We start from the raw sequence: 57,671 nt of genomic DNA on the forward strand, positions 1-57,671 counted from the left end.
GGGGGGGAATTTACTCGATCTTGACTGGTATATAGAAACCACTTCGAAAGAAATGCCTTTAAATATGCCTAAAGCATTACGTCGTTTCGATAGTGGTCGCGAGTTTTATATGGTGGCAAGTCGCTCCGACAATTTTAAGGCAAATTATTTTCAACCAGAAAAAAGCACATGGCTTGATATTGTGAAAGCCTCCAGTGCGATCCCCGCGTTTTATCGCAATGGTGTTTTATTTCAAGATGTTGTTTACCATGATGGCGGTATTAGTGATGCGATCCCGGTAAAAGAGGCTTATCGTCGTGGTTGTCGTACAATTGTCGTTATACGAACCGTACCGTCTGAATATCAATATACCACCGAGTGGGTGGATAAAATGGGAAAATGGTTTGAGAATGGCCGTTTTCAACGCTTTCTCAATATGGCTCAAGTCCATATTGAAACTTATACTGACACACTAAGATTTATCCAATCTCCACCTGAAGATGCCGTTATCATTGAAATATATCCACCAACAACACTACAATCTAGTGCATTAGGAAGCCGTTTAAGTGCATTAAATCATGATTATCATGTTGGTAGACGCTGTGGGCGCTATTTTCTAGCCACTATTGGTCAACACTTCTCTAAGAAAAAATTTCAGCAACACGATAAAAAAATATTTAGCCTATTTGAAAATGAAGCAAAAGCAGATAAAGCGGAAGATGCCGAAATCATTCAAAAAGGAACTCGGAGTGTGCACCCTGAAGTAAGGAGTGTTCAAGAATGAGTCGATTTATTGATACGCATTGTCATTTTGATTTTCCCGTCTTTTATCACGACCTTGAGAATAGCCTTGCTTTAGCACAACAGGCTCAGGTAAAAAAAATTATTATTCCTGCGGTTGCTCAGTGGAATTGGGACGCGGTAACGGAATTGTCTCGTTATAACAATGCACTATATTGTGCACTAGGTTTGCATCCTTTATATATTGAAGCGCATACAGAGCAGCACTTGATTGAACTTAAAACACGCCTAAAAACGACGCCACGTTGTGTTGCAATGGGGGAGATGGGTTTGGATAACTATATGACAAATCCACATCCGGAAAAACAGCAACAATTTTTAATAGCACAACTTAAATTGGCGATAGAATTTGATCTGCCTGTGATCCTTCATTCACGTAAAACTCATGATAACCTAAGTGCTATTTTGCGCCGTTATTCAGTTCCTCGTAAAGGTGTGATCCATGGGTTTTCCGGCAGTCTACAACAAGCAGAACGTTTTGTTCAACAAGGCTATTTTATTGGGGTAGGGGGCACTATCACTTATCCACGCGCACAAAAAACACGTCGTGCAATTGCCTCTCTACCCTTAGAGCGCTTGTTATTAGAAACGGATGCGCCTGATATGCCTGTAAGTGGTTTTCAAGGCGAGCCTAACCGCCCTGAACGAATTCTCGCTGTTTTTTCTTCTCTTTGTGAATTGCGTCAAGAGTCAGCCGAGGTTATTGCAAACCAACTTTACCTGAATAGTCTACAATTATTTCAGTTAACAGATGATGCCTAGTTTTAAGAAAATTAGTAATTATTCTGCCATTCGTATTACCGTTTTTTATTAAACTGCTAACCACTTTTCCAAATAAACTTTATCCATTAAGTGCGTTTTTTGCTTTTTAGTGTGATTTAGATCTCATTTGTGACTTTTATGTTACTTTTTTAAGATGCTAAATGTGATGGATATAGAGGGTTCTTTTCTGGGACTAGGTATAATTATCTGGCAAAAAAAGAGTCAATAAACTTAGTAATAAGCTTATTGATAATCCATTAAATTTTTATATGAACAGGGATCCTTCAATGCACCTCATTATGAGCTTGGTCGGAATGGCCACATTGATATTGATAGCCATTCTTTTCTCCAGCAACCGACGAGCAATTAGATTACGCACGGTCGGTGGCGCATTCCTTATTCAAATTGGTTTAGGCGCATTTGTACTTTATTCAGAAAGTGGCCGTAAAGTGTTATTGGCTATTTCTGATGCCGTTAAAAATGTCATCGATTATGGTGAAAACGGCATGAGCTTCCTTTTTGCTGGCTTAGTTTCCGACAAAATGTTTGAGCTATTTGGCAGCGGTGGCTTTGTTTTTGCTTTGCGTGTTTTACCTGTTATTGTGTTCTTCTCTTCATTGATAGCAGTACTTTATTACTTAGGTATCATGCAATTTGTCATCAAGATTTTAGGTGGCGGATTACAAAAAGTATTAGGCACTTCTCGTACTGAATCAATGTCTGCAACAGCCAATATCTTCGTTGGACAAACAGAAGCACCACTGGTGGTTCGCCCCTATATTGCTAGAATGACAACCTCAGAACTTTTTGCGGTGATGTGTGGTGGATTAGCATCAGTGGCAGGTTCGGTACTGGCAGGTTATGCAAGTATGGGTGTGCCATTGGAGTATTTGATCACCGCTTCATTTATGGCGGCACCAGGTGGTTTACTCTTCGCAAAACTCTTGGTTCCTGAAACAGAAACACCTGATGATCAAAAAGATGCTTTTGATAACTTAAGTGATGAAGAAAAACCCGCTAATATTATTGATGCTGCGGCATCAGGGGCTTCTTCAGGATTACAACTTGCGTTAAACGTAGGTGCAATGCTACTCGCTTTTGTCGCATTAATTGCCTTAATTAATGGTATTCTTGGCGGAATTGGTGGCTGGTTCGGTTATGAAGACTTCTCGCTAGAATTAATCTTAGGCTGGGTATTTGCACCAATCGCCTTCTTAATTGGTGTGCCTTGGAGTGAGGCAACCATTGCTGGCTCTTTTATTGGTCAAAAACTGGTGATCAACGAATTCTATGCTTACTCGGAGTTTAGTAAATATCTGCAAGATGAATCACAATTAGCAGCAGCGGGCTTAATGGCCTTGTCTGAACAAACAAAAGTGATTATCTCTTTTGCGCTGTGTGGATTTGCTAACCTTTCCTCTGTTGCGGTATTACTGGGTGGTTTAGGGGGAATGGCACCAAACCGTCGTAAAGATGTCGCACGCTTAGGTATGAAAGCCGTTTTGGCGGGTACACTCTCTAACTTAATGAGTGCAACCATCGCCGGCTTCTTTTTTGCATTAACCGCAATGGCTGTGGTTGCTGCTTAAATAAGAAAGTATTTACAGAGCAGATAGGTAATTGCTTATCTGCTCTTTTTGTTTGTTTTCTGTTGTAATGTTAACTACCTTTATATATATGTGAGTTACTTCGCAACTTGTAGAGAAGTTAGCCAATTAATGAGTCATTTCATTAAAAGTAAAAGTTTTTACGTTATAAAGACGACTTACTGACTTTATTCGAGTAACATTAAACCAGAAAATAAAATTTTTGTGATTCTAATCACAATTTAATGTCTTTAGTTGCAAGTTTCATTTTATTATTGTGACAGAAAGCACATCTAATTGTTCTCTAGCGTGTTCAAATAAGATGTGCTGAAACTTCATGGAATGGCGAAAGCTCAATGACGGGTCGCCGAAGTGAGCATAGCGCGGTGAGAGGGAGCTCAGCTGTCGTTGTAGCACTTGTTACAACCACATCTTCAAGGAACCAAGTCCGCTCGCCAACAAAATTAATCGCTAACCTTAAAGCGTATGCCCATAGAGGGCTTGAGAAACATCGTTGGAGAGTTTTATGACAGATTTAACCGCTGCAGCGCGCCTTGCGCTGTCTTTGATGGATTTAACCACCTTAAATGATGACGACACTGATGAAAAAGTGACAAAACTATGTCATCAGGCGAAAAGCCCAGAAGGTAATACAGCCGCAATCTGTATCTACCCACGCTTTATTCCACTGGCTCGTAAAGTATTACGTGAACAGGGAACACCAGAAATTCGTATTGCAACCGTAACTAACTTCCCTCATGGTAATGATGATTTAGATATCGCATTAGCTGAAACTAATGCAGCATTAGCTTATGGTGCTGATGAGGTTGATGTTGTTTTCCCTTACCGCGCATTAATGGCAGGTAATGAACAGATCGGTTTTGATATCGTTAAAGCATGTAAAGACGCTTGCGCTAAAGCGGGTGCTTTACTGAAAGTTATTATTGAAACGGGTGAGTTGAAAGATGTTGCGCTCATTCGTAAAGCATCTGAAATCTCAATTAAAGCAGGTGCTGATTTTATCAAAACATCCACAGGTAAAGTGCCTGTTAATGCAACACTGGAAAGCGCTGAATTAATGCTTCAAGTGATCCATGATATGGGTGTTGGCAAAGAAGTTGGTTTTAAACCAGCGGGTGGGGTACGTACAGCTGAAGAAGCTGCGCAATACCTTGCATTAGCAAACCGTATTATGGGTGATAACTGGGTTGATGCTCGCCACTTCCGTTTTGGTGCATCAAGTCTGTTAGGTAATTTATTAGCCACACTCGGTCATGGCGAACAAAAATCGTCTAGTGGTTATTAATTCATTTATGAAGTATGCCTACCCTACAATGGGTGGGCGTTATCAATGCTATAATACCAGGAGGTTGCAGTGTTTCTTGCCCAAGAAATTATTCGTAAAAAGCGTGATGGTCATCCTTTAACTGAAGAAGAGATCCGTTTTTTCATTAATGGCGTCAGAGATAATACTGTTTCTGAAGGTCAAATTGCAGCACTTGCAATGACAATTTATTTTCATGATATGACCATGCCTGAACGTGTGGCTTTGACATTAGCCATGCGTGATTCCGGTACTGTACTAAACTGGAAGAGTCTAAACTTAAATGGTCCTATTGTTGATAAACACTCAACAGGCGGTGTTGGCGATGTTACATCACTGATGTTAGGGCCAATGGTCGCTGCTTGTGGTGGTTATGTTCCGATGATTTCTGGTCGTGGATTAGGTCATACTGGTGGAACTCTTGATAAGCTTGAGGCTATTCCCGGCTTTGATATTTTCCCTGATGATGAAAAATTCCGCGATATTATTCGTCATGTTGGTGTAGCAATTATTGGGCAAACCAATTCATTAGCACCTGCTGATAAACGCTTTTACGCTACACGTGATATTACTGCTACCGTTGATTCAATTCCGCTTATCACTGCATCTATTTTAGGTAAAAAATTAGCTGAAGGTTTGGATGCATTAGTGATGGACGTTAAAGTTGGCTCAGGTGCCTTTATGCCAACATATCAGAAATCGGAAGAGCTAGCAGAATCAATTGTACAAGTAGCAAATGGCGCCGGATGCCAAACTACAGCACTACTGACTGATATGAATGAAGTATTAGCCTCAAGTGCAGGTAATGCAGTAGAAGTCCGTGAAGCAGTACAATTCTTAACGGGTGAATACCGTAATCCACGCTTATTTGAAGTTACGATGGCATTGTGTGTAGAAATGTTAGTGTCAGGTCGTTTAGCTGACTCACGTCAACAAGCTCGCCAAAAACTGCAAGATGTGCTGGATAACGGTAAAGCAGCGGAAGTCTTTGCTCGTATGGTTGCTGCCCAAAATGGTCCTACAGATTTTGTTGAAAACTACAATAAATACCTGCCAACGGCGGTATTAAGTAAGCCTGTATTTGCTGAGAAAGCCGGTTTTGTCACAGAAATGGATACCCGTGCTTTAGGTATGTCAGTTGTGACTTTAGGCGGTGGTCGCCGTAAAGCAACTGATGCTATTGATTACAGTGTTGGATTAAGTGAAATCGCGGCACTAGGAACAGAAATCAATACAGATACACCACTCGCGATGATCCATGCCAATAGTGAAAAATCATGGCAAGAAGCTGCGGCAGAAGTCCGTAAAGCGATGGTAATTGGTGAGACAAAACGTGAAACGTCACCAATGGTGTATCGCCAAGTCAGCGAATAAGAACTCAATGATGATTTATAAGTGACATATCCGTGGTCTACGGAAAATGACACAGGAGAGAGAATTATGAAACGTGTACATATCATGGTATTAGATTCCTTTGGTATCGGTGCTGCTGGTGATGCGGAGAAATTCGGTGACCAAGGCGCAGACACTTTAGGACATATCGCACAAGCATTTGCAGAAGGTAAAGCGGATAAAGATGGTCGTAAAGGTCCTCTTCACCTACCTAATCTTTGCCGTTTAGGTTTAGGTAAAGCGGCTGAAGAATCAACAGGTAAATTCCCTGTTGGTTTAGACAAAGATGCGGAAATTATTGGTGCTTATGGCTACGCGAGTGAGATCTCTTCTGGTAAAGATACACCGTCAGGCCACTGGGAAATCGCGGGTGTCCCTGTATTATTTGATTGGGGATACTTTAAAGATTTGAAAAACTCTTTCCCTCAAGAGTTGCTAGACAACATTGTTAAACGTGCCAATTTGCCGGGTTATTTAGGTAACTGTCACGCTTCTGGTACGGTTATTCTGGATGAACTGGGTGAAGAGCATATGAAAACTGGGAAACCTATTTTCTATACTTCTGCTGACTCCGTTTTCCAAATTGCTTGTCATGAAGAGACCTTCGGTTTAGATAAATTATATGAGCTATGTGAAATTGCTCGTGATGAACTAAACAAAGGTGATTACAATATCGGTCGTGTCATTGCTCGTCCATTTATTGGCGACAAACCAGGCAATTTCTCACGTACAGGTAATCGTCATGATTTAGCTGTTGAGCCACCAGCACCAACTATGTTGAAAAAACTGGTTGATGAAAAACAAGGCCACGTTGTCTCTATCGGTAAAATTGCTGATATCTATGCAAATGTAGGTATTACTAAGAAAGTGAAAGCAACAGGTATTGATGCTCTGTTCGATGCAACGATTGAAGAGATGAAATTAGCGGGTGATAACACTATCGTTTTCACTAACTTTGTTGATTTCGACTCATCTTATGGTCATCGTCGTGATGTTGTCGGTTATGGTGAAGCACTCGAATTATTCGACCGTCGCTTACCTGAGCTGATGGAATTAGTGAAAGAAGATGATATTTTGATCCTAACCGCAGACCATGGTTGTGACCCAACTTGGCAAGGTTCAGATCATACCCGTGAACACATTCCGGTTCTGGTTTATGGGCCAAAAGTTAAACCAGGTTCATTAGGTCACCGTGAAACTTTTGCTGATATCGGACAAACTGTTGTGAAATACTTCGGTTTATCACCAGTAGAATACGGTAAAGCAATGTTTTAATTTTACTTCGGTAGGCATAGCAATATGTCTACCGAATTATATTTGAATAGTGAAAGATCAATATTAAAAGGAAGAATTATGGCTACCCCTCATATTAACGCAGAAATGGGCGATTTTGCTGATGTCGTTTTAATGCCGGGCGACCCGCTTCGTGCTAAATACATTGCTGAAACTTTTTTACAAGACGTACGTCAAGTAAATAATGTTCGTGGCATGTTAGGTTTTACTGGTACGTATAAAGGCCGTAAAATTTCTGTAATGGGCCACGGTATGGGTATTCCTTCCTGCTCAATTTATGCTAAAGAGCTAATTACTGATTTTGGTGTAAAAGTGATTATTCGCGTGGGTTCATGTGGTGCGGTATTACCAGATGTTGAATTACGTGATGTTGTGATCGGTATGGGAGCATGTACAGATTCTAAAGTTAACCGCTTACGCTTTAAAGACCAAGATTTTGCGGCTATTGCTGATTTTGAATTAGTACAAAATGCTGTATCTGCTGCGAAAGCAAAAGATATTAAAGTTCGTGTGGGTAATATTTTCTCAGCGGATCTTTTCTACTCGCCTGATCCAGAAATGTTTGATGTGATGGAAAAATACGGCATCTTAGGTGTTGAAATGGAAGCAGCAGGTATTTATGGTGTAGCTGCGGAATATGGTGCACGTGCCCTGACAATTTGTACTGTTTCTGATCACATTAAGAAAGGTACACAAACAACCTCAGAAGAGCGCCAAACTACCTTTAATGAAATGATTGAAATTGCATTAGAATCTGTTCTGTTATTAGAAGACTAATTGATACATTTCGTTGCTTAAATTGAATTGAAACCCAATGTTGCATTGGGTTTTTTTATGTCTATTTTTCTTTTTATTTATTTGATTTTTAACTTTATTTAATATAATTAGGATTTTTACTAAGTATATTTATATAGAAAATAATCGGTGATTAACTTCACATCATTGAAACTGTTTTTACATGAGTGGTTAGCATTTTTGTAACATAAAGTGCAAATATAATAACGACTACAAGGATCCTCATGTGCTAACGATTATCGGATTACTCATTATTATTTCTATTGTGACATTACTAATGATGGGGAAAACAAGCCCAATTATTGCAATGTCGGTCATACCATTAATTGGTGCGCTTGTCGCAGGTTATTCATTTACTGAAATATCTACTTTTTTTGAATTAGGTATTAAAAAGGTGAGTAGTGTCGCAACGATGTTTTTATTCGCGATACTTTTTTTTAGCATAATGAAAGATCTGCATATTTTTAATCCTCTGATCCGAATGATGATCAGTATCACCCGTGGCAATGTCATTATAGTGTGTATTGTCACAGCGTTAGTCGCGGCTGTTGTACATTTAGATGGTTCGGGTGCGGCGACATTCTTAATTATTATTCCTGCTTTTTTACCGCTATATCGCCGTTTAGGTATGAGCCCTTATCTTATGTTGCTAATTATGTGCACCAGTATGGGGGTGATGAATATGGTACCTTGGGGAGGGCCTTTAGGTAGAGCCTCGGCTGTAACCGGTATTTCGGCTGCGGAATTGTGGCAAAAGATCATCCCAGTACAGATAATTGGTATTTTTGGCTCGATGCTCTTTGCCGCGGTTATGGGAGTGCGAGAAACCAAACGTATTGCTAAAGCAAAACTAAAAGGGACTACGCCTTATGAGCAAGATTCTTTATTAAGACAATTTGATGAAGATCAGCCAGAAACAGGAACAGAAAAACCACAAAAATTTTTGATCAACCTTCTGTTAATTATCGGCTCAATCACGTGTTTAGCCTTAGGATTATTTTCGGCGCCTTATATTTTTATGGTTGCATTATCAGCCGCCCTAGTGATCAACTATCCTAAGCCGAAAGATCAAATAGCGATAATTAATCATCATGCTCCTCAAGCACTCTCTATGGTAGCAATTATTTTAGCGGCAGGTGCTTTTTTAGGCATCATGTCTAATGGGAAAATGCTGGAAGCTATTGCTCTCGATTTAGCAGCAGTATTACCTTCTCATTGGGTTGATAATTTGCATATTGTTGTGGGTATATTAGGCGTTCCCATGGATATCTTTACCAGCACTGATGCTTATTATTTTGCGCTATTGCCTATTGTGCAGGAGGTCACTGCTAGTGGTGGTGTCCATGTTGCTGATGTTGTGTATGCTATGGCCATAGGTAATAATGCCGGAACCTTTGTAAGTCCATTCTCACCAGCCGCTTGGCTTGCTATGGGGCTTGCAGGCACTGATATGGGTAAACATTTACGTTACTCATTTGGTTGGATTTGGCTATTTAGCTTCTTTACCCTAGGTGTTGGCACATTATTGGGACTATTTTAATTTTTGTACATTAAGGTCGAATTCTAATTAATAAAGCGGGAAGAAATACTGTTCCCGCTTTATGTATTAATCCCCATCTCAATTTGATTTTCCTACTCAATTTTCTATTAGCTATTTCAGCTGTTTCATCACTATTATCAGTTTATTAGTAAAGTTCGTTATCATCGCTTAGCAATACTATTTGCCCTAACAGTTTAATATATTAAGTTTTTAACTTATGCTAATTTTTTAATTATTTTTAGTATAAATAACTAATGTTATTGACTTGATTGTTTTTATTAAGCCGCTTTAGCATCATTAACTATTATTTTAATATTTAATGTCACGTAAAAGTTAAGTAAAAAATAAATTATCTATTAATAAAGCATAATGTAGTTTTTTGTTCTTATTTTGAGTATTGTAGTTACATTAAATGCAATTTTAATTGCATTAATTTCATTAAAAATAGATTAATTAATTTAATTAAATATCTATTCTAATAATTTCAATAAGTTATTTGGTTTTAATATTTTTTCATTATATATCAAATTATTACAGTTAATTTCGGCGATAATGCTAATAGTGAGACTATTTTTATTGTGATGTCAGTCACATAAAAGCAAGGTTAGGAGTGCGATGACTGTCAATATAGCTTGCCATTTATCCCTATCTTATTGATATGTTTTAAATAAAATAAATTATTAGTTAACTATTTAAATAACAACTGTTATATATAGATCACTAACTATTTTAATAAGAAAATGTATAGTATTGCTATTCAGTTTATTTAAGCTATTGTCGGTTTTTATTTGGAGAATATAGTGAAAAGTCAAGATTTGTTGGGTTTATCTTCTGCTAACATTCTAAATGCTGAATTTGAGAAGAAGTACCGTGATGTTATTGCTCACTTTTTCAGCCGTGATCCGCAGTATTGGCCGATATTTCAGGATAAAACCATTCAGTCTATTACACAGTTTAGAAAGACCATGACGAATGATAAGGATCAATTACAGTGTTATGAGAATGGACAGGTGTTATTTGACCGTTTAATGGCTGATGGGCAGATCCAGCAACATATTAATTACCCAGAGAATGATCCTAACGAGTTACTCATGTTAGTGTCGACGTTATGCAAAAACTGGGAAAATCCATTAGCGGTTGAAAATGTCATTGCGATGCCAAGCGATCCGGGTGTTTATGGCTCAATATTAGGATTAATGGGCAATCCTAATATGGTTTATTGTGAATACTCAGGTGTTGCTGACGTTTTAGAAAAAGTCACCATTAAAAAAGTAGCTAAATTAGTAGGGTACGATCCCGAAGTCGCCTCTGGGGTTTTCACCCAAGGTGGCACCATGTGTAACTTATATGGTTATCTATTTGGTTTACGTAAATCAATGCCTAATTCTAAACATTTAGGCATGGCAGCCGATCAGGATTATCGTATTATTAACTCTCAAGGGGGCCATTATTCTAATATGACCAACTTGGCGCTATTAGGGGTTGATGTTAATAACAAGACTATCCGCATTAAGGTGTCCGAAGATAATACGATTAATTTGGAACACTTAGAGCGTGAATTAAGAGCTTGTTTTACTGTTAAGTGTAAAGTACCAACTATTATGCTGACGACAGGGACGACGGACACCTTTGGTGTTGATGATGTTAAAGGCGTTTGCGAATTAAGAGATCGTCTGTGTGAAGAATTTGAAATCGCGGTTAAACCACATATTCACGTCGATGCAGCAGTAGGTTGGCCAATTATTTTCTTCTTAGATTATGATTTTAATAGCAACCCTCTGGCTATCAACGATATTACTTTAGAAGGTTTACGCCAAAATGTGGCGAAATTTAAACATCTAAAATATGCTGATTCAATTACTATCGATTTCCATAAGTGGGGATATGTACCTTATACCTCAAGTTTAGTGTTAGTGAAAAATGGCAATGACTTTGTTGCCCTTGAAAATGATCCGGAAAACTTCACTTACTTTGAACATGAATTAGAAGGTCAAACCCATTTACAATCAACTATTGAATGTACACGTAGTGGGGTTGGTATTTTTGGTGCTTATTCTGCAATGCATTATATGGGGATTGAAGGCTATCAAACCATCATTGCCCATTGTCTACAAAACGCGAACTATATGCGCCATCAATTACTTGCTATGGGGAATGCCAAAGTCATAGTGCCTCAAAACCAAGGCCCAAGTGTTGGGTTTAAATTATATGATCCAAACTTAGTCTCTGATCCTAATGTTGCCTTTGATCTAGAATCAACCTGTGCGACAGATAAAGAAGCCTATGACTTTATGGTTCATAATGCACAATGGCATAGAAAATTATTCTTACAACGGGGTAAAAAGGGATTATTTACCAACTGGGTTGATTCTATTGCTTGCTCTAAGTATGCAAAAAATAATCGCTATGTTTATATTCCGGGAGAAAAAGCTGTCTTTATGAACCCGAATACGGAACGTTCCCATATTGATAATTTCTTAAAGATAATTACTGAAATGAGCCATAGTTTAAGTGCTAAGAAAGTCAGCAAAATTTAACTCGTGAGTTGATTGAATAAAATAAACTGTACCTTGATTGAGTAAGCTTACATAAGGTACAGTTTTTTGTATAAGAAGTGTGCTCATTATCTGAGTTGGCTATCTTTACTACCACGGCGATTATAGCCACTAAAGGTATTATATTTTTTATCTATCGCCTCTTGGCAGTTAATACAATAGCGAACCCCTCGAATCGCTTTTTGCCGAGCTAATGGAATTGCTTCACCACACTCATCACAAAACTCAGCACTTTCTCCCTGAGTCATTTGGTTACGCGCTCTTGCAATGGCATCATCAATAGTGGCATCAATTTGTTCTTGAACAGCACTATCATTTGCCCATCCACTTGCCATCATATTCTCCTATTAATACAGTGAATATAGGAATTAATATTGGGATGCTGTCGAAAAAAAACAACAGCTAGGAGCACTATTTTTTAATAGATAATGATGGTTAGGTGCATTAAAAAGAAAAATAGCCACGTTCCATGTGGCTAAAATAATTGGCTATACTGTTTTTCTTGTTATTGGCCTCTTCAGGTTGCCTCTCTCATAAGCTATTTGATAACAGACAATTAAGTTAAAGCTGTTGTAACTTGTTTTACCGGAACTAGATGACAACAGTCACTTTCACCGGTTTTTTCAAAGGTCGATAAACGGGTGATTAAGAGTGAATGAATATCTGTTAATAATCCCTCTGTTTGCAGTTTTTGCATGATGTTTTCATCACCATCATTATTATTTTGACGTTGATAAGTGACAGGCGTTACACCACGTAATACAGTCAACTGACCCGCAAGTGCGGGGTTATCTGTTAATGCATAGATATTGTTATTTGGCATAAAGCGCGATAGAAGCGTGGCTGATTGACCATTGTCAGTTAAAGCAGCAACGCTCAGATGTTTATCATTATGAAAAGCTGCTGTGGTCGCCGCTAAAGCAATCCAACGGCCTGTTTGTGAATAGTAAGAAGGGGATTGCCATGGGTTTTCGGCATTGGCGGCAAAAGAGCGCTCTGCACCTTCTGCAACACGAGCCATTGCACGAACGGCTTCTTCAGGATATTTACCTGCAGCTGTTTCTGCAGAAAGCATCACCGCATCTGTGCCATCACCTACTGCATTAGCGATATCCATCACCTCCGCACGGGTAGGCATTGGATTTTCAATCATGGACTCCATCATTTGGGTGGCTGTAATAACCGGGCAGCCTAGAGCACGGCAACGAGCAATTAACTGTTTTTGTGCACCAGGAAGACAGGCATCGCCAATTTCAACCGCCAAGTCCCCTCGCGCTACCATAATGACATCCGATGCTTTAATAATGTCATCCATATTGGCTTGACATGAAACGACTTCTGCACGCTCTACTTTGGCAACAATTTTTGCCTGACTGCCAGCAGCAACAATTAAACGACGGGCATATTCAATATCAGCACCGTTACGAGGGAAAGAAACGGCTATATAATCTGCTTGAATAGCGGCTGCTGTGTGTATGTCTTGCTTATCTTTGTCCGTTAAGGCTGGTGCGGATAAACCGCCGCCGAGTAAATTAATTCCCTTACGGTTAGATAATTTTCCACCGACAGTGACCACTGTCTCAATATTATTATTATTTACTGCATGGACTTTTAATTGGATATTACCGTCGTCAAGTAACAGAATATTCCCTGGTGTGACTTCTTGTACAAGTTGTGGGTAATCTAACCCCGCTTGTTGTTCATCGCCTTGTGTGCTGTCTAAATCTGCATTGAGGATAAAACTATCCCCTTGTGTTAATTGAATAGCATTATTTTTAAAACTCGCTATACGGATCTTAGGGCCTTGCAGATCAGCTAAAATGCCGATAAATACACGATGTTTTTTTGCGACCTGACGGATAGTTGCGGCTGTGGACTGATGCTGTTCGCGAGTACCATGTGAAAAATTTAAACGAAATACATTAGCGCCAGCTAAAATCAGTTTTTCAATCATCTGTTCTGAGCAACTAGCAGGGCCAAGAGTCGCAACAATTTTTGTCTTACGCATAGTGACATTCTCTTTTTTAAAGAGGGATACTGAAAAGTATCCCTTGATAACAACTTAATTTATTAATCCATGGTGACTTTTTTCGCATTCCAGACCAGCGTAGCTAAGATCATGGACACGATGGCAGAACCAATCCAGAAATACTGTACCGTTGTGAAATCATAGTGAGTGACATCACCGACTTGCGTGACTTTGATCAGCGAGGCAGAAACAAGCTCTTGAGCAGATGCGGCAATATAAGCAAAAAGTCCGATAAAGCCTTTTACTGCACCTACTGCGTTTTTTGGCATCAGGTCGCAAGCCGTTAAGCCCGCCAAGAACACCACCAGTCCGCCCATAGCAAAACCAATCATACTTAATGCAATGGCATCCATAACACGGCTTTGTGGTCCCCAGAACATGAGGGCGAAACCGGCAATATTGGCGATACCATAAATAAGTGTTGGGATATGACGATTGGCATTAAATAGTTTGTCAGAGGCCATACCGGCTAAGATGGCGCCAAAGAAGCCGGCAATAGGGTAAGTTGACATAGCAAAGCCAGCATCAATCAGTGAATAGCCTTTTGAGCCTTGTAGATAAAGCACCGCCCATGAACTGATTGCGTAGCGTGAAATATACATGGCAGCGCAAGCTGCAGCGATGATCCATACGGTAGGTTGTTTTAGGACAAATAATTGAGCACGGCGAGTTTCTTTTGGATCACTTGATTTAACGGCTTCTGACTCTTCACCATATGCACTGGCAGGATCAGGTAGACCATAAGTACGAGGACGATCTTTTAAGATCATCAGTAAGATGATACCTGCTGCAATACCCGCGATACCTGCACCGATAAAACCGGCACGCCAGCCAAAGAAACTCACTATGGTCGCAGTTAATATCCAAGTGATTGCTTCACCGATATTACGTGAGCCACCCCAGATAGAATAGACTGTACCGCGCTGTTTCGGAGAAAACCATTGGAAAATAGACACACAAGAAGGGGCAGATCCTACCGATTGGAACCAACCATTAATTCCCCACAATAAAATGAAGAATAGGCTCGCAGTCGACATTCCCATAAAGATACAAACAAAAGAGGACGCAATCAGCGAGATGGACATAAAGCGGCCAATATTGGCATAATCCGACAAGAAGCCATTGGAAAACTTACCAAAGGCATAGGTAAAGAAGAACGCCGACCCCATTAAACCTAGTTCTGCAGTGGTCACAATACCGGCATCTAGCATCGGCTTTTTAACGACACCAAGTGCCATACGTACCACATAGAACATGGCATAACCTAGTACTAGCCCAAGAAAAGCCTGCCACTGATATTTTTTATATATTGAGCGGATCTTTTCATTGGACGCTTCGATTAGCGGCAGATCCTTTCTGGTTTTAAAGAAACTTAACATAGAGATGACTCCGAATATTATTCATGCCTGAAGCTGATTTTGTTTTTCAGGGCAGATGCTATTCATTTAGGCCATCAGAGGGCAAAAGCGCTAATTTGAGTCAGAGCTGACACATTCTGCTGAATCGGTGAGTCAAATTTGTAACATTGCTATTAGGTGTTGGACTAAAAATGAGTGAATATATCGTCGTATCATCATCGAAAATGGGTCATTAAGGACTCATTCACTGAAAATAATAAATATTGCTAAATATCAGAAATTTGATGCTCAACACATTTTTAGGTTTATTCAACACAAAATCAGGGGTATGTCATGAGAATAAAAATAATCTTTAGCCTCATACTATTATTTAGTTGGCTGTTTATCACTCCAGCAAAAAGTGATGAGCAGCCATTGGTTATACTGACAACACTTTCAGATACACCCATGCGACCACTTACCGAAGCTTTTAGTGCTCGTTATCCTGAAACTAAGGTACAAGTGGTTTATCGGCGTGTTGCGATCGCTACACGGATGATGAAGCAGTATCCTACGCAACCTGTTGATATAGTGATGTCCTCTTCGGCTAATTTTTTTCATCATTTAGATAGAGAAGGACTACTCGCGCGCTTACCGATTAACTATGAAACACCAAAATGGCTAACTCGTCATAGTGATATCTTAAATGACAAAATAACCACGGTGGGTTATTCAGGTATTGGGATCATGAGTAACAGACAATACTTGCAAAAGTTAGGTATTCCGGCACCTAAAAGTTGGATTGATTTAAGTGATCCGATTTACCAAGGGCACTTAACTATGACGACACCAGCCAACTCTGGCACGATGCAACTGATGGTTGAAAATGTGCTGCAAGAATATGGTTGGGAGCGCGGATGGCAAATTTTACTAGAAACCAGTGGTAACCTTTCTTCGATATCGGCACGTAGTTCACGAGTGAGTGACGCTATTGCCAGAGGTATTGTGGGGGCGGGGCCTATTATTGATAATTACGCTTTTAACCACCAAAAACGCTTTGATTTTGTTGATTTTAGTTATTTTGATAAATCAATTATTTTACCTGCTTATGTCGCTATTGTGGCTGAAAGCAGTAAAAGAGATACTGCGGCCAAATTTATCGCCTTTCTTTTATCGGATGAAGGACAAGAGATTATCTATAAAAGTGATATGGCGAAGATCCCCCTCAGCAAAGAAATTTTACGTAATAATGATGAGCTTGCTAATAATACTGAGTTTATTTTAAACAGTAATGAAGCCTATCGCCGTAGCGAAGTGGTCAATGTTCTTTTTGATCAAATGATCACCCATAATTTTCCATTAATGCGCCAAGTTTGGAATGAGATCCACGAGGCAGAAAAACAACAAAATCGATCACCAGAACGGATCGCAGCAACCAATCAAGCCCGAAAAATAGCCAGTTCAGTGCTAATTAGCGAAAAAGAAGCCAATTCACCGACATTACAAGCCTTATTTATGAAAGAAGCCGATCAGCGGGAATATTCAGATCAAGCGTTAGCCGTTTTGTACCAATGGCGTACATTAGAAGCGGAAAAACTTGAACAAGCATTAGTTTTATTGAAAGAAACTAAATCTCCCTAACCGCCTTGTGGTTCAGATATACAGTTGAAAATACTGTTTTTTTGAAAGGTATGATGGATGCAGATATTAATGCCTAAGCAATCGGGCAAACTCGGTAGACGCCTTTATTTGGCGTTTATCTTTAGTTCGTTACTCACTTTATTGATTGGTGGGGTGATATTTTTTATGTGGGGAAAATTAGCCACTCAAATCAATGCGTCTGTTGGTGACTCCTTACCTATGTTAACCACCAGCTATAATATGGAGCGTTACAGCACTAATTTACAGATGCTATTAAAAGAGCGTGAGCAAACACAACGTAAATCAGTTTCAGAACAACAAAAACAGCAAATTTATCAACTATTAGATAATCTGCGCGAGTTTCCGATTGAGCAACAATCACAACGCACTTTTTATAATCAATTAGTGGATGACTTATCAAACTTAATTGAGCAGCAAGATATTTTATTAGATAAACGTCGTGAACTCGAAAATAGGTTAGCACAGCTTTTAGGTCAATTGGCTTGGATGCATGATGCGGTAGGTGAAGATATCAAGCCTCTACTTAATGAAATTGAGTGGCATGTCAGCCAAATGCTTAATGAAAAAAATGTACAGGAAAATAGCTTACAACTGCTTTTAGAATCAACGTTACTTCAAGAGTTATTCACTACAGAAAATGAATTAATTAGCTTAGTGGAAGAAATTGCACATCAACGCTATAGCCGTGATATTGATGTCGCATTTCACTATATAAGTGTCAAAATTGATGAAATTATCGTTTTAAATCAGAAATTAAAAAGCTATCCTTCTACCATTGCTCATCGCCAAGTATTGCAAGAAATTATTGCGATCACTCGTTTTGACGGTGATATCTATCAAACATTGATTGATGATGTCGAAACCGAAAAAAAACTTAAAGCACTTACCCCTAAATTAAATGAAAAATTATCTCAGTTTGATAATGCAGTAAGAAGTAATGTGCTTGCCACCAGTGAAGCATTGAATAAGCTCAATGATAATACGCGACAACTGATGGCAACGGGAAAAATTGTCATTATCTTAATTGTCGTTGCTTCACTATTGCTCAGCATTATTGTCATGAAAATCTTAATAGATAGGCGACTGATTGCTAGATTAAATAAGTTGAGTGATGATCTCGCCCATGTTGCTAAAGGTCATTTAACAGAGCCTGTATTAATTGAAGGGCAAGATGAAATTGGATTATTAAGTCGCCGTTTGCGGCGCTTTTGGCGTCAAATGAAAGAAGTTGAAGCCACGAATGCCCTGAATCTGATTAATAATACCGATGCCAGTTTAATTACTTGTCATCATGATGGACGTATGGAAACCGTCAATCCCAGTGCTGCTACTTTATTAGGTATTGGTCATGAACAGAGCAATAAACCATTATGGTTATTATTTAGTGGTGAAGCCAATACGACATTAAGAGCGCAGTTTAGTCCCACAAGTCCGCTTTATTTGTTTGGGCAAAGTGAGTCTATTGTGAGCATGGTAAAACAAGGAAAGCCTCATTTTCTGCAATTTAATATTCGCGAATATCCTCATAAAGACGAGCATAAATATATTGTGACTATCACGGATATTACTCGCCAAGAATTAAGTCGATTAGAATTAAAACATCTTGTGGCATTAAAAACCCAAGATTTACAAGAAAAGAACCAACAATTAAATGAAGAAATTGTGCGTCGTGAACAAGCACAAAAACACTTAATTCAGACACAAGAAGAGTTAGTGCAAGCGGCCAAAATGGCAGTAGTAGGACAGGCAATGACCAGTCTTGCTCATGAATTAAATCAACCTCTCTCAGCCATTAATACCTATTTATATAGCGTTAAATTAACACTACAGATGGAGAAATATGACCAACTTCCTGATCCCATTGAGCGTATTGAAAAATTATGTGCTCGTATGAATAGGATCATTACGGCATTACGTAATTTTTCTAAAAAATCCTCATCTGAAGTTAGTTATGTTTCAGCGCCGTTACAAGGGCTGGTGGAAAGTGCCATGGTATTAGTGGAATCGCGCTCTAAACGAGAGCAGTGCACCATTATCAATAATATCCCCAGTGAACTGAATATTTGTGCCGATCCAACACAAATAGAGCAGGTCTTAGTTAACCTGTTTGTTAATGCAATGGATGCGGTCGCGGGAATGGGCGAAAGTCAGATCAGCGTCGACCTATTATCGGATGAAGCTAAATATCAACGAGTAGGCATTACCGATAGTGGCAAAGGATTTAATGCTGATGTTTTACCAAAATTATTCACCCCTTTTACCACCACCAAAGATGTTGGACTAGGGTTAGGGCTATCGATTTGCCGTTCTATTATGCAACGGTTTGGTTATGAAATTTACTTAGCATCGGCATTAAATGGCGGTGCGATGGTTGTTTTGGAGTTTACTCATGACACAGTCACTGCTGTCTGATATTGATATACTATTAATTGATGATGATGAGGATATTCTCGAATCTTATCGTCATTTGCTTAATCTTGCCGGAATGGTTGCCAGAGTGACTGATTCGCCAGAAAAAGCATTGAGTCTGCTGACACCAGAATATGAAGGTGCGGTAGTGTTAGATATTTACATGCCTGCGATGAATGGCATGGAAGTCTTAGCGCGTATTCAACAAATTGATCCTCGTATTCCGGTGATTATGATCACCGGCCACGGTGATATACCCCTTGCTGTAGAGGCCGTTAAAAAAGGCGCTTATGATTTTATTGAAAAGCCCATTAATCCACCGCTATTTTTAGAGTTAGTTGCTAAAGCGCATAAAGAGCGAAAATCACTTCTTTCACTTAGAAAAACGATGAGCACCACCACTCAAGAGCGTCTAGTTGGCGATAGTGCACAAATTACCGCCATTAGACAGCAAGTACAGCAAATTGCTGATATTGATAAAGACTTAATGATTGAAGGTGAGATGGGGACAGGGCGACATCTACTCGCTCAGTTATTACATGAATTAAGTCCTCACAGCGATAAAGCGGTGACTACGGTAGATTGTCAAAATTTAGTAGATATTAAGCCACTGATTGCTCAAATAGAGCAAGAGGAAGTCGGCACACTTATTTTACGCTCCCCTTATGATTTACCTTCTGGTGCACAACGTTGGTTAAGTGCTTACCTATTAGATATGGAAAGGCAGGGTAAGCGCCAATTTAGAACGATCGCGATTTTAGAAAATAATACCCAGCAATTAGTCACTGAAGGGCGATTGATACCTGAGTTCTATTACTACTTTTCGCAAATAACTTTTTCTTTGCCACCATTAAGCGCAAGACGCCCGGATATTATTCCTCTATTTAGAGCCTTTTTACGGCAAAGTGCTCAGCGGCTTGGGATCGCCGTACCAAAAATTGATCGTAATTATCTCGATATATTAAAACGTTATGATTGGCCTGGAAACATTCGTGAGCTACGGAATGTCGCTGAACTCTATGCTGTTGGTATTGTGAAAATGGTTGATAGTGAGCAACATCGTGCCATTATCCCCCCCTGAAGGGCCTTTAGATAACTTAGTTGATGATTATGAGCGTCGCTTAATTGAAGATGCACTCTATTTATTTGCTGGCCGTGTGAGCGATGTGGCTGATTATTTAGGTATCCCACGTAAAAAACTCTATTTACGCATGAAAAAGCATGAACTGGATAAAGAGAGTTATAAACCTAAGGTTTGATAGTTATCAATAAGCGCCATTTGGCGCTTATTGCATTAGCACATTAATTTATTGATCAATAATTAATTCACTACTCTTGAGATCAAGGGTTAATTCTTGTGCTTCTTTTATTTTTAATAATCCATCACCTAAATGAACTAACATAGGTAGCCCCATCTGCGTGGCGATAATGGCACTGTGAGAACAACTATCCCCTTCAGCTAAGGTAATGGCTAATAATTGAGTTGCATCAAACTGAATTAATGTCGAGGGGAATAACTCTTTAGCCACTAAAATAGAGGGTTGTGATGGGGTAAATTTAGGAGGCGTTTTCTGTTGTAAATGGTAAAGAACTTGATTGCGCAGATCACGAAGATCTAACTCCCGTGCTCTCAAATAAGGATCACTGAGAGTACGGTAGAGTTGGATACGTTCTTTCATTTCATTCGTCCAACTCTGCTGAGCGCTAACGTTATCTGTTTTAATACGATCGATAACATTGGTGAGTAATTCTTCATCATCCAGCATCATGATATGGCCGTTAAAAATAGCGCCTATTTGTTCACCTAATGTGTGATTGGCTTTTTCAGCATAGTGCTTCAAATCATTGAGTGTATCTTTTATCGCTTGATTAAATTGCTCAATTTGTATTGTACTATCGAGTGGTGCAGATAAATTTTCAATAGGAGCTAATTCTAGCTCATGCCAAATAAAAGCTGGTCCCTTGATGGGGGAAGCGGGTACGAGAGTACCAGTTAAACTTTGCTCCGTGAGTTCATCCGGTAATGCTTCGCCAAAACCTTGTTTAGCCAGTGCTAAAAAGGCATCAATAGCCTCATTTTCTTGTTCTCCTGAAGCAATTAAGGTTATTTCATCACCTTGACGAATTTGAATAAGAGAAAGTTGATTTAAACTAAGGGGATTAATGCGTCTATCTCCCTTAATTAATTGATAGTCAGCACGAAATTTTGACAGTAGTTCAACCAGTGTCGCTGCAGGTCTAACGTGTAAACCATGAGGGTTTTTTACCACCCAATGAGCTTCTTTGCCGTGCATTTGAATAGAAGGCGTGACATCATTTGGCTCTGAGCCACCCATGTTTTCACCCAATTGCATCTTTTTAGGGGTTAGTGCATGGTTGGCTTCTTCGAGAACCTTTTCTAAGCTAGCTCCGGATGACGCTGCGACAACAGCGGCTAATGTTCCTTCTACCAGCGGAGCTGAGCATAGTGTCACTTTTTGCGCTAATTCTGTATCAAGCAGTTCAATTGCTGTTTCTGTACTGAGTATGGCACTACCTAAATCCATCATAACAATAATTGCATCAGCTTCGGCGAGCGATTCAATCGCCGTCATAATTTTAACAGCGTCAGTACCAATAGGGTGCGCTTCATCATCAACACCTGCGGCAATGGCTAGTCGGCAATGCGTTGGGTTAAGCATTTGATTAGCCAACGACTCAATACCCTCAGCAAGATGTTTACTATGAGAAACAATCACGATATTAATCATGGCAGACCTCTCTTGATTATATTGTGAATGATTATGCGTGGATAGCATTAGACAGCGCTTGGAGGATCAATACCACAGAGGCACTGCCGGGATCTTTATGTCCTATACTGCGCTCACCAAGATAACTGGCACGGCCTTTTTTCGCTTGCATAGGAATAGTTTCCTCCGCCGCTTTTTCTGCAACTTTCAGTGCATTATCAATAGCATCTTCTATAGATAAACTTTGGTCATTCGCATGCTTTAAACTATCAACCACAGGCCACCAAACATCACACATAGTTTTATCATTTGGTTGTGCTTTACCGCGACTGACAATGCCATCAACACCTTCTTTAGTCATTTCATAAAGTTGATTTACATCGAGACTTTGTAATGATGCGGTGGGCTTAGCGGCACGAATAAAGAAGGTGCCAAAAAGAGGACCGCTGGCACCACCAATATTAGACAGTAATGTCATACCGGTATTTTTAAGGATAAAACCAATATCTTTATCGGCAAATTCAGGTAATTTCTCCGCTACCTTTTTGAAGCCTCTATTCATATTTAAGCCGTGGTCAGCATCGCCAATTTCACGGTCAAGATCGGTGAGATAGTCACTGTTTTGTTCAAAAAGTTGAGCGCATTGTTGTAGCCAAAGAATAATTTGATGATGAGTTAATACCATTTTCTGATCCTTAGTTATCGTTATAGGAAAACTTATTTTGTCATCGCAGGTGTAGCAACGGGTGCATCCCACAAAGTAAGTAGCGCGTCATCTACTTTTAATAAGGTAATTGAGATCCCCGACATATCGAGCGAGGTACAATAAGAGCCAATTAACGAACGTTCGATGTTAAGACCAAAGTTTTCACAGCACAGGGCAAGGCGATGATAAACACCATATAATTCAGAAAGGGGAGTGGCGCCAAGATTATTGACTAGGGCTATAACACGATCGCCTGATTTTAGTGGCTGTTTTTCTTGTGTCTCTTCAATCCAATCACCATTGACTCGATCCCAACTGCGAATGGTGCGCTGATAGTGACCATTTTCAATTAGAGTATTAAACATTGCATCAACGGTATCATTTAATGAAGTAAATGGGCGACGGTCTATTCCTGGCTCTCCGTGGATCCCAACGCCAAATTCCATTTCATTTTCAGGGAGAGTAAAAGAGGGTTTTCCTGCAGCAGGTACGGTGCAAGCCTGTAGTGCAATACCAATAGAAAAACCATTATTATTAATTTGATGACCTAGCTTAACCAAATCATCAAGTGTATCGCCACGCTCAGCTGCAGCACCTAGCAATTTTTCCATTAATACGGTATTCGCTACACCACGACGACCGGCGGTATACAGACTATCTTTAACCGCAACATCATCATCAACTAATACCGTAGCAATTTTTACACCTTCATCATGTAGTAGTTCTGTCGCAGTTTCAAAATTGAGTACGTCACCGGTGTAGTTTTTAACGATCATTAATACACCTTCACCGCTATCAATTGCTTTTGCGCAATCGTACATTTTATCTGGGGTTGGTGAGGTAAAGATCTCACCAGGACATGCCCCATCAAGCATGCCTTTTCCAACAAAACCGGCATGCATTGGCTCATGTCCACTGCCACCTCCAGATAAAAGGGCTACTTTACCTTTTACGGGGGCATCATGACGGGTGACATAAAAAGAAGAGGGATGGAGATTGATTTCAGGGTGGGCTTTAGCAAAACCTTGCAGTTGTTCTGATAAAACATCATCAACACGATTAATAAGCTTTTTCATCTATATACTCCATTTGAAACTTGTATTGAAATTTTATGTAACAGAATGCTGTTACATAAGATTTCGACAAATTCTGATTAAAGGAATGACTCATTTTATGGCTTTTTTAATCAAAACCGCGTTCTGTGGTTGTTGAATTGCTATGTTGCTTTAATAAGCGATATAAGAATGTTTCTGTTGGATTAAATTAAATCTACATCATTTATGGTTATATAAGAACCAGTTAACTTATTTACCTGCCAGAATGGGAGCAGGATCATAAAATCAAGGCAAAATAGAGTAAGTAAAAAAGCGTTATATCTCTTGTAACAAGGTTAAGGCTTTTTCTCGTTGCTGTGGCGAGAGATTTTTTATCATTGCTAATAAAAGGGCATCTTGTTTTTTGGCGCTGGGACTTAGAGTATGACTAAAGGTAAGATTTAGCACAAAGGTATGCCCACAAAGCGGATCACGGCAGGCACAGTAAAGATCTGTTAACTCTTTATGCTTGCGATTACTTTTCTTTATCATCGCTTTTTCACCACATTCAGGACAGTAAATTGTTAAAACACGCATGGTATTTTCTCTTTATTATCAATCTATCACCACCTTCTATATTAGCCTAAGTTTGTACAATCACCAGTAATATTATTGTTTTTTTGTATTTTAATTTGTTGTTAACTGATTTTTATCATGAAAAACAAGTTTATTTGTTTATTTAACTAAAAATAATTCGGTTAACCTCGGTTAAACACCATTAACCGACAATAACCGAACAAAGTTACTAGTATAAAATACAAAATTTATAGATAATGATTTCACGTTAAACCTACATGTGGAGATGCAACGTATTGAATTTAAATATTATTTAATTTGTTGTAATGACTAATATGTGGAGAAAAATAGGTAATGGATAACCTATTACAAATTAACAAGGAAGTGGGCAAGGATAGTACAAAAGGACGTTGTATTTATCCTTGAGCAAAAGGATCTTGCATATTCCATACAGATTATCTGATTGATACTAGGAGGTGAGGGTTCTTTTTACGGCTAAATACTGTAAGCGAATGCGAGGTATATTCATGGATGAATATGATCACACACTAGTATCATTGGTAGTTGTTGGCGCTTTTATTGCATTAGGGAAGATGCTAGTTGCTAATGAAGTTATCACATTACGACTATTTATTGGCAGGATCATCCTAGGATCAGCGGTTTCTGTTGTGGCAGGTGCTCTGTTGATTTTATGGCCGGGTATTCATCCTATTGCGGTTATGGGGATCGGCTCTGCCCTGGGGATCGCCGGTTATCAACTTGTCGAAATTTGGCTAAGGAAAAAAGGAAATGAGCTATTTTCACGGAAGAAAAACTAAGTGACCAATGATTAATTACCAATAATCAATAAGTTGAGCGTTATATTTGTATTTTATGATATTTGTGTGGTTTCGCATCATAGGGAATTAAGTGATATCCAATAGCGCTATTGATTGGTATGGATTGCAAGTAGCGTAAATTGGGTTGCTCAAGATGAGTATCGAGACTGCGCGACGTGGAGGCAAGGAACGTTTATCACGATAAATGAAGATCAAGTCTGCAAGGAAGCCAGTCTTGATCTTCAACCTGTTTAATGACAAGTATGTTATGAGGGAAATTTTTTTAATATTGGTGATTTCTGTTTAAAATAACTGGCTACAAGTAACCCACTGTAAAGCATTGCACCAATAAACCACAATAAGCCATCCCAATATTCAACGCTGTAACTATAAATAAAAGAGAAGAGTAACGGGCCGACAATCCCAGTTATATTCGTTAGACTTACTAACGTTCCTTGTAATTGTCCTTGAACATGATGATCAACAGATTTTGATAAATATCCTTGTAAAGCAGGTTGTCCCATTCCTCCCGCAGCTAAACAGATTAAAGCGGGGAGCATAACCCAAACATGGCTTATCCAGGCTAATAATAAGCAACCAAATGCATCAATAGACATGCTAATGATAACCGTGTTGCGTTCTCCCCATTTTTGCGCCAGTTTTCCTGCGAGAACCGCTTGAAAAAAATATGTAATACACCAAGAAATGCAAGAGATAAACCTACTTCAGTAGTGTGCCAAGCGAAACGCACTTGTGTGAATAGCACCCAAATGGTGGCCGGAATTTGCCCTATTAGTTGAATAATAAAATAGGCAATAAGCCAAAAACAGAGACTCTTTTTAATAAAACCTGTGGCAGAGTGAGGTGCTGTATCCTGATTTAATACGGATATTTCAGTCGATATTTTTGTGGTTTGAGTTTCTTGGAAACAAAGTAATGAAAATATAAATAATAACGAATGAGAAATAGCCGCAAAGATAAATGGCGTATGGGCGCTGATCTCACCCAGTAATCCCCCTAACATGGGGCCAATAATTAAACCCACACCAAATGCACCACCCAAAAAACCGAAATAACGTGTTCTTTCATGAGGATGAGTAACATCAGTCATTGCTGATGCGCATACAGCACCAGTGGCTCCTGTTATACCCGCAATAATGCGTCCAATGTAGAGCATCCATAATGAGGTAGAGCAAGCCATTAATAGGTAATCTAATGCCGCACCCAATAGCGAAAATAATAAAATAGGTTTTCTGCCATATTTATCTGATAATTTTCCTAAAATAGGTGCGAAGATCACCTGCATCGTCGCATAGAGTGCTAATAATATACCGTAATGATTGGCGAGTCTGTTTTCGCTCACAAACTCGTTTAATAGTGTTGGTAGTACTGGCATGATAAGGCCAATACCAATGGCATCTAATACTGTGACAAGCAGTATGATAATAATTGATTTATTCATAAGTATCCTAAAAATCTATCACTGATAGAGAGGTGAAAAATATCTCTATCAGTGATAGATTGTCAAGAATATTTTATTATGAGGACGCAAATGGCAAAATTAGATAAAGAACAGGTTATTGATAACGCATTGATTTTATTAAATGAAGTCGGTATGGAAGGGTTAACAACACGTAAGTTGGCGCAAAAATTAGGGGTAGAGCAACCGACACTTTATTGGCATGTAAAGAATAAACGTGCGTTATTAGATGCTTTAGCTGAGACTATTTTACAAAAGCATCATCATCATGTTTTGCCATTAGCGAATGAAAGTTGGCAGGATTTTTTGCGTAATAACGCAAAAAGTTTTCGTCAGGCGCTATTAATGTATCGTGATGGTGGAAAGATCCATGCAGGCACACGACCATCAGCCAATCAATTTGAGACATCAGAGCAACAATTGCAATTTTTGTGCGATGCTGGCTTTACGTTAACGCAAGCTGTTTATGCATTAAGTTCCATCGCGCATTTTACACTTGGTTCAGTGCTTGAAACCCAAGAACATCAAGAGAGCCAAAAAGAGCGAGAAAAAGTGCCAAAAACAGAGATAAATTACCCACCATTATTAACACAAGCTATTGATATTATGGATAGTGATAATGGTGAAGCTGCATTCCTTTTTGTGCTCGATGTGATGATTTCAGGGCTAGAAACAGTGCTAAATAATCATCATTAAATAGGCTGACGCCCCTTAGGGGCGATGAGTTGCCCTTGTCTATCTGCGATATTGATTTGCACAATACAGCCAGCATTAAAATGTAAATAATCCTCTTCAATGCCGTCTGAGAAAATAACACCATTTTCGGGCATTAAAGATCCTAATTGCAATGGAGAGTCCGGCTCAATCGTGCCAAAAGTTAAAGCGGTGCCTGTTGTTCTACTAGGAAATGGCTCTCTTACACTAAATTGTAATTTTTTATCACTCCAGCTAAACCCTTGTAAAAGAGGGTGTGATGCTTTTCCGGTGATGGCCATGGCTCCAGCAAGAATAGATTGAAACCACCCTGTAGAGCCAAGTCCCGTTGATACAATAATGCCTGATGAGGATTGCACTTCTTGAGAGTCTCCCCATTGTAAGATATAACGTGCGGAAGTGTGGCTTTTAGGGCCAATAAATAAGTCATTAACCGCTAACAGTGATTGACCATCATTGGTTTTTGCTTGTGCAAAAGTGACCGAATTAAAAGGCATTTTGTGATTTATTGTATTAATTATAATCTCTTTCAATTGCCCTATTTCAAAGGGCAAGAGCTTACCATCCCATCTTGAAGGATCTGGATTGATAGCAATAACGGGTTGTTGATTAAGATATTTCAGAGTATTAGCGACGAGGCCATCTTGACCTATTACCACTACAATATCATGAGAGGAAAATTGATAACTAGGCAATAATCCTCTTTCCAAGAGCTGAAAACGCCCAAATGATTTTAAAATAAGCTCAGCTTCTGTGAGTTGTTTTTGATAGAGATTATGTTCATTAAGATAATCTGTTACCTCAACATGGTTATGTTCTAAATAGAATTTGGCTTGTGACCAAGTGTTAAAACGCTCAATTAATTCTTGTAAGCGACTTTTTCGCATCACTAATATGAAACGAAAATCGGTATTATTTTTCATAGGTTATCCTCTTTTTTTCATAAATTGGCTAAATAAATCAGGAGTAATATTTAATTCACCAATTTTTCCTGAATTAAGCGCTAAAGTTTCAAATGCCATTGCCATTAATTGTTGTGAGTCCATTTTTGCTAGAGCCATTGCTTTGAGATTTTCAACGGGCAACTCACGGTAAGCTCGCATAGTTGCTTCAATAGCATAAGCATCAGCATCAGATTGTATGCGTTGATTTTCCGCACTTAACGCGACTAATTCTTTACGTTTTGCTTCGGCATTGACTTTGGCTTCAAGACGCTCTTTTTCTATTTCGGCTTGTTCACGTAATAGGGTACGTTCATTTTCTAAACGAGCTTCTTCAATTTCTTGTCGTTTACGCTGTATAGATAAGTCTGTTTCTAATTCAGCTTCTTTAATGGTGCGCTCTTGCTCTACTGAGAATTTACGACGTGCATAAATTGCATCATCAGCCTCTTTGAGTAAGGATTCCCGCGCCTCAGCTTCTAATGCTTTAAGCGTTTCGGGAGAGGGGGAGATGGCCGCAATAGAAACATCTAAAATAGTAATACCTAAGGCCTCCAATGAAGGGTGTTCAGTAAGTTGTTTCATCACTAAAGTAACCAAGGATTGGCTAAGTTGTAGTGCTTCTCGTAAAGGGGTGCTTTGGATCTTGGCTTGGATCAGGGTTTGAGCAATACGCACCACGCGATCGTTGAGCTTTAGGGGATCTTCACTGGCGTAAGATTTGCCATTCTTACTTAAATTAAAGTTGAGGACTTCAGCAGCTTTTTCAGGTGATGTGACTTGGAATGAAATTTGTCCTTGAATACGTAGTGCCTGAAAATCAGCAGTTTGGAAGTTAAAGATAAAAGGGGCTTCTTGTGCATTTAACGGCAGTGCTGCAATAGATGTTGTCGCCGAATTATACCAAAAACTTAAGCCTTTACCTTGTTGGCGCACTTTCCCGTTGACCGATTTAATAATAAATGTTGATGAGTCTGCTTTGAAATAATTTAAGTTAAACATAGTCTTCTCCAGTTAGTGTCTTTATGACATTAACTATATATTGTCTTATGGACACTATTGGTGTCAAGTCATTTAGTGTCTTTATGACAAAATTTGATTTTCATGTGTTTAACATTAAAATAAACTCATTATCTTTTTACAAAGTGCAGACCATGAACGAACAAAATTTTTTAGCAAATTACAATCGCCGTGATTTTCTATCGCCGCTTATTACTGTTGATTCAGTACTATTCACTTACCATGAAGGGCAGTTAAAAGTGCTCTTGGTGGAAAGAGCTAATCATCCTGAAAAAGGAAAATGGGGATTACCTGGTGGCTTTGTTGATGAAACACAAGATAACTGCCTAGAAGATACTGTGCTTAGAAAATTAAAAGAGAAAACAGGAGTGATCCCGCCGTATATTGAACAACTCTGCTCAGTGGGAAATAATCAGCGCGATGTAAGAGGTTGGTCTGTTACTGTATGTTACACGGCGTTGATTGCTCACCAAGCATGTAAAGCGCATATTGATAGTGTGGATCATGTGATGTGGTTACCTATTGATGAAGTAGCACAGAAAAATCTGGCATTTGATCATAATGAACTGATTGCGCAAGCGAGAGAGCGATTAAAGCAAAAATCGCTTTATTCTATTGTGCCGGGATTTGCGTTACCTGAAGTGTTTACTTTGCCTGAATTACAGCATGTGCATGAGATATTGATAGGTAAAGAGATCCAGAAAAAATCTTTTAGACGACGGATTGAACAAGCCGACTTATTAATTGATACCGGAGAAAAACGTGCTGAGAAGGGACGTCCTGCTAGTCTCTATCGACTTAAGAAGTCGTCTGCGGATTATCGTTTTATTCGTAATCTTGAATTTTAATATATAGAGTATTTTTTTAAAATCGCTATACTCTTTTTAAGTTAGCAAATTATCATTAGAATTATTAATGTCTTAAAAATTACTCTGATAACAATTATGAAAATAAAATTTATTCTTTTGGGGGTATTTGGCGGTATTCTTTTATTAAGTGGGTTTGTTGCTCATGCAATAAAAACGATACCTTTGGATATGCAAAAAGAAGCTACTGTAGTTTCTGTCGAAAAACCGAAAATAGTATCACGACAATTTCCTTATTATCCTACAGGCGCTAAAACCGCTAATATTGAAGGCGATGTAGAGGTTAGGTTTGATGTGGATAAAAATGGTAATGTACAAAATATTAGGATATCAGATGATCCTATTGCAGCGATATTTGCTCCCTCTGTTTCACTGGCGATGAAGCATTGGCGATACGAATCAGGTAAACCGGCTAAAGATTTAAAAGTGGTTATACAATTCAGATTAGAAAATGTGAAACATAACGGATTTAATCAATCACATTAAATGAATAAAATAAATAACGTATAAACATTATTTTACCATTAGGGGGAATGACAATTATCCGTACAGGGTTATTGAAAAATATCAATGAAATAACTCGATATTAAATACCAAGTTATTTCATATAATTACCCTATTTATTTTTTATCTTGGAGAGCAACTTGAATTAAATGTTCTACATAATTATCAACAAGAAACTCAACCGTCTGACTTCGGGTTGTACTTCTTAAAAACGAAAGTTTATCTATTTTCCGTAGTGCTGACATTTTTAAAGATAGTGATACTGATTTTTTCTTATCTTTATCTAAATAAACACGACTCGTTGTGCCACTATGTTGTAGTTCTTCATTCGAAGATAATGCCTCTCGCATACGACGTAATGTTTTATTATCAAGCTGACCTCGTTCAGTCATTTGATACGATCTGGATGATTTACTGTACTTAATTTCAGCACTATAAGACTCTCTTATTTCTTTTAAAACACGGGTGAGCGTTGGCTCCGAGCATTCAAGAGCAGAAATAATCTTAATCGTGGGGACTTTTTTCCCTGTACTTAAAAGTATAGCCAGCTTAAAAACTCTGATTTGGCGAGAGCTCAATTGCATGTTTGGTTACCACGTATCTGTCAATTGTGTGTTAAGAAATTAGACCCAGCTTTTATTGTGTCTGTATTATTTTTCTACAAGTATATCTGAAATAATGTCAAATATTAAAGATTTTATAAAATAACAACCGAAATAAAAATATTGTTAAATAATATGTTAAAGTTTTATAAATAGAAGTTCTAGTTAAAGATATTATTCTTCAACTAGAGACTAAGTTTAAAATATTAATAAATAAAAAAATGCTTATAGTAAATATAAAAACGAATATTTAAACTTATGGTGTATTAAATCGTTGAACACTATTTTTTGAATTGGGAATAATGCCATACAGTTTTGCTCTAGTTAAAATACTCAATGCCCAACGGCGATGTGTTGCCGGTTCACACATGGCACCATGAGATTTAAATACGGCTTGTGTTGAATTTAAGATGCGCAACGCATCGGAATGATCAGACTGAGATACCATTAATGCCTGTTCTATTTTGTCTATCTGCTTGGGATGAATAGCGGTTTTACCCACTAAACCATTGGCAATATCGAGGGCTAATTCTCTATCCATAATTTGTTGATCATCAATATGCTCACAAACAGGAGCGGTAAGCGCAAACTGACGAGCACCAAATACAGCAACCAACATTTTTATCACATATCCCATAGGTCCATCATAGAGTGTTAAATGGCGATTACGTCTAAGAGAAATAACATTCATTAAATCATTTCCACCGATACGTAAGGCAATAATTCTCTTATGGCAAGGGTGAACTAGTAGCAAGTCTGCCAGTGAGGTCATTTGAAGAACGTCGAACACTTCTTCTGTTTCCAATGTTGGCATCATACATAAATGGGTGGGTTTGATGATACGCCACCAAAGGGGTAATGAAGCTTGGGTAAATTTAGGTAATACTAAGCCGTCAATCACGGTTAAATCTACATGCTCAACCAGCCATTGCGCCATTTCTGTATGGCGGGGGCGTATAAATAGCAACGGCCATTCAGTACAATCATGATGCTTTTTATAGTCTGATAATGTGGTTAATAATGTTGCTAGATTTTGTAATGCTTGTGGAATATCAGTATCACTGACGGCATCTTCTAAACAAATAATTAATGAACGTAATCCATCAATTTTTTGATCAATAATTGTTGCGGCGATATCGGTTCGTGTTGCGGGCATATACAGCGTTGCCCCTAAATTCCAAGGGGATAATCGTTCAATCATTATTGCACCTTTTTAATGATAGTAACGGCACGATATTGTCCTAATGCTTTACCTGCCTCGGTTACAGTAATATTTTTTTGTTTAGCAAGATAAATCAGTAATACAACATCAGGATCTGCAATTTCTTTTACCAGAATATGCTCAGGTACACGGCGTAAAACGGCGCGAGTTGCTTCAGCAATACCGGGTTTTATACGATTGATATTTGAAATGTCATATTTGTTGGCAAGTAAACTAACGACATTTTCGCTCAGTTTTTTTAAGTCTGACGGTTGATGTTTAAATGTGGCGAGTGGAATATCGTTATCTATTAAGGCGTCAACTATTTTTCCGACTTTATCAACAAGATAGCGACTACATTCATATTGTTTTAAATGTTGGCAATCGACAAAACCATGGAAGCCTTGCTCTGTCCAAATTGAACGTGAAATTAATCCTGAAACGGGCGCTCCCATAATCCCAAAAGGGATTAGCCAATCTTCATCACTGGCACTTAACCAAGCGCAACCACAAGGATCAGCAAGGACGACAAGATGGGGTTGTGCAGAAAAACCTTCACGTCCCGCCAATGAACGAATTAACTCATTTGTGATAGCGCCTTTTCCTGTCCACCCATCAACAAATACAATACCTTCTGTCCCATGGCGTTGCTCAATCCATGAAAGCGCTTCGTTATCAATACCTCTATCACGAATAATGCTAATACCATAGTGATAAGACGTTTTTCCCATTTTGCGCAAGGTCTGTTGTAACATCACGCCAAGTGGAACACCCGCACGCACAAGACTTGTCAGAATAATAGGGGTGTCACCAAAATGCGCAATAAGTGATTTTGCTAGCATAATTACTTGTGTTGCTAAACGTGTTGCGCCAGCAGCCAGTGCTTTTTCAAACAGTTCAAGATGCCAGGTTGTGGGTTCTGGCTCTTGGCTTAACATATCAGAATAGTGACGTTTACCAGACTGTATAAGTTCTTCTTTTAACTCAACAGGTGTCATTTCAATCTTGACGGGTTGCAGTAAAAAATCAACATCACCCAGTAGATAAGAGCCTGAAAAAGGTTGATGATCCATCATGTTTATTCTCCAAAAATTTTTGTGTTGATCGCATTCGCGAATTGGCTTTGGCGGGGGATAGCATACCAATTGCATAATTTCATAAAGCGATGATCACTTAGGCTATCGCCGAAACCAATTACAGGAAAAACGCCACGTTCTGCTTTTAATTTATTAAGCAAATAAGTGACGGCTTTACCTTTTTCAATTGGCTCAGGTAACCAAGCAATATTGTTACTGTTACGATGAATATAAAAACCTTTGGTTGAGAATATTTTTTCTATCTCATCACCGATAGCATATAGCTCATCTAATCGAGCGCTATCGTTATGCTTCATCACTAAATAAATGGGTAAATCATCATATTCATAGTTAATTCTCGCCCAACCATCAATATTACGTTCAGCCATTAATTGGGTAATAGATTGCTGTAACCTAAGTAAAGGTTGCTTATAAGGTGTTAAGCTTTGTGTGATATGGTGTTGCCATTGTTCATCTGCGACTCTTTCTGGGGTTAAGACAACAGCACCGTGTGTGGTAATAGCCCATGAATGAAAAGGAATAGTGACACGGCTCATTTCTTCCGTTCCACGTGCTGTGACTGGAATTAAATCAGCATGTTCTAGCATCCAATCAACCAGCATAGCTTGCTCTTGAGTCATAAAGCTACGTGGCGCTAAACTTCTATCCAACGCACCAGTTTTATAGGGTGCAAGCGCTAATTCATCCACCATTTTGCGACGAGTTTGAAATAAGGTATCGTCAAGATCGGCTAAAATAACAGGGTTAGTCATAGCTAATTACTTCAACAATAGGGGCAACTTTATAGAGAGCCTCAATAAGTTGACTATCAATACTTTCGGCTGGGGTTTCACAACAAAGCAGAATGCGATCAAATTGCTGATGAGCCACGTTATAGACAAAGTTAGGAATGCCTAATCCGTAATTGTCAGTAAAAGTTATCGCTGATTGGATAGCAAAATTAGTGGCAATAGGTGAGCGAGTTGTCGAGCTATATTTTACAATAGCCCCTTGTTTTTCTAAGCGTTCTGCTAATAAAAAGGGTTCCCAGACAAATTCACCAGAGCCTAAAACCAATATTTTTTCACCCTCAGAAACATGAATAAATAGGCCAAGATCATTAGCAGGGGTTGTCATACCTAAGCGTCCCCAGCTTTGTTTTCCTGTGATAGCAACCTGTCCTGAGGCAGTAATATTGACATTTGGCATAACTGGTAATGGTGCATCGGGATTGGCTTGCCATTGCCATTTTCCCTGCACTAAAGAGAAGGTTGTTATGGGTAATGGTGAACGCTTTTGCAGAGCATCACCACTCCAATCGGTTAATGTGACAGCAATAATCTGCTTAATTTGTGTTAACTTGCCTTCTTCACGTAATGCAGACAGCAAGTTAAGAAAGGTATTACCTGTGGTTGCTTCATCATCAATTAACACAATGGTTTTCGCTTGCTGGATCCATTGGCGTTGTTCTAGGTTATGAGGCAAATAAAGTAGGTGATCAGTTGCATGACTGTGATTTTCTTTAAATTTACAGAATAATTCACTATCAGCAATAGGATGGCGTGTTGAAGTAAGGTAGAGGGCTTGAGGATAGCGATCTCTTACTTCATCAAAAATTCCCGCACCTAAACCGACCGCAGTTTCTGCCATACCAATAAAAAGAATAGGGCCTTCGAGTGATTGAGGAAATTGTTTGGCCATTTGTTGATAAGTTTCACGCATTTTCTTCGGTGAAACAGGAATATGGCGCCCTAATACTTTACTGACAAACAAAAAAGCGCGCTTAGGGTTGCGTCTTTCCGCAATATCAAAAAGTTCATCAAGATGTTCTAATGAGCAATTTGGCGTTACGCTTAATGTGCCACAAGTGAGTTGGCGACGATAAACAGAAGAGCCAATCAAACTATTCATTATTCTTTATTATCCGTACTAATTAGTTTTTTAAGTGCATTTATCTGGGTATAAGCTAAGCCGTGTTGAACATAACGTCACATACTGTGAATGTTTAAGCTAAAACCTGTTTCCTCATCATGAAGTTTCTATTTAATCATGTCAATCATAATGTGATCTATTTTACTTTAATTTAAAATAATTAGGTTAATGCGGTATTTTTTGTTTTTAACTTAAGTTTTAATTGTGTTTATCTATAAAAATTTCTTTTATTTCAATATGTTTACAATATCTTGAAGTAAGTTGATAAAAATAGACTTGCCGAACTACTTCATCATGATATGATGATTTATAATTTGTATTTATATGTAAGTGATATTGTTGTTTCATTCTACCTTTTAAGGGAGTTAATTATGGTTTCATTACGCAAGGATCAGACAGTCTCTCTCAGTAAACAAGCCCCTGCACTGAGTCACCTAATGTTTGGTTTAGGCTGGGATCCTATTAAGAAAAAGGGATTTCTCGGTGGACTCTTTGGTGGTAATAATTCGATAGATTTAGATGCAAGTTGTGTATTACTCGATGTAAATGGTAAACAAATCGATACTATTTGGTTTCGTAAACTAAAATCAACTTGTCAGTCCGTTATTCACTCAGGAGATAACTTAACAGGAGAGGGTGATGGTGATGATGAAACTATTTTTGTTGATTTAAATCGTCTTCCTTCATTGGTTGAATATTTGGTTTTCACTGTCAATAGTTTCCGTGGGCAGACTTTTAATGAAGTTGAAAATGCGTTTTGTCGAGTTGTCGATAAAACAACCAATAAAGAGCTTGCTCATTACAAATTAACGGAACAAGGCGCTCATACAGGGATCGTGATTGCCGCTTTACAACGTAATCAAGGACAATGGGATTTCACGGCTTTTGGCTCACCTTGTAAAGGGCTTGTCATTGACGAGATGATGCCAGATATTTTGGCGACGGTGGTGCGATAAATGACCCTAACACCTGGCGGAAATATATCCGTACCTGATCAAACGTTAATGGTGCGTATTCACTCAGGCTCACTTGTTGATGTATCTGCATTTAGGCTTTATGCCTCAGGAAAAGTGAACGGTGATGCTGATATGGTGTTTTATGGTCAAACCACTAATGATGATCGTACTATTATTTATGCAACAGCAGGTAATAGCACGTCGTTTACGGTTGACTTAACTCGCTTACGTCCTGATGTCGATAGAATTGCTTTTACAGCTACTTGTGAGGGGCAACAAACCATTGCTCATCTACAACATTTGTCTATTCAAGTTGATGCTAACAATAATGTCGTTGCGAACGGCCATGTTGATATCGATGGACGCACTGAAGCGGCATTAATTTTAGGTGAGCTATACCGTCGCAATGGAAGCTGGAAATTTCGGTTTATTGCACAAGGATTTAACGGTGGATTAAAACCATTGGCGGAATATTTTGGTGTTGATATTGCTGATCCTGAACCAGCACCAGCACCAGCACCAGCACCGAGCTCAGTGAACTTAAGCAAGGTTTCGCTAACTAAAGAGAAACCGGCAATTAGCTTAACTAAAAAGGATGATTTCGGCAAAATCCGCATTAACCTCGATTGGCATCGAGAAAGTAAAAGCGGTGGTTCCGGGTTATTAGGTGGATTATTTGGTGGTAACAAAGGTATTGATTTAGATATTGGCGCCTTTGTTGAACTACAAGATGGTTATAAGTCAGTGATCCAAGCCTTAGGAAATGGATTCGGTGATTTTAATCGCATGCCTTATGTTGAGTTACAAGGTGATGATCGCACTGGTGATGTAGCGGGTGGCGAGTGGATTTTTATCAATGGACGTGAATGGAAAAATATCAAGCAAGTGCTTATTTTTACTTTTATTTATGAAGGGGTTCCTAACTGGAGTAAAACAGATGGTGTGGTCACTATTCATGTTCCCGAGCAACCACCTATCGAAACACGTTTAACGGATGGTAATAATGGTCGAGCTATGTGTGCCATCGCACGACTTGTTAATGAAAACGGATCAATCAAAGTTGAACGTCTCAATGAATTTTTTAAAGGCCATCGCGATATGGATAATGCCTACGGATGGGGATTTCGCTGGACTGCTGGATCTAAGTGAATACACGAAATAAGGAGAATAAAAATGAGTTTTTTCAATAAATTAAAAGAAGGTTTTAATTCCGGGCGAGCGGAGTTAACTAAGCAAGTCAGTCGTTTTAAAAACAAAAAATTTATGCAAGGTACGGTCGCAGTTTGTGCTCGTATCGCTATTGCCAGCGATGGTGTGAGTTCTGAAGAAAAGCAGAAGATGCTCGGTTTTTTAAAAGCATCAGAAGAGCTTAAAGTCTTTGATACCTCCGAGGTGATCGAATTCTTTAATAAGCTAATTAGCAGTTTTGAATTTGATACTGAAGTCGGTAAAGGTGAAACGATGAAGTATATTCTGGCAATGAAAGATCAGCCAGAAGCTGCACAATTAGCGATCCGTGTCGGTATTGCTGTTGCGAAAAGTGATGGTGATTTTGACAATGACGAAAAAGAGGCGGTGCGTGCTATTGCCGTTGCATTAGGCTTTGAGCCCGCAGAGTTTGATTTGTAATTAATTTTATATAGGGAACCGTTTAGGAATAATTATGGTATCCACACATATTGGTTTTCCGACAGAAACTGTCATTGTTTTTGTTGTACTTGCGATAGGCGCTATTTTTATCGATTTATTTATGCATCGTGCAGATAAGCCGATAACGTTAAAGAATGCTGTTTTTTGGTCAATATTCTGGGTAGTCGTTGCCATGGCATTCGCGGGTTTTTTATACGTCCACCATGGTGCAGAAGTTGCAAGCTTATTCGTGACGGGTTATGCATTAGAGAAAGTACTGTCTGTCGATAACCTATTTGTCATGATGGCGATTTTCTCTTGGTTTGCGGTTCCTGATCGTTTCCGTCACCGCATTCTGTATTGGGGGATCATTGGTGCCATTGTATTCCGTGCGATCTTTGTTGCTATTGGTACCGGCTTATTAAGTTTAGGGCCTTACGTTGAGATAGTCTTTGCTCTGATTGTTGCTTGGACAGCCGTAATGATGCTGAGAAGTGGGAATGATAGTGAAGAAATTGAAGACTATTCACAGCATCTTGCTTATCGCTTAGTAAAACGATTTTTCCCTATATGGCCAAAAATTACTGGACATGCCTTCTTATTAACACAAAAAGAGGTTGATGTAGAGTTAGCAAAACCGGAAAACAAAGACATAACTATCGGGCGAGGTACAAAAGCTGCGTTATATGCGACACCGCTTATGTTGTGTGTGGCGGTGGTAGAGCTTTCTGATGTGATGTTTGCTTTCGATTCGGTGCCTGCAATCATTGCCGTTAGTCGTGAGCCACTGATTGTTTATAGTGCAATGATGTTCGCTATTTTGGGCTTACGTACTCTCTACTTTGTGTTAGAGGCATTAAAACAGTATCTGATTCACCTTGAAAAAGCGGTTATTGCATTGCTGTTCTTTATTGCTGTAAAGCTGGGGCTTAATGCAACAGATCATATTTGGCAGCATGGATATAGCATTTCCGCGACAACCAGCCTATTCGTAGTGCTTGGTGTTCTTGCTCTGGGTATTCTGGCAAGTTTTGTATTCCCAGAAAAAAAGAATAAATAAGGTAAATAATGATAACCGATATTCTTGGGAAATTAGAATATCGCAACATAAATTGAAGAGGTTGAAGATGAGCGTTTCTCTTTCTAAAGGTGGTAATGTTTCTTTAAGCAAAGCAGCCCCAACGATGAAAAACGTCCTAGTCGGACTTGGTTGGGATGCCCGTTCTACAGATGGTCAAGATTTTGACTTAGATGCATCTGCATTTCTGTTAGCCGCTAATGGAAAAGTACGTAGCGATGCCGATTTCATTTTTTATAACAACTTAAGATCTGCCGACGGCTCTGTTGTTCACACTGGTGATAACCGAACAGGTGAAGGTGATGGTGATGATGAAGCACTAAAAATCAAACTAGATACCATCCCCAGTGATGTCGAAAAAATTATCTTTGTAGTGACTATCCATGAAGCGCAAGCGCGTCGTCAAAGCTTTGGTCAGGTATCTGGTGCGTTTATTCGTTTAGTTAATGATGACAACCAAATTGAAGTTGCTCGTTATGATTTAACGGAAGATGCATCAACGGAAACGGCGATGTTATTTGGTGAGTTATATCGTCATAACGGTGAGTGGAAATTCCGTGCTGTAGGCCAAGGATATGCAGGGGGCTTAGGCTCAGTATGTGCGCAATATGGTATTAACGCCTCTTAATCGTATGTTATGAAATCACAAATTACTGGCAGTTATTCCTAATTGTCAGTTTATTCAACACAGTAGGAGCTTTGATATGGCTGTTTCCCTTGTTAAAGGTGGTAATGTTTCGCTAACTAAAGAAGCACCAACCATGACGGTGGCTATGGTTGGTTTAGGATGGGATGCCCGCGTGACAGATGGCGCTGAATTTGATTTAGATGCGTCAGTATTCATGGTCGGTGAAGATGGAAAAGTGCTTTCAGATGCAAGTTTTATCTTCTTTAATAATAAAGTGAGCCAATGTGGTAGTGTTGAACACCAAGGCGATAATCGTACTGGAGAAGGCGAAGGTGATGATGAACAAGTCAAAATCACTTTATCCAAAGTTCCTGCTGAAGTGAAAAAACTGGTTTTTGCTGTCACTATTTACGATGCTGAAAACCGCAAACAAAACTTTGGTATGGTGAGCAACAGTTTTATGCGCGTTTATAATAACGACAATAACACTGAAATTGCACGTTTTGATCTTTCTGAAGATGCCTCTACGGAGACGGCGATGATCTTTGGTGAACTCTATCGTCATGGTTCAGATTGGAAATTTAAAGCAGTAGGCCAAGGTTTTGCGGGTGGTTTAGGCGCACTAGCCGCACAACATGGCGTCAATATTTAATCTTTCGCTAATAAAAGCGCCAAGATGGCTAGATAAATAGTTAGTTTATGGATAAAGCGGGAAAATACGTTTCCCGCTTTATTTTTATATAATCACTTATGAGTCTTTTTTAAGCGTTATTTTAATAGGTGATTTTTTTGACTTATTACTTCCTGTGTGGAAATAGCGCCAATGTGGATCTTGTGCAGCATAGAGTAATTCATGATCACCACGTGAATCGCCCCACGCTCTTAAGTGGTATTGAGTAAGATCGCCATAGACACGCTCTAATCGTTTGATTTTTTCGCCACAACGGCAGTTATTGCCAATGATTTTTCCTGTCAGCACACCATCAACCACTTCAAGTGTTGTTCCTATTAACTTTATACCAAGTCGATCCGCAAAAGGTTGCAACACCATAGCTGGAGAAGCTGAACAAATGGTCACTTCAGCATGACGGTTAATCTCTTCAGCAACGGCTAATAAACCTGCAGGACGCATTAACTTAGTCCAGTAAGCTTTACAAAAGGCTTCGGCTTTTTCTTTGAGCCATTCTTCTTTGATATCGGTTAAAAAAGTTTTAATCAGCACTTCTTTTAATTCATCACGAGTCAGTTTACGTCTAAAACAACGTAATGTGGGGAATACCATTTTGATAATACGACGAGCAAATTTACGACGCCCAAAGGCAAACTTTAGAAAAGGGATAAAGCTATCGTGATAGGTTAAAGTACCATCAAAATCAAACACTGATAATGTTTTTACGGTGTTTTTTGCGTTTTCAAATTGTGGTTGCATAAATATTGAGCTCCGTAAATCATCAGAGTTTATGAGGTAAAGCGCCTATTATATCATTGTTCTCAAAATGAGATAGTATCATCAGTATCTTATTGAAAAAATAAGGTTTTTATTTTTAATCGTTGATGATATTAGTCATATAAAATGAAAATTGATATTGAGCATAAAGAAGAATGCACTAATTGATAGCGGATTATGTTTTAAAAGAATTGGTTTGTTTTATTTTATAATATACCAATAATTATAGCAGTTATTAAAAATAACTTATTTTGTTTATGATATAAAAATTTATTTAAAATAAAAATCAATGACCTAGTGTTATCTCTAATAATTAAATAAAAATATCATTGTGTCGATAAAAAATAAATCTTATCGATATGCGCATATAGGTATTTTTATCATGAGTATTAAACGAACCGTAAAATTAGGCTCTTCTTTACTGTTATTGATTTTTATTCTATCGTCTGCCTTATCTTCATTTTTTATTTATAAAATGCAAAACAATTTTACTCAAGTTGATGTCTTATCTGCACGTTATGACGATGTGTTGATGGCTCGTTATCAACTGGCTATTATGCGTTCTAATGTCAATTATCTATTACAAGACAAAGATAGTCGTGTCGCAGATCGTAACAAAATTATTCAGCAAAATAAAAAGCTAGCTATCATGGCTAAAAACACCATGGAAACATGGGTGAAAGAGAAGAAAATGACTGTTGCAGCACAAAAAAATGCTGATGATATTTCGACGTTATTTTATAATCTGATAGATAAATTAGTTTTAGATCCTAATAAATTAGCGACAATAAAGATAAAAGCTAATCAATTTGATCAAGATTTTGAACATCTTGATCAATTATTTGAAAAATATATTCAGACTAGAAATAAAAATAGTCTCTACCTTACTCATAAACAAGATTCAATGGTTGAGTTTTCTATCTACTCAACAATTATCTCATTAATTATTTTATTAATTGTTTTGTACTTTGTGCTTCATTGGATCAATAAAACCTTTGTTTCTAATCTTAATACATTGTCTGAGATATTAAATAAAGTAGGTAATGCTGACTTGGTTTTTTCTGTACCACAAGTAAAAAATGATGAGTTTGGTAAACTTTTTTCTCGTGTCAGTGATATGCAAAAAGCATTAACCTCGACAATCTTTTCTGTCAAAAAAGAGGCTATGGATATAAAAGGGGGCGCATTTAAAATTGCTTCTGGTAATCAAGAGCTTTCATCTCGTACAGAAGAACAATCCAGTGCGTTACAACAAACCGCTGCCAGTATGGAGCAGATCAAAATAGCCGTTGCTAACAATACCGATAATACAATTGAAGCAAATAATATTATTAATCAATCTACTGACATTGTTATGGATGGCGCTAATGTCATGAAAGAAGCTGTATTATCGATGAAGAAAATAGAACAAGGTGCAGTGAAAGTTGGGGAAATTAATGATGTTATTAATAAATTAGCCAATCAAACTAATATTTTGGCCTTAAATGCTGCCGTAGAAGCAGCAAGAGCTGGCGAGCAAGGGCGTGGGTTCACCGTTGTGGCCGCTGAGGTACGGAACTTAGCCGCAAAAAGTGCTGAAGCAGCAAAAGAGATTAGCCAAGTTCTTAAAGCATCTATCAATGATGTTACCTATGGTACAAATTTAGTTAATAAAAGCGGTGAGTGCATGCAAGAGATTGTCTCTTCCATTTCAAAAGTAAACAAGATCATGCAAGGGATTAGTTTAGCGTCGGAAGAGCAACGTCTTGGTGTCGAACAAATTGCAGTAGCAATTAATCAAATGGATACGGTAGTACAACAAAATGCCTCTTTGGTCGATCTCGCCGCCTCTTCTACCATGATGTTAAACGATAAAGCACAAGTGCTGATGGATAATGTCGCAGTCTTTAATATTGACGATCTTGAAAAAGAGCCAGAGCAGAAACAAGAGTTAATCAATGAACAAGAATAAACTACGATAATAGTATAAAACATCATCTTTTATCACTGAGGGTGGTGTGTGTAAAACATTTGTGTCGATAATTCTGATTAATGAGTAAATAAAATCTATCCACTGCCGATATATGAATACATTTATGTTATTTAATTACCGGGGTGGATTATTTCATGAGTATTGAAAGAACAGCGAAAGTAGGCTCTATTATACTATTAGCTATTTTCTTAGTGACATCAGCTTTATCATCGTTTTTTATTTATCAAATGCAGGATAATTTTGCTTCATTAAACTCGTTAACCACGAGATTAAATAATGTACAAGAGGCAAGATATGAACTAGCAACCATACGCTCTCATGTTAACTTTTTAGTCAATATTGGTCATGAAAATTTAGATATGCAAGAAACCAAAGCTCGATTAGTTTCTGAAGCTAAAACATTAGCGGCTAAATCAAAAGAGACAATTAACGCTTGGGAAAGGGAAAGCAAAATCAGTGCTGACGCACAAAGAAACTCAGAACAATTATCGGCACTATTTATCAAACTCGTCGATACTATTATTGCGCCTATTGATACGCTAGCTTATGAAAATATTGATTTATCGAAAGATTTTTCAAAACTTGCTGAGTTGTTTGATGAATACTTAGTGATAACTCAAAATGTTAATGATCAAATTGAAGACGAACAAAAATGGATGTTTCAACTCTTTATTTACACTACATGTATTGCTTTAGTGATACTGATTGGACTGCTTTATTTAGTGATCCGTTGGGTTAATAAAACCTTTCTCTTTAACCTCAATACACTCTCTGCCATTTTGCAAAAAGTGGGAGAAGGGAATTTAAACTTCTCGTTACCCAAAAATAGAAAAGATGAGTTTGGTACACTATTTTCTCATGTCGGTGATATGCAAAATGCACTGACATCGACTATTGGTTTGGTGAAAGAAGAAGCATTAGTGATCAAAAGCGGTTCAGCAGAAATCGCAGCGGGTAATCAAGATCTCTCTTCTCGTACAGAAGAGCAAGCGAGTGCATTGCAACAAACCGCAGCCAGCATGGAAGAGATAAAAATTGCGGTAGTGAATAATACCAATAATGCCGTATTAGCAAACTCTATCACAGCACAAACGCGTGATTTGGCTATCGATGGCGCTAGCATTATGAATGATGCCATTACTTCGATGAAAAAAATTGAAGTCGGTACGTTAAAAGTCGCTGAAATCAATGACGTGGTAAACAATATTGCCAGTCAAACCAATATTCTTGCGTTGAATGCGGCAGTGGAAGCCGCTCGTGCAGGGGAGCAAGGGCGGGGTTTTACAGTTGTTGCAACAGAGGTTCGCAATTTAGCAGCCAGAAGTGCGGAAGCCGCTCGTGAAATTAATCAGATTATTCGAGCTTCTGTGGCGGATGTCGCACATGGTCGTGAACTGGTTAATAAAACCGGTGAGCATATACAAGAAATTGTCACCTCAATTACCAAAGTAAGCGATATTATGCAGGGAATTAGCATTGCATCGGAAGAGCAAAAAGTGGGAATTGAACAAATAGCCGTCGCGATAAATCAAATGGATTCTGTCGTTCAGCAAAATGCGGCTTTAGTAGAACAAGGAGCCACCTCAACCATGATGTTAGATGAAAAAGCACAAAATCTGACCGATAAAGTATCAGTTTTTCAAATCAAAGAATAAGCTTATCTTTAATTAATACATTAATATTTTAGTAAAAATAAACTCACCTTAGTTGAAATATTAGGGTGAGTTTTTTTATTTTATGGCTAATCGATAAGGCGATTATTTCTTTTCTCTTCGTTTATTATTGAAAAATAATTATAGACAGCGCAAACTTTAGTGTTGTTAATAGTGCAATATAAAAACAGATAACTATTCCCTTCACCTGCAAATGACGAGGTTATTGCGTATCGATATTAAACAGTTATTTTATTTAATCGCTTTGGATAAAACGCAACATTTTGGTCAAGCTGCCGAGATGTGCCATGTTACGCAACCTACCTTATCAATGCGATTACGTAATTTAGAAAAAGAGCTTGATGTGGTTCTTATCAAGCGTAGCTCTCGCTTTGAGGGATTTACCGAAGAAGGCGAGAAAATATTAAAATGGGCGAAAACTATGCAATCTGCTTACGATGGATTACAAGCAGAAGCCGCTAACTTTCGACAGCAACTATTTGGGCAACTGCGTATAGGTATTGTGCCTTTAACCAATTTAAATCCTATGCTGATGTTGCAGAAAATATCGGCACTATTCCCTGAGATAAGTTTTCAAGTGCTCTCAACGAATAGTGAAAATATTATAGATCGACTTAATAGTAATAGTCTTGATATTGGTATCTGCTATTTGGAAAAAGCGAATACTCAACAGCATGAAATTTATGCATTAAAACAAACGGAGTTAGGGCTTTTATTTCATCGCAATCACTTTATGCCTTCAACAAGAACTATCTCGTGGCATGAAGCGGTTAAACAACCATTGGCTTTATTAAATAAAGAGAATCACTTTAGGCAATCCGTGGATTTAGCTTTTCAGCGTTATAACTTACACCCCAAGGTGTTGGTCGAAAGTAGTTCTACATTACATCTTATACAATCAGTTAATGCAGGGTTTTGCGCTTCGATTGTCCCTATTGCTAAAGGTATGGAAAATCTCAGCCAAGATCTCAATGTTGTACCTATTGTTGATGCAACCATTAATGCCCCATTGGGGATTGTGATCCGCAAAGAAGAGCCGCGCTCTATATTAATTGAAAAATGCTTTGCACAAATGCGTACTTACTTAGAAAGTACAGGTCTATAGATGGATAGAGATAAAAAGGCGAGTATTAATAAATAGCTCGCCTTTGTTTTTTGTTTTGCGTATGAATTATGATTAAGCGACTTGTGTTTTTTTATCATAAATTCTGACAGGTATTGCTTTATAAGAGGGGGTTCCACTCTCTTTATCAATATAATCTAATGGTACAAGGACATTGGCTTCTGGGTAATAAGCGGCCACTGTGCCAGGGGCAATGCTAAATGAAACAACAGTTATATTATCAAGCTGTAGTTTTCTATTTTCGCTGACCGTTTCAATGGTGACTTTATCACCTTCGTTTAAGCCTCTTGCTATCATATCGACATTATTCATAAACAGTATATCGCGTCTACCAAAGATGCCACGATAGCGATCATCAAGTGCATAAATGGTCGTATTATATTGGTCATGACTACGAATAGTGACTAAACGAAGAACATCATCACCCATGACCATTTTATTCTCTTTCACACCTTTAAATACCGAGAACATGGCTTTACCTGTGGGGGTATCCCAAACTCTCTCAACGGCAGGGAGTGGCATACGGAAACCCCCGGGAACACGAATTCGTTGGTTGTAATTATCAAATCCGGGAATGGTTTTTTCAATCATATCGCGAATAAGATCATAACTTTCCGTAAATCTTAGCCATGGGGTTTTGCTATCTGTCAGTGTTGCAGCAGCCATTTTTGCAACAATGACAGGCTCTGATTTTAATAATGGTGAAGCGGGTGTTAATTTACCAGAAGAGGCATGCACCATTGACATTGAGTCTTCGACCGTGATGGATTGACGACCTAATGCTTGTACATCTAATTCTGTTCTCCCCAAGCAAGGTAATATAAAGGTATTTTTTGCCGTTAATAAATGTGAGCGATTTAATTTAGTGCCGATGTGTACACTTAAATCAAGCTTTCTCATTGCAGCAAATGACTGTTGAGGGTCGGGTAATGCCACGGCAAAATTACCCCCTAAACAAATTAACGCTTTTGCTTTGCCATCAACCATTGCTTGCATTGCGTTAACTGCATCGTGACCATGTTTATAAGGTGGTTTAAAACCAAAAGTTTGTTCTATTTTTTGTAAAAATTCGACAGATGGTTTTTCTGTGATCCCAACAGTTCGGTTACCTTGCACATTAGAGTGCCCACGTAATGGACATATGCCAGCACCCGGCTTACCAATATTCCCTTTCATTAATAACAAATCAGCAATCAGACGCACATTCGCTGTACCTTTGTTATGTTGGGTGATCCCCATACCATAGGTAATAATGGTGGCCGGAGAATTGGCATAAAGGAGTGCGACACCCTCAATATCTGCTTGCGAAAGGCCACTTTCACTTTCAATATCTTGCCAAGAAGTTTGTTTAAGATCTTCAACTACGGCTTCAAAACCTAGTGTATGCTCAGCAATAAAATCGTGGTCGAGAATATCTCCACGCTCATTATCCCACTCAATTAAGGTTTTCATAATGCCTTTTAACGCCGCAGCATCACCACCGGCTTTGACTTGATAATAAGATGAGGCGATATTGGTTGAGCTATAAGTCGCCATCTCAATAACACTTTGAGGGTCGGTAAATCGCTCTAAAGCACGTTCTTTCAATGGATTAAATACAACAATAGGTACACCACGACGAGCTACTTCATGCAGTGTTCCCATCATTCTTGGGTGATTAGTTCCAGGGTTATGTCCAATGGCAATAATGAGTTGAGTGTTATCAAAGTCATCTAAAGAAACTGTGCCTTTACCTATGCCAATCGATTGAGGTAAGCCTACACTAGTCGGTTCATGACACATATTTGAGCAATCAGGAAAATTATTGGTGCCATATTCTCGCGCAAACAGTTGGAATAGATACGCGGCTTCGTTGGAAGCTCTACCTGAGGTGTAGAATTCAACACTATCAGGTGATGGCATATTTCTTAATAGCTCACCAATACGAGTAAATGCTTGCTCCCAAGTCACAGGACGAAGAGTGTCAGTATCTGCATCATAAGCGAGAGGATGGGTTAAACGACCGTAGCCTTCTAATTCGAAGTCTGACTTTGTCAGCAATTCTGTTACGGTATGTTGTGCTAAAAATTCAGGTGTGACTCTTTTTTTTGTTGCTTCCCATGTGACCGCTTTAGCTCCATTTTCACAAAATTGGAAAGTAGAATGATGCTCTTTGTCTGGCCATGCACAGCCGGGGCAATCAAAACCATCAGGCTGATTAGTATTAAGCAATGTTTTAGGTGCAATAAAAGCATCCATTTGAGTGCGTACCGCGATAGCTGTTGCTTTTAATGCCCCCCATCCTCCTGCGGGTCCATTATAGGGTTTCACTCCAGGAATAGGTGATTTTTTCTTACTCATATAGACATTCCTAAAACGTTAATAATAATATTTAATGATGAATAGTTAGCAGGTGAATATAAAAAGCAATAAGGTTATATAATTTAAAATATATTTCTTACTAGAAATAAAGGATATATTTAGACTTATTAATACCAATAAATAATAATTTATTGGTATTAAAGTTATATAATCTGCAATTCTTCTGTTACTTAAGAAGTTAAAATAATGTAATTATATTGTCAATGAGTAAAATAGGCTAAATGACGCTTTATAACTTTATTTTATATGATGATAGAGCATATCTATCGTGTGATAAAATCAATTTATTTGACTCTCTGTTATTACTTGGTTAAAAATGTTAATACGCTAATGGACAAGTTTTTTAAACTTGATTTATTGAAAAAATGACGAAATAACAGTTTGTTGGCTACCATGGTATCGTTATGTGATTTATTACGTAATGATTTTTTGTTGTTCTCTTTTTTAGTAATTAAGAGAGGGGGATTTAAATAGTATATCTATATAAACTCACTATCTTCAGTTTTTACTTTCTGAAAATAAAGTGAGGTTAATCAGCATTCATAATAAAAACTAAATAAGATTTTTGTGAGAAAAATATAATTAGGATAATAGAAAATGAATAAATTTATAGAATATAGATTTATATCGAGAGAGGCATTATGTTTGGATTAGATGCTTTTCACCTAGCAAGAATACAATTCGCGTTTACCGTTTCATTTCATATTATATTCCCTGCTATCACCATAGGATTAGCTAGCTTTCTAGCCCTATTAGAAGGCTTATGGTTAAAAACAAAAGAACCAAGTTACCTTTCTTTATATCAGTTTTGGATAAAAATTTTTGCCGTAAACTTTGGCATGGGGGTGGTATCAGGGTTAGTGATGGCATATCAATTCGGGACTAACTGGAGTGGTTTTTCACAATTTGCCGGTAGTATCACAGGGCCGATGCTAACTTATGAAGTCTTGACCGCCTTTTTCTTAGAAGCGGGATTTCTTGGCATTATGTTGTTTGGTTGGAATAAAGTGGGGCGAAAACTTCACTTCTTTGCAACTTGTATGGTAGCGCTTGGCACATTGATTTCTACTTTTTGGATCTTGTCATCCAATAGTTGGATGCAAACACCACAAGGCTATGCTATTGAAAATGGTGTTGTCGTGCCTGTTGATTGGCTACAGGTCGTGTTTAATCCTTCCTTCCCTTACCGTTTATTGCATATGTCTATTGGGGCTTTTTTAGCCAGTGCTTTATTTATCGCCTCTTGTGCCGCATGGTTATTATTAAAAGGACAAAATACAGCACCTGTACGAAAAATGTTTTCTATGGCCTTATGGTTAGTACTAATTATTGCCCCCATACAAGCGTTTGTAGGAGATGCTCATGGATTAAATACACTAGAACATCAACCGGCTAAAATCGCAGCTATAGAAGGGCATTGGGATAATGCAACGAAAGAAGCGACTCCGCTGATTTTATTTGGCATCCCAGATATGGCGGAAGAAAAAACAAAATATGCGATTGAAATTCCTTATTTAGGTAGCCTGATCCTTACCCATAGTTTAGATAAGCAAATTCCGGCATTAAAAAGTTTTGCACCGGAAGATAGACCTAATTCTAGCATTATATTTTGGTCATTTAGAGTCATGGCAGGATTAGGTATGCTGATGATTTGTTTAGGTTTGTTGAGTATTATTTTACGTAAGAAGAAAAGACTCTATCACTCACCCTTTTTCTTACGCTTTGCTTTATTAATGGGGCCTACAGGACTGATTGCGATCCTTGCGGGGTGGTTTACCACAGAAATTGGCCGTCAGCCTTGGGTTGTTTATGGTCTACAACGTACCAAAGATGCCGTTTCTGCTCATGGTGATATTCAAATGAGTTTGAGCTTATTGGCCTTTATTTTGGTTTATTTTTCAGTATTTGGCATCGGGTATTTTTATATGGTGCATCTGATGAAGAAAGGCCCTGTAGTGCTTAAATCCGACCAATTAACACAGGGTGAAAAATAATGAATATTGATTTTTCGATGATTTGGTTTGCGATCATTATTTTTGCCACACTTATGTATATTATTGCAGATGGATTTGATCTGGGGATTGGCATTATTTTGCCTTTTACCCGAGATAAAATACAAAGAGATACCATGATTAATAGTGTGGCACCAGTTTGGGACGGCAATGAAACATGGTTAGTATTAGGAGGGGCTGCGCTCTATGGTGCTTTTCCTCTTGCCTATGCAGTTATTATTGATGCGTTAACAATACCACTGACATTGATGCTTATTGGGCTTATTTTCCGTGGTGTGGCATTTGAATTTCGCGTTAATGCACTTCCTAAACATCGCCTATTTTGGGATTCAGCTTTTATTGGTGGCTCTTTTCTTGCTACTTTTTGCCAAGGGATCACAGTAGGTGCAGTTATTAATGGTTTTAATGTGACAGAGCGTCATTTCAGTGGCTCGGCATTGGATTGGTTAACACCATTCCCTATTTTCTGTGGTTTTGCTTTGTTAGTCACTTATGCATTGTTAGGCAGTTCATGGTTGATTATGAAAACAGAGCATCAACTGCATCGTAAAATGTGCACTATAACGGTGTATCTGGCTATTACATTGCTGGTGGTGATTGCAATAGTAAGCTTATGGACACCACTTACACATGCAGATATTGCACAACGCTGGTTTAGTTTACCTAATTTATACTTTTTATTACCTGTTCCGTTGCTCGTATTGGCTTGTGCTTGGGGCATTGTTCGTAGTGCCTATAACTATGGTCATTATCAGCCTTTTCTATTATCACTTTTATTGGTACTTATTGGTTTTGCAGGATTAGGGATCAGTATCTTTCCTTATATTATTCCACCTTCTATTTCGATTTGGCAGGCGGCAGCTCCTGTTTTAAGTCAGAAATTTATGTTAGTTGGGGCGGTTATAATTATTCCTGTGATATTAGCCTATACCAGTTGGAGTTATTATGTATTTCGTGGAAAGGTAAATGCCAATGAAAGTTATCATTAGTCATTTTTTAACAATAAAACCAACGAAAAATAAAGCTCGTTGGTATCAACAAATCGGATGGATGATAATTATTTGGTCTTTAAGTGTATTAAGTCTTGCAATTATCGCCTCATTATTTAAATTATTAATGTACAGCGCAGGAATGAGAACGCATTAATAACATAAAAAATGTATTGTTAATAAAAAAGGCAGTGTTATTAATTAACACTGCCTTTTTTATTTGTTTTTATTTTATTAATTACAATAAATTATAATATTGGTCGGGTTTAACTTTGATGGGGAGTGGGGTGATATCTTGCATCTCTAATAAATTCCTTTCTATGGTGTTACATATTGCATTTAATGGTAAGTCATTGGCAGAAACACCGAATGGATCTTCTAACTCTTCAGCTAATGAGTCCCAAGATAAAAAAGTATAAGAGATAAATACGGAAACAAATGGCGTCATATAGTGGAGATCGGCAACCAATGCAAAAGGTAGCAGAGCACAGAATAGATATACCGTACGTTGCAATATGAGCGTATAGGCAAAAGGTACAGGAGTATTTGAAATACGTTCACAGCCACCCAATACATCAGATAAGTTATTAATATCTTTATTAATTGATTGAAAGATAACATCACTTATTACTTTGTTATCTCGCAATTCGCCAATTTTTAGGCCAATATGCAATAAAATCCGATTAGTGGGGTAAGGGCTATTCATTATCTCATCAAATAAAGGTCGGGGTAAGAGGCGATAGAGATCGACCATTGGGTTTGTTTTTCTTAGCTCATGTTTTAGACTCCAACTAAAAGCAATAAGTAGATTAGAAAAGTCACGATTAAATTGTTTATCTTCCGGTAATAAGGCTTTTATATTTCTTAATATGTTGCGATGGGTAATTAACATATTTCCCCATAATGTCCTTGCCTCCACAAGTCGGCTATAACTTGCATTATTTCTAAAACCAAGAAATATTGCGATAGCAATACCTAATAAACTAAATGGGGCAACAGTTAAATGAATACCTAATAACTCATACCATTGATAAACCAAAATAGCGATAATAGACATTGCAATATTAAGACATAAGCGAAAGATTATTTTTGATAGCACTGAACCGTGCCAATCAAATAACCGAAAAAACCAGTGTTGATTAGGACGTATGACCATAATAATAGTGATATAAAAAGAAAGTTTGTTAAGTTATTATCGCAATAAAATAAATAATAATCTAATTAATTCTATTGAAAGATTAAGGTTGTTATATCAACAATATAGTTGATATAGCCCAGTCCGAAAGTTCAGACTTTCATAATACACTTAATTTCTTTCCTCATCTTCAGAAAGGGAATAATTCAAATGCTGAACCAATGGGGTATTTTCAAAAAAAACTTAAGATTTTTAAGTTTGTTTTTGTCCATCACTTCAAACCCTTATAATTCCATTCTCTTTTCTTATGTATTCAATACAAATATTCAAAAGACCTTCAGTGACATAACTCAGAAATGCAAGCTCTTCATCTAGCCACTGGCGTAACTGTTCTTCGGTAACAGAATAAACCTCATTATCAAAAATTTGAGATCCTTCGTTTTCTTCATTAACATAGCACCCGATCACTTCATCAAATAAAACCGTGCCTTTAAACTCGTTATATAAATCCATATCTGTACACATCCGCTCCAGTGGGAGTAATTCCTGCGACCCAAAATAGTCATCCAATTCTTCATTGGTATAAATAGCGGATTTGAGAATATGTTTCCATACATGTTCTGGACAGTATTTTTTTGTATTAATTAAACTAAATCGTTCTAGCCCGCTTTCTTCGATGGGTTCTGGATAGATAGTAATGAAAGCGGAGTATGTAAAAGTAAATTTTTTGCGTAATAGCTCCATTAATAACGGATTTACTTTTTCATATTTTTCATAATCAGTGTGTAGGGATTCAAGCATTGTTCTTAAGGTTATGAGACATTGGCATTTTTCAAAAAGAGTTTTGCTTATTGTTGCAGCATAAACAGCTTGCTTTGCTTCTTTTTCATAATCTTCAATATTGTTATACTCTTTGAAGGTTTTAAAATTCTTTTCAGTTATTGTATTTTTTCTTGCCAACCATAAAACTCTAATCCTGCAAATAACCATCAAAACAATTAGAAATAACAAAAAACCAAGAAAAAAATACATACCGACCCTTATAAAATAATAATTACAATTTTTTATAATAATATAATACTTACCTTAAATTAATTATATTTTTTATGTAGTTAAAAAAACAAAAATCTGGTTTTTATATTGGAACGATTTACCTACATCTCCATCAAATTTCGTCAGTAGTAAGGAGGGGGATCTGTATATGCTGAGCACAGTTTGTCACAAATACACCAAACTACATGGTCGGTTTTGTGATGCGCTTCCGCGTGCTGGCGAACTGTCCGTTAAGCTGGTGGCTATAGAGATTTTTGAAACTGAAATGAATTACAAATATATTGGGGAAAATTAGCATGACATACTTTGAGAAAATAAAAGTTGTCGTAACATGTCATGAAAAAAATTAGGGCAGTAAAAAAATCTCAGGGGACAAAAAGGGGGCAGTAACCCTTAGATACAAAAAAGCCACTTACTAAGAAGTGGCTTAATATGCTGATTTAACAGCTAAAATTTGGTGGCCCCTACTGGACTTGAACCAGTGACCAATCGATTATGAGTCGACTGCTCTAACCAACTGAGCTAAGGGGCCTTAATGGTGTGAGATTATACGTGCCATTTGAGGCGAGGTCTAGCCTTTGTGTGACTGTATGCGCAATTTGTGTTCAATATAGAGCAGAAAAAATAAATTAAATAATAATCTTTTATTTCAATAAGATAGTCTAAAAAGAAAGACTTGATGAGTAAAAAATCGACAAGGGTAAAAATAAAAGGGTGATTTTTTGTAAATAGAGGTAGAAAAAATCAGCAAATTTTTAGCGAAGACGATAGCGGTTACTTAAGATAGACCAAAAAGAGAATAGGAATGATAAAAGTAAATTATCAGCGCTGAGAACAGATATGGTTTAGACCAGATAATAAAAAACGCCTGTGAGTCACAGGCGTTTGTATTACTACCAAAATCAAAGAGATTGATTATTCATCAAGGAAGCTACGTAGCACTTCAGAACGGCTTGGGTGGCGTAATTTACGCAACGCTTTTGCTTCAATCTGACGGATACGTTCACGGGTAACATCAAATTGTTTACCCACTTCTTCCAATGTATGGTCGGTATTCATATCGATACCAAAGCGCATACGCAGGACTTTAGCTTCACGCAGTGTTAAACCACCTAATACTTCGTGTGTCGCTGAACGTAAGCTTTCTGATGTTGCTGAATCCAGAGGTAATTCGAGGGTAGTATCCTCGATAAAATCACCTAAATGTGAATCTTCATCGTCACCAATTGGGGTTTCCATGGAGATAGGCTCTTTAGCGATTTTTAGTACCTTACGGATTTTATCTTCAGGCATCAGCATACGTTCTGCAAGCTCTTCTGGTGAAGGCTCACGTCCCATCTCTTGCAACATTTGGCGCGAGATACGGTTTAGCTTATTAATCGTTTCAATCATATGTACCGGAATACGAATGGTACGTGCCTGATCGGCGATTGAACGAGTAATAGCCTGACGGATCCACCATGTTGCATAAGTTGAGAACTTATAACCACGACGATATTCAAATTTATCAACCGCTTTCATTAGACCAATATTCCCTTCCTGGATCAGGTCAAGGAACTGTAGGCCACGGTTGGTATATTTTTTCGCGATAGAGATAACTAAACGTAAGTTCGCTTCGACCATCTCTTTTTTCGCACGGCGTGCTTTTGCTTCACCGATAGACATACGACGGTTAATATCTTTAACCTGTTCGATTGTCAGTCCTGTTTCAACTTCAATTTGTTGTAACTTTTGTAAGCTACGTTGTACTTCTTCTTCAATACCTGCCAGTTTTTCAGACCAAGGTTTATTCATCGCACGAGCGGCAGTAAACCATGTGTCATTAGTTTCATTTCCTGTAAACAGAGTAATGAAGTTTTTCTTAGGCATTTTGACCTGATCAACACAAAGACGCATGATGTGACGCTCTTGAGCATGGACTCTGTCCATCATTTCACGCATGTTGTTAACCAGATAATCAAACTGTTTTGGCACTAAGCGGAACTGTTTGAAAATTTCTGATAACTGTAAAATTTCCAGTTCGGTATCTTTATGATTACGACCTTTGGCCTTAATAGATTGACGCGTTTTTTCGTACTGTTCACGAAGCTCGGTGAATTTTTGGCGAGCAAGTTCAGGATCGATGCTGTTATCATCATCGCTATCACTGTCTGTGTCGCTATCTTCATCTTCGTCTTCATCTTCGTCATCGGCGCTGTTGTCGATTTCATCGTCGTCTTTGCCTAAATTGACATCATCACTTTCTGCCACTTCTTCGGCATTAGGGTCAATAAAGGCAGTAATTAAATCAGAAAGACGCGCTTCACCGGCTTCAACACGATCATATTGTTCAAGAAGATAAGTGATTGCTTCAGGATATTCAGCAACTGAGCATTGAACTTGGTTAATACCATCTTCAATGCGTTTTGCGATATCAATTTCACCTTCCCGGGTGAGCAGTTCAACGGTTCCCATTTCGCGCATATACATACGCACAGGATCGGTTGTACGGCCAATTTCAGATTCTACACTAGAAAGTACCTGAGCAGCGGCTTCGACAGCATCATCATCAGTGTCATTTGAATTTTCTGCCAACATCAGATCATCGGCATCAGGTGCTTCTTCCATGACCTGAATGCCCATGTCGTTAATCATCTGGATGATGTCTTCGATTTGATCTGAATCGACGATATCTTCCGGCAGATGGTCATTGACCTCAGCATAGGTCAGGTAGCCTTGCTCCTTACCTTTCGTAACAAGTAGCTTCAGCTGTGACTGCGGGTTTTGCTCCATAAGACGGTATCCACACTTCAAAGTAATTTGGGTTGGTGTCGGTCGGCGATAAACGGTTCAGCCAACAATAACTACGGAGGGGCATTTTCATTGTCGATTGCTACGATCCCCTCAGCGTAGCAAATGTAGGTTATTTTTTATACCTACCGATAGCGGCAATTAAGCCGTGTTTTTAATCTTAATTTAGGTTTTACTTTTTAACGCGAGCCTGTATTATCAATTGGACTTCTTCGCGTTCATTTTGTGTTAGACCTTCAGTTCTCTCTTTGGCAATGAGGGCGTTTAAACGTTCATCCATTGCGGTTAAAAAGAGATGATCTAACGTATCTGTAAATGTTTTTTCAGCTATCTCATCTATATCTATATCGTTCCACATCGCCAGTTTTTCAAGTTGTTTACCGAATTTATTCTCTCGATAGAGTTCGATAATCTGACCTGTATTCAAGCCTGGCTGCGCTTGGCAAAGAGAAACTAATTCAATAAAAAGCGATAAACCCGCTATTTTTTCTGTATTTAGCCCCTCAAGCGGTGGCACTAATTGGCAAAACTCGGGATTTTGTATCAACAAGGCAATTAAAATACGCATTGGTGTAGTACGTAGTTTTGTCGGTTGATACGATGTTTCGTGATGTAGCGAGTTTCTACCAAATAAACGATCCATCTGCTCAATATCGGGATTTCCCGTTAAATTTCCAAGCTCTCTTAATAAATATAGACGTAAAGTCTCACTTGGGATCTGATCAATTAATGGGCGCGCTAAACTATAGAGTTTGCCATTGCCTTCTTGGGTGCTCAAATCCACTTGTGGAACCAGCGAATCAAATAAAAACTCAGATAAAGAGTGTGCTTGTTCCATTCGTTTTTCAAATGCCTCTTTCCCTTCGCGGCGAACCAGTGAATCAGGATCATCGCCTTCAGGTAAAAACATAAAACGTAAAGAACGGCCATCGTTTAAAAAAGGCAGTGCAGTTTCTAATGCTCGCCATGCGGCATCTCGTCCTGCTCTATCACCATCATAGCAGCAAATAACGTTATCCGTAGTTCTAAACAGCAACTGGATATGTTCTGCGGTTGTTGATGTACCCAACGAGGCGACAGCATAATCAATACCAAACTGCGCTAATGCCACAACATCCATATAACCTTCAACCACTAATAACTTAGCCGGGTTAGGGTGCGT

General features: G+C 38.3%; 49 protein-coding genes, 1 tRNA gene and 1 pseudogene (1 of these 51 running past the window's edge). 29 read left to right on the forward strand and 22 right to left on the reverse strand.

Annotated features, from left to right (window positions below):
• The 9 genes from ACYUCW_RS07170 to ACYUCW_RS07210 form a co-directional block, all read left to right on the forward strand.
• Positions 1–763, forward strand: a 763-nt coding sequence (locus tag ACYUCW_RS07170) for a patatin-like phospholipase family protein (protein WP_460408318.1), incomplete at its 5' end; no start/stop codon positions are given.
• Positions 760–1,542, forward strand: a complete 783-nt coding sequence (locus tag ACYUCW_RS07175) for a metal-dependent hydrolase (protein ID WP_004249416.1) — start codon at positions 760–762, stop codon at positions 1,540–1,542. The genes ACYUCW_RS07170 and ACYUCW_RS07175, both read left to right, overlap by 4 nt.
• 287 nt (positions 1,543–1,829) lie before the next feature.
• Entirely contained in the window at positions 1,830–3,131 is a 1,302-nt protein-coding gene (locus tag ACYUCW_RS07180; RefSeq protein WP_049199380.1) for a NupC/NupG family nucleoside CNT transporter, read from the forward strand.
• Positions 3,132–3,654: 523 nt separating this feature from the next.
• Complete coding sequence (gene deoC / locus ACYUCW_RS07185) at positions 3,655–4,434, forward strand: deoxyribose-phosphate aldolase (protein WP_049199382.1); 780 nt, start codon at positions 3,655–3,657, stop codon at positions 4,432–4,434.
• A gap of 69 nt (positions 4,435–4,503) precedes the next feature.
• Positions 4,504–5,826, forward strand: a complete 1,323-nt coding sequence (deoA, locus tag ACYUCW_RS07190; RefSeq protein WP_004245639.1) for a thymidine phosphorylase — start codon at positions 4,504–4,506, stop codon at positions 5,824–5,826.
• 66 nt (positions 5,827–5,892) lie between these two features.
• Positions 5,893–7,119: a phosphopentomutase gene (gene deoB / locus ACYUCW_RS07195; RefSeq protein WP_004245637.1), complete on the forward strand. Its 1,227-nt coding sequence runs from the start codon at positions 5,893–5,895 to the stop codon at positions 7,117–7,119.
• A 78-nt stretch (positions 7,120–7,197) separates the two neighbouring features.
• Positions 7,198–7,914, forward strand: coding sequence for a purine-nucleoside phosphorylase (gene deoD / locus ACYUCW_RS07200; protein WP_004249423.1), 717 nt, complete (start codon positions 7,198–7,200; stop codon positions 7,912–7,914).
• Positions 7,915–8,158: 244 nt separating this feature from the next.
• Positions 8,159–9,472, forward strand: a complete 1,314-nt coding sequence (locus ACYUCW_RS07205; RefSeq protein WP_020946230.1) for a CitMHS family transporter — start codon at positions 8,159–8,161, stop codon at positions 9,470–9,472.
• An 800-nt stretch (positions 9,473–10,272) separates the two neighbouring features.
• Complete coding sequence (locus ACYUCW_RS07210; RefSeq protein ID WP_460408319.1) at positions 10,273–12,009, forward strand: pyridoxal phosphate-dependent decarboxylase family protein; 1,737 nt, start codon at positions 10,273–10,275, stop codon at positions 12,007–12,009.
• 86 nt (positions 12,010–12,095) lie between these two features.
• Here the strand turns inward: ACYUCW_RS07210 and ACYUCW_RS07215 are convergent, their stop codons facing one another.
• From ACYUCW_RS07215 to ACYUCW_RS07225, 3 genes are all read right to left on the reverse strand, one after another.
• Positions 12,096–12,362 (reverse strand): DksA/TraR family C4-type zinc finger protein, encoded by a 267-nt coding sequence (locus ACYUCW_RS07215; RefSeq protein WP_004249427.1) that lies wholly within the window; start codon positions 12,360–12,362, stop codon positions 12,096–12,098.
• 221 nt (positions 12,363–12,583) lie between these two features.
• Positions 12,584–14,035: a pyruvate kinase gene (pyk, locus tag ACYUCW_RS07220; protein WP_460408320.1), complete on the reverse strand. Its 1,452-nt coding sequence runs from the start codon at positions 14,033–14,035 to the stop codon at positions 12,584–12,586.
• A gap of 62 nt (positions 14,036–14,097) precedes the next feature.
• A complete protein-coding gene (locus ACYUCW_RS07225; protein ID WP_460408321.1) occupies positions 14,098–15,435 on the reverse strand; it encodes an MFS transporter in 1,338 nt (445 codons plus the stop codon).
• Between the two features lie 312 nt (positions 15,436–15,747).
• Between ACYUCW_RS07225 and ACYUCW_RS07230 the strand changes: the two genes are divergently transcribed.
• The 4 genes from ACYUCW_RS07230 to ACYUCW_RS07245 are packed head-to-tail and all read left to right on the forward strand — an operon-like array spanning position 15,748 to position 20,723.
• Positions 15,748–17,034 carry an ABC transporter substrate-binding protein gene (locus ACYUCW_RS07230; RefSeq protein ID WP_004245630.1) on the forward strand — a complete coding sequence of 429 codons (1,287 nt, stop codon included), beginning with the start codon at positions 15,748–15,750 and terminating at the stop codon, positions 17,032–17,034.
• A 57-nt stretch (positions 17,035–17,091) separates the two neighbouring features.
• A complete protein-coding gene (locus tag ACYUCW_RS07235; RefSeq protein WP_161778925.1) occupies positions 17,092–19,467 on the forward strand; it encodes an ATP-binding protein in 2,376 nt (791 codons plus the stop codon).
• Positions 19,445–20,545, forward strand: coding sequence for a sigma-54-dependent transcriptional regulator (locus ACYUCW_RS07240; RefSeq protein WP_460408322.1), 1,101 nt, complete (start codon positions 19,445–19,447; stop codon positions 20,543–20,545). The genes ACYUCW_RS07235 and ACYUCW_RS07240 overlap by 23 nt, the downstream gene beginning before the upstream one ends.
• Positions 20,526–20,723, forward strand: coding sequence for a helix-turn-helix domain-containing protein (locus tag ACYUCW_RS07245; RefSeq protein ID WP_460408323.1), 198 nt, complete (start codon positions 20,526–20,528; stop codon positions 20,721–20,723). The genes ACYUCW_RS07240 and ACYUCW_RS07245 overlap by 20 nt, the downstream gene beginning before the upstream one ends.
• A gap of 48 nt (positions 20,724–20,771) precedes the next feature.
• On the opposite strand, the gene dhaM is transcribed toward ACYUCW_RS07245, so the two are convergent.
• The 4 genes from dhaM to ACYUCW_RS07265 all read right to left on the reverse strand — a co-directional run bounded on the left by dhaM (position 20,772) and on the right by ACYUCW_RS07265 (position 24,530).
• The gene (gene dhaM, locus ACYUCW_RS07250) at positions 20,772–22,214 is read right to left on the reverse strand and encodes a dihydroxyacetone kinase phosphoryl donor subunit DhaM (RefSeq protein WP_163748271.1); all 1,443 of its coding nucleotides are present in this window, start codon (positions 22,212–22,214) and stop codon (positions 20,772–20,774) included.
• 31 nt (positions 22,215–22,245) lie between these two features.
• Complete coding sequence (dhaL, locus tag ACYUCW_RS07255; RefSeq protein ID WP_004249430.1) at positions 22,246–22,878, reverse strand: dihydroxyacetone kinase subunit DhaL; 633 nt, start codon at positions 22,876–22,878, stop codon at positions 22,246–22,248.
• A gap of 32 nt (positions 22,879–22,910) precedes the next feature.
• A complete protein-coding gene (gene dhaK, locus ACYUCW_RS07260; RefSeq protein WP_004245625.1) occupies positions 22,911–23,975 on the reverse strand; it encodes a dihydroxyacetone kinase subunit DhaK in 1,065 nt (354 codons plus the stop codon).
• A 294-nt stretch (positions 23,976–24,269) separates the two neighbouring features.
• Positions 24,270–24,530 (reverse strand): Ogr/Delta-like zinc finger protein, encoded by a 261-nt coding sequence (locus ACYUCW_RS07265; RefSeq protein ID WP_004245624.1) that lies wholly within the window; start codon positions 24,528–24,530, stop codon positions 24,270–24,272.
• Between the two features lie 506 nt (positions 24,531–25,036).
• Here ACYUCW_RS07265 and ACYUCW_RS07270 point away from each other — a divergent pair.
• Entirely contained in the window at positions 25,037–25,327 is a 291-nt protein-coding gene (locus ACYUCW_RS07270) for a phage holin family protein (RefSeq protein ID WP_004249433.1), read from the forward strand.
• Positions 25,328–25,593: 266 nt separating this feature from the next.
• Here the strand turns inward: ACYUCW_RS07270 and tet(J) are convergent.
• Positions 25,594–26,789: pseudogene (gene tet(J), locus ACYUCW_RS07275) on the reverse strand (tetracycline efflux MFS transporter Tet(J)).
• Positions 26,790–26,879: 90 nt separating this feature from the next.
• Here tet(J) and tetR(J) point away from each other — a divergent pair.
• On the forward strand, positions 26,880–27,503 hold the full coding sequence (gene tetR(J) / locus ACYUCW_RS07280; protein WP_004249435.1) for a tetracycline resistance transcriptional repressor TetR(J): 624 nt from the start codon (positions 26,880–26,882) through the stop codon (positions 27,501–27,503).
• Here tetR(J) and ACYUCW_RS07285 read toward each other — a convergent pair.
• Both ACYUCW_RS07285 and ACYUCW_RS07290 read right to left on the reverse strand, forming a co-directional pair.
• Complete coding sequence (locus ACYUCW_RS07285) at positions 27,500–28,444, reverse strand: diacylglycerol kinase catalytic domain-containing protein (protein ID WP_004245619.1); 945 nt, start codon at positions 28,442–28,444, stop codon at positions 27,500–27,502. The genes tetR(J) and ACYUCW_RS07285 overlap by 4 nt on opposite strands.
• A gap of 3 nt (positions 28,445–28,447) precedes the next feature.
• Positions 28,448–29,464, reverse strand: coding sequence for an SPFH domain-containing protein (locus ACYUCW_RS07290; protein WP_004245618.1), 1,017 nt, complete (start codon positions 29,462–29,464; stop codon positions 28,448–28,450).
• 152 nt (positions 29,465–29,616) lie between these two features.
• Here ACYUCW_RS07290 and ACYUCW_RS07295 point away from each other — a divergent pair, with 152 nt between their 5' ends.
• Both ACYUCW_RS07295 and ACYUCW_RS07300 read left to right on the forward strand, forming a co-directional pair.
• A complete protein-coding gene (locus ACYUCW_RS07295; protein WP_012368340.1) occupies positions 29,617–30,330 on the forward strand; it encodes an NUDIX hydrolase in 714 nt (237 codons plus the stop codon).
• A 96-nt stretch (positions 30,331–30,426) separates the two neighbouring features.
• Positions 30,427–30,834: a TonB family protein gene (locus tag ACYUCW_RS07300; RefSeq protein WP_004249439.1), complete on the forward strand. Its 408-nt coding sequence runs from the start codon at positions 30,427–30,429 to the stop codon at positions 30,832–30,834.
• A 134-nt stretch (positions 30,835–30,968) separates the two neighbouring features.
• Here the strand turns inward: ACYUCW_RS07300 and ACYUCW_RS07305 are convergent, their stop codons facing one another.
• The 5 genes from ACYUCW_RS07305 to ACYUCW_RS07325 all read right to left on the reverse strand — a co-directional run bounded on the left by ACYUCW_RS07305 (position 30,969) and on the right by ACYUCW_RS07325 (position 35,642).
• Entirely contained in the window at positions 30,969–31,436 is a 468-nt protein-coding gene (locus ACYUCW_RS07305) for a hypothetical protein (protein ID WP_004245615.1), read from the reverse strand.
• Positions 31,437–31,710: 274 nt separating this feature from the next.
• Positions 31,711–32,655, reverse strand: coding sequence for an HpcH/HpaI aldolase/citrate lyase family protein (locus ACYUCW_RS07310; RefSeq protein ID WP_004249440.1), 945 nt, complete (start codon positions 32,653–32,655; stop codon positions 31,711–31,713).
• Positions 32,655–33,731: a cysteine protease StiP family protein gene (locus ACYUCW_RS07315; RefSeq protein ID WP_163748266.1), complete on the reverse strand. Its 1,077-nt coding sequence runs from the start codon at positions 33,729–33,731 to the stop codon at positions 32,655–32,657. Before ACYUCW_RS07315 ends, ACYUCW_RS07310 begins: the two co-directional genes overlap by 1 nt.
• Positions 33,732–33,733: 2 nt before the next feature.
• Entirely contained in the window at positions 33,734–34,504 is a 771-nt protein-coding gene (locus ACYUCW_RS07320; protein WP_071233894.1) for an HAD family hydrolase, read from the reverse strand.
• On the reverse strand, positions 34,497–35,642 hold the full coding sequence (locus ACYUCW_RS07325; protein ID WP_049199390.1) for a phosphoribosyltransferase domain-containing protein: 1,146 nt from the start codon (positions 35,640–35,642) through the stop codon (positions 34,497–34,499). Before ACYUCW_RS07325 ends, ACYUCW_RS07320 begins: the two co-directional genes overlap by 8 nt.
• Before the next feature lie 392 nt (positions 35,643–36,034).
• On the opposite strand from ACYUCW_RS07325, the gene ACYUCW_RS07330 reads away from it, so the two are divergent.
• The 6 genes from ACYUCW_RS07330 (at position 36,035) to ACYUCW_RS07355 (ending at position 40,606) form a co-directional block, all read left to right on the forward strand.
• Positions 36,035–36,619, forward strand: a complete 585-nt coding sequence (locus ACYUCW_RS07330) for a tellurium resistance-associated protein TerZ (protein WP_004250201.1) — start codon at positions 36,035–36,037, stop codon at positions 36,617–36,619.
• Entirely contained in the window at positions 36,620–37,768 is a 1,149-nt protein-coding gene (locus ACYUCW_RS07335) for a TerD family protein (RefSeq protein WP_049209804.1), read from the forward strand.
• 24 nt (positions 37,769–37,792) lie between these two features.
• Positions 37,793–38,248, forward strand: coding sequence for a tellurite resistance TerB family protein (locus ACYUCW_RS07340; protein ID WP_004245607.1), 456 nt, complete (start codon positions 37,793–37,795; stop codon positions 38,246–38,248).
• Positions 38,249–38,282: 34 nt separating this feature from the next.
• Positions 38,283–39,308 carry a TerC/Alx family metal homeostasis membrane protein gene (locus tag ACYUCW_RS07345; protein WP_004245605.1) on the forward strand — a complete coding sequence of 342 codons (1,026 nt, stop codon included), beginning with the start codon at positions 38,283–38,285 and terminating at the stop codon, positions 39,306–39,308.
• Between the two features lie 67 nt (positions 39,309–39,375).
• Entirely contained in the window at positions 39,376–39,954 is a 579-nt protein-coding gene (gene terD / locus ACYUCW_RS07350) for a tellurium resistance membrane protein TerD (RefSeq protein WP_004249446.1), read from the forward strand.
• 76 nt (positions 39,955–40,030) lie between these two features.
• Complete coding sequence (locus tag ACYUCW_RS07355; protein ID WP_004245603.1) at positions 40,031–40,606, forward strand: TerD family protein; 576 nt, start codon at positions 40,031–40,033, stop codon at positions 40,604–40,606.
• A 96-nt stretch (positions 40,607–40,702) separates the two neighbouring features.
• Here the strand turns inward: ACYUCW_RS07355 and ACYUCW_RS07360 are convergent, their stop codons facing one another.
• Positions 40,703–41,383: an HAD family hydrolase gene (locus ACYUCW_RS07360; protein ID WP_004245602.1), complete on the reverse strand. Its 681-nt coding sequence runs from the start codon at positions 41,381–41,383 to the stop codon at positions 40,703–40,705.
• A 400-nt stretch (positions 41,384–41,783) separates the two neighbouring features.
• On the opposite strand from ACYUCW_RS07360, the gene ACYUCW_RS07365 reads away from it, so the two are divergent.
• The 3 genes from ACYUCW_RS07365 to ACYUCW_RS07375 all read left to right on the forward strand — a co-directional run bounded on the left by ACYUCW_RS07365 (position 41,784) and on the right by ACYUCW_RS07375 (position 46,151).
• Positions 41,784–43,352: a methyl-accepting chemotaxis protein gene (locus tag ACYUCW_RS07365; RefSeq protein ID WP_004245601.1), complete on the forward strand. Its 1,569-nt coding sequence runs from the start codon at positions 41,784–41,786 to the stop codon at positions 43,350–43,352.
• Between the two features lie 155 nt (positions 43,353–43,507).
• Complete coding sequence (locus ACYUCW_RS07370; protein ID WP_036907414.1) at positions 43,508–45,028, forward strand: methyl-accepting chemotaxis protein; 1,521 nt, start codon at positions 43,508–43,510, stop codon at positions 45,026–45,028.
• A 211-nt stretch (positions 45,029–45,239) separates the two neighbouring features.
• On the forward strand, positions 45,240–46,151 hold the full coding sequence (locus ACYUCW_RS07375; protein WP_107337103.1) for a LysR family transcriptional regulator: 912 nt from the start codon (positions 45,240–45,242) through the stop codon (positions 46,149–46,151).
• A gap of 72 nt (positions 46,152–46,223) precedes the next feature.
• Here the strand turns inward: ACYUCW_RS07375 and ACYUCW_RS07380 are convergent, their stop codons facing one another.
• Positions 46,224–48,509 carry an FdhF/YdeP family oxidoreductase gene (locus ACYUCW_RS07380; RefSeq protein WP_460408324.1) on the reverse strand — a complete coding sequence of 762 codons (2,286 nt, stop codon included), beginning with the start codon at positions 48,507–48,509 and terminating at the stop codon, positions 46,224–46,226.
• Positions 48,510–49,171: 662 nt separating this feature from the next.
• On the opposite strand from ACYUCW_RS07380, the gene ACYUCW_RS07385 reads away from it, so the two are divergent.
• The 3 genes from ACYUCW_RS07385 to ACYUCW_RS07395 are packed head-to-tail and all read left to right on the forward strand — an operon-like array spanning position 49,172 to position 51,688.
• On the forward strand, positions 49,172–50,524 hold the full coding sequence (locus tag ACYUCW_RS07385) for a cytochrome ubiquinol oxidase subunit I (RefSeq protein ID WP_004245592.1): 1,353 nt from the start codon (positions 49,172–49,174) through the stop codon (positions 50,522–50,524).
• Positions 50,524–51,531, forward strand: coding sequence for a cytochrome d ubiquinol oxidase subunit II (gene cydB / locus ACYUCW_RS07390; protein ID WP_004250207.1), 1,008 nt, complete (start codon positions 50,524–50,526; stop codon positions 51,529–51,531). Before ACYUCW_RS07385 ends, cydB begins: the two co-directional genes overlap by 1 nt.
• A complete protein-coding gene (locus ACYUCW_RS07395) occupies positions 51,509–51,688 on the forward strand; it encodes a DUF2474 domain-containing protein (RefSeq protein ID WP_012368332.1) in 180 nt (59 codons plus the stop codon). The genes cydB and ACYUCW_RS07395 overlap by 23 nt, the downstream gene beginning before the upstream one ends.
• 81 nt (positions 51,689–51,769) lie before the next feature.
• Here ACYUCW_RS07395 and ACYUCW_RS07400 read toward each other — a convergent pair whose 3' ends face one another.
• The 5 genes from ACYUCW_RS07400 to dnaG form a co-directional block, all read right to left on the reverse strand.
• Positions 51,770–52,687: a bestrophin family protein gene (locus ACYUCW_RS07400; RefSeq protein ID WP_004245589.1), complete on the reverse strand. Its 918-nt coding sequence runs from the start codon at positions 52,685–52,687 to the stop codon at positions 51,770–51,772.
• Between the two features lie 255 nt (positions 52,688–52,942).
• Complete coding sequence (locus tag ACYUCW_RS07405) at positions 52,943–53,626, reverse strand: DNA-binding protein (RefSeq protein ID WP_223307204.1); 684 nt, start codon at positions 53,624–53,626, stop codon at positions 52,943–52,945.
• A 548-nt stretch (positions 53,627–54,174) separates the two neighbouring features.
• Positions 54,175–54,251, reverse strand: a tRNA-Ile gene (locus ACYUCW_RS07410).
• Positions 54,252–54,634: 383 nt separating this feature from the next.
• On the reverse strand, positions 54,635–56,491 hold the full coding sequence (gene rpoD / locus ACYUCW_RS07415) for an RNA polymerase sigma factor RpoD (RefSeq protein ID WP_460408325.1): 1,857 nt from the start codon (positions 56,489–56,491) through the stop codon (positions 54,635–54,637).
• A gap of 190 nt (positions 56,492–56,681) precedes the next feature.
• Positions 56,682–57,671 carry the 3' portion of a DNA primase gene (gene dnaG / locus ACYUCW_RS07420; RefSeq protein ID WP_004249459.1) on the reverse strand. 759 nt of this gene lie beyond the right edge of the window, so 990 of the gene's 1,749 nt are visible here — the last part of the coding sequence; its start codon lies beyond the right edge, outside the window; the stop codon is at positions 56,682–56,684.

It is taken from the genome of Proteus sp. MB838 (assembly GCF_054767435.1).

What these genes read in the sequence shown, in the direction of transcription:
- ACYUCW_RS07175 (WP_004249416.1), top strand. Translation starts at nt 760, where the DNA reads ATGAGTCGATTTATTGATACGCATTGTCATTTTGATTTTCCCGTCTTT.
- ACYUCW_RS07180 (WP_049199380.1), top strand. Translation starts at nt 1,830, where the DNA reads ATGCACCTCATTATGAGCTTGGTCGGAATGGCCACATTGATATTGATA.
- deoC (WP_049199382.1), top strand. Translation starts at nt 3,655, where the DNA reads ATGACAGATTTAACCGCTGCAGCGCGCCTTGCGCTGTCTTTGATGGAT.
- deoB (WP_004245637.1), top strand. Translation starts at nt 5,893, where the DNA reads ATGAAACGTGTACATATCATGGTATTAGATTCCTTTGGTATCGGTGCT.
- deoD (WP_004249423.1), top strand. Translation starts at nt 7,198, where the DNA reads ATGGCTACCCCTCATATTAACGCAGAAATGGGCGATTTTGCTGATGTC.
- ACYUCW_RS07215 (WP_004249427.1), bottom strand. Translation starts at nt 12,362, where the DNA reads ATGGCAAGTGGATGGGCAAATGATAGTGCTGTTCAAGAACAAATTGAT.
- pyk (WP_460408320.1), bottom strand. Translation starts at nt 14,035, where the DNA reads ATGCGTAAGACAAAAATTGTTGCGACTCTTGGCCCTGCTAGTTGCTCA.
- ACYUCW_RS07225 (WP_460408321.1), bottom strand. Translation starts at nt 15,435, where the DNA reads ATGTTAAGTTTCTTTAAAACCAGAAAGGATCTGCCGCTAATCGAAGCG.
- ACYUCW_RS07230 (WP_004245630.1), top strand. Translation starts at nt 15,748, where the DNA reads ATGAGAATAAAAATAATCTTTAGCCTCATACTATTATTTAGTTGGCTG.
- ACYUCW_RS07235 (WP_161778925.1), top strand. Translation starts at nt 17,092, where the DNA reads ATGCAGATATTAATGCCTAAGCAATCGGGCAAACTCGGTAGACGCCTT.
- ACYUCW_RS07240 (WP_460408322.1), top strand. Translation starts at nt 19,445, where the DNA reads ATGACACAGTCACTGCTGTCTGATATTGATATACTATTAATTGATGAT.
- dhaM (WP_163748271.1), bottom strand. Translation starts at nt 22,214, where the DNA reads ATGATTAATATCGTGATTGTTTCTCATAGTAAACATCTTGCTGAGGGT.
- dhaL (WP_004249430.1), bottom strand. Translation starts at nt 22,878, where the DNA reads ATGGTATTAACTCATCATCAAATTATTCTTTGGCTACAACAATGCGCT.
- dhaK (WP_004245625.1), bottom strand. Translation starts at nt 23,975, where the DNA reads ATGAAAAAGCTTATTAATCGTGTTGATGATGTTTTATCAGAACAACTG.
- ACYUCW_RS07265 (WP_004245624.1), bottom strand. Translation starts at nt 24,530, where the DNA reads ATGCGTGTTTTAACAATTTACTGTCCTGAATGTGGTGAAAAAGCGATG.
- ACYUCW_RS07270 (WP_004249433.1), top strand. Translation starts at nt 25,037, where the DNA reads ATGGATGAATATGATCACACACTAGTATCATTGGTAGTTGTTGGCGCT.
- ACYUCW_RS07285 (WP_004245619.1), bottom strand. Translation starts at nt 28,444, where the DNA reads ATGAAAAATAATACCGATTTTCGTTTCATATTAGTGATGCGAAAAAGT.
- ACYUCW_RS07290 (WP_004245618.1), bottom strand. Translation starts at nt 29,464, where the DNA reads ATGTTTAACTTAAATTATTTCAAAGCAGACTCATCAACATTTATTATT.
- ACYUCW_RS07295 (WP_012368340.1), top strand. Translation starts at nt 29,617, where the DNA reads ATGAACGAACAAAATTTTTTAGCAAATTACAATCGCCGTGATTTTCTA.
- ACYUCW_RS07300 (WP_004249439.1), top strand. Translation starts at nt 30,427, where the DNA reads ATGAAAATAAAATTTATTCTTTTGGGGGTATTTGGCGGTATTCTTTTA.
- ACYUCW_RS07305 (WP_004245615.1), bottom strand. Translation starts at nt 31,436, where the DNA reads ATGCAATTGAGCTCTCGCCAAATCAGAGTTTTTAAGCTGGCTATACTT.
- ACYUCW_RS07310 (WP_004249440.1), bottom strand. Translation starts at nt 32,655, where the DNA reads ATGATTGAACGATTATCCCCTTGGAATTTAGGGGCAACGCTGTATATG.
- ACYUCW_RS07315 (WP_163748266.1), bottom strand. Translation starts at nt 33,731, where the DNA reads ATGATGGATCATCAACCTTTTTCAGGCTCTTATCTACTGGGTGATGTT.
- ACYUCW_RS07320 (WP_071233894.1), bottom strand. Translation starts at nt 34,504, where the DNA reads ATGACTAACCCTGTTATTTTAGCCGATCTTGACGATACCTTATTTCAA.
- ACYUCW_RS07325 (WP_049199390.1), bottom strand. Translation starts at nt 35,642, where the DNA reads ATGAATAGTTTGATTGGCTCTTCTGTTTATCGTCGCCAACTCACTTGT.
- ACYUCW_RS07330 (WP_004250201.1), top strand. Translation starts at nt 36,035, where the DNA reads ATGGTTTCATTACGCAAGGATCAGACAGTCTCTCTCAGTAAACAAGCC.
- ACYUCW_RS07335 (WP_049209804.1), top strand. Translation starts at nt 36,620, where the DNA reads ATGACCCTAACACCTGGCGGAAATATATCCGTACCTGATCAAACGTTA.
- ACYUCW_RS07340 (WP_004245607.1), top strand. Translation starts at nt 37,793, where the DNA reads ATGAGTTTTTTCAATAAATTAAAAGAAGGTTTTAATTCCGGGCGAGCG.
- ACYUCW_RS07345 (WP_004245605.1), top strand. Translation starts at nt 38,283, where the DNA reads ATGGTATCCACACATATTGGTTTTCCGACAGAAACTGTCATTGTTTTT.
- terD (WP_004249446.1), top strand. Translation starts at nt 39,376, where the DNA reads ATGAGCGTTTCTCTTTCTAAAGGTGGTAATGTTTCTTTAAGCAAAGCA.
- ACYUCW_RS07355 (WP_004245603.1), top strand. Translation starts at nt 40,031, where the DNA reads ATGGCTGTTTCCCTTGTTAAAGGTGGTAATGTTTCGCTAACTAAAGAA.
- ACYUCW_RS07360 (WP_004245602.1), bottom strand. Translation starts at nt 41,383, where the DNA reads ATGCAACCACAATTTGAAAACGCAAAAAACACCGTAAAAACATTATCA.
- ACYUCW_RS07365 (WP_004245601.1), top strand. Translation starts at nt 41,784, where the DNA reads ATGAGTATTAAACGAACCGTAAAATTAGGCTCTTCTTTACTGTTATTG.
- ACYUCW_RS07370 (WP_036907414.1), top strand. Translation starts at nt 43,508, where the DNA reads ATGAGTATTGAAAGAACAGCGAAAGTAGGCTCTATTATACTATTAGCT.
- ACYUCW_RS07375 (WP_107337103.1), top strand. Translation starts at nt 45,240, where the DNA reads ATGACGAGGTTATTGCGTATCGATATTAAACAGTTATTTTATTTAATC.
- ACYUCW_RS07380 (WP_460408324.1), bottom strand. Translation starts at nt 48,509, where the DNA reads ATGAGTAAGAAAAAATCACCTATTCCTGGAGTGAAACCCTATAATGGA.
- ACYUCW_RS07385 (WP_004245592.1), top strand. Translation starts at nt 49,172, where the DNA reads ATGTTTGGATTAGATGCTTTTCACCTAGCAAGAATACAATTCGCGTTT.
- cydB (WP_004250207.1), top strand. Translation starts at nt 50,524, where the DNA reads ATGAATATTGATTTTTCGATGATTTGGTTTGCGATCATTATTTTTGCC.
- ACYUCW_RS07395 (WP_012368332.1), top strand. Translation starts at nt 51,509, where the DNA reads ATGCCAATGAAAGTTATCATTAGTCATTTTTTAACAATAAAACCAACG.
- ACYUCW_RS07400 (WP_004245589.1), bottom strand. Translation starts at nt 52,687, where the DNA reads ATGGTCATACGTCCTAATCAACACTGGTTTTTTCGGTTATTTGATTGG.
- rpoD (WP_460408325.1), bottom strand. Translation starts at nt 56,491, where the DNA reads ATGGAGCAAAACCCGCAGTCACAGCTGAAGCTACTTGTTACGAAAGGT.